Source organism: Paenibacillus sp. CR_12 (genome assembly GCF_041953985.1).
In the GTDB taxonomy this organism is placed as follows: Bacteria; Bacillota; Bacilli; order Paenibacillales; family Paenibacillaceae; genus Paenibacillus_AQ; species Paenibacillus_AQ lautus_A.
Map to the genome: position 1 here is coordinate 461374 of NZ_JAVFHO010000005.1, position 57671 is coordinate 519044.

General features: G+C 47.8%; 46 protein-coding genes and 1 pseudogene (1 of these 47 running past the window's edge). 7 read left to right on the forward strand and 40 right to left on the reverse strand.

The window, feature by feature from the left end:
• The 16 genes from RB297_RS20755 to RB297_RS20830 all read right to left on the reverse strand — a co-directional run.
• A protein-coding gene (locus RB297_RS20755) for a BMP family lipoprotein (protein ID WP_375121316.1) crosses the window boundary here: on the reverse strand, positions 1 to 578 show its 5' portion. It extends 535 nt beyond the left edge of the window; 578 of the gene's 1113 nt are visible here — the first part of the coding sequence; it begins with the start codon at positions 576 to 578; the stop codon falls past the left edge of the window.
• A 368-nt stretch (positions 579 to 946) separates the two neighbouring features.
• Positions 947 to 1135 carry a hypothetical protein gene (locus tag RB297_RS20760; protein WP_012818556.1) on the reverse strand — a complete coding sequence of 63 codons (189 nt, stop codon included), beginning with the start codon at positions 1133 to 1135 and terminating at the stop codon, positions 947 to 949.
• 413 nt (positions 1136 to 1548) lie between these two features.
• Positions 1549 to 4449, reverse strand: a complete 2901-nt coding sequence (locus tag RB297_RS20765) for a DUF4855 domain-containing protein (protein ID WP_375121317.1) — start codon at positions 4447 to 4449, stop codon at positions 1549 to 1551.
• 322 nt (positions 4450 to 4771) lie between these two features.
• Complete coding sequence (locus RB297_RS20770) at positions 4772 to 6322, reverse strand: extracellular solute-binding protein (protein WP_375121318.1); 1551 nt, start codon at positions 6320 to 6322, stop codon at positions 4772 to 4774.
• 108 nt (positions 6323 to 6430) lie between these two features.
• The gene (locus tag RB297_RS20775) at positions 6431 to 7297 is read right to left on the reverse strand and encodes a carbohydrate ABC transporter permease (RefSeq protein ID WP_260066841.1); all 867 of its coding nucleotides are present in this window, start codon (positions 7295 to 7297) and stop codon (positions 6431 to 6433) included.
• Between the two features lie 184 nt (positions 7298 to 7481).
• Positions 7482 to 8417, reverse strand: a complete 936-nt coding sequence (locus RB297_RS20780; protein WP_113059096.1) for an ABC transporter permease — start codon at positions 8415 to 8417, stop codon at positions 7482 to 7484.
• Positions 8418 to 8590: 173 nt separating this feature from the next.
• Positions 8591 to 10816, reverse strand: a complete 2226-nt coding sequence (locus RB297_RS20785) for an AraC family transcriptional regulator (RefSeq protein ID WP_375121319.1) — start codon at positions 10814 to 10816, stop codon at positions 8591 to 8593.
• A gap of 384 nt (positions 10817 to 11200) precedes the next feature.
• Positions 11201 to 12220 (reverse strand): SPFH domain-containing protein, encoded by a 1020-nt coding sequence (locus tag RB297_RS20790; RefSeq protein WP_375121320.1) that lies wholly within the window; start codon positions 12218 to 12220, stop codon positions 11201 to 11203.
• Between the two features lie 21 nt (positions 12221 to 12241).
• Positions 12242 to 13042 carry a TPM domain-containing protein gene (locus tag RB297_RS20795; protein WP_375121321.1) on the reverse strand — a complete coding sequence of 267 codons (801 nt, stop codon included), beginning with the start codon at positions 13040 to 13042 and terminating at the stop codon, positions 12242 to 12244.
• A complete protein-coding gene (locus RB297_RS20800; RefSeq protein ID WP_009593950.1) occupies positions 13039 to 14070 on the reverse strand; it encodes a TFIIB-type zinc ribbon-containing protein in 1032 nt (343 codons plus the stop codon). The genes RB297_RS20795 and RB297_RS20800 overlap by 4 nt, the downstream gene beginning before the upstream one ends.
• A 27-nt stretch (positions 14071 to 14097) precedes the next feature.
• Complete coding sequence (locus RB297_RS20805) at positions 14098 to 14802, reverse strand: PspA/IM30 family protein (RefSeq protein ID WP_192572718.1); 705 nt, start codon at positions 14800 to 14802, stop codon at positions 14098 to 14100.
• A gap of 157 nt (positions 14803 to 14959) precedes the next feature.
• Positions 14960 to 15418: an Hsp20/alpha crystallin family protein gene (locus RB297_RS20810; RefSeq protein ID WP_375121408.1), complete on the reverse strand. Its 459-nt coding sequence runs from the start codon at positions 15416 to 15418 to the stop codon at positions 14960 to 14962.
• Between the two features lie 303 nt (positions 15419 to 15721).
• Positions 15722 to 15949 carry a DNA-binding protein gene (locus RB297_RS20815; protein ID WP_375121322.1) on the reverse strand — a complete coding sequence of 76 codons (228 nt, stop codon included), beginning with the start codon at positions 15947 to 15949 and terminating at the stop codon, positions 15722 to 15724.
• Between the two features lie 65 nt (positions 15950 to 16014).
• On the reverse strand, positions 16015 to 16257 hold the full coding sequence (locus tag RB297_RS20820) for a cold-shock protein (protein ID WP_096774876.1): 243 nt from the start codon (positions 16255 to 16257) through the stop codon (positions 16015 to 16017).
• 218 nt (positions 16258 to 16475) lie between these two features.
• The gene (locus RB297_RS20825) at positions 16476 to 16676 is read right to left on the reverse strand and encodes a cold-shock protein (RefSeq protein ID WP_006207692.1); all 201 of its coding nucleotides are present in this window, start codon (positions 16674 to 16676) and stop codon (positions 16476 to 16478) included.
• Positions 16677 to 17028: 352 nt separating this feature from the next.
• Positions 17029 to 19815, reverse strand: a complete 2787-nt coding sequence (locus RB297_RS20830) for a glycoside hydrolase family 3 C-terminal domain-containing protein (protein ID WP_375121323.1) — start codon at positions 19813 to 19815, stop codon at positions 17029 to 17031.
• A gap of 241 nt (positions 19816 to 20056) precedes the next feature.
• Here RB297_RS20830 and RB297_RS20835 point away from each other — a divergent pair, with 241 nt between their 5' ends.
• Both RB297_RS20835 and RB297_RS20840 read left to right on the forward strand, forming a co-directional pair.
• The gene (locus RB297_RS20835) at positions 20057 to 21742 is read left to right on the forward strand and encodes a PrpR N-terminal domain-containing protein (RefSeq protein WP_375121324.1); all 1686 of its coding nucleotides are present in this window, start codon (positions 20057 to 20059) and stop codon (positions 21740 to 21742) included.
• 161 nt (positions 21743 to 21903) lie between these two features.
• Complete coding sequence (locus RB297_RS20840) at positions 21904 to 22887, forward strand: 2-keto-3-deoxygluconate permease (RefSeq protein WP_096774878.1); 984 nt, start codon at positions 21904 to 21906, stop codon at positions 22885 to 22887.
• 150 nt (positions 22888 to 23037) lie between these two features.
• On the opposite strand, the gene RB297_RS20845 is transcribed toward RB297_RS20840, so the two are convergent.
• Positions 23038 to 24159: an RNA-guided endonuclease InsQ/TnpB family protein gene (locus RB297_RS20845; RefSeq protein ID WP_277747553.1), complete on the reverse strand. Its 1122-nt coding sequence runs from the start codon at positions 24157 to 24159 to the stop codon at positions 23038 to 23040.
• A 205-nt stretch (positions 24160 to 24364) separates the two neighbouring features.
• Between RB297_RS20845 and RB297_RS20850 the strand changes: the two genes are divergently transcribed.
• From RB297_RS20850 to RB297_RS20860, 3 genes are all read left to right on the forward strand, one after another.
• A complete protein-coding gene (locus RB297_RS20850) occupies positions 24365 to 25678 on the forward strand; it encodes a four-carbon acid sugar kinase family protein (protein ID WP_375121325.1) in 1314 nt (437 codons plus the stop codon).
• Complete coding sequence (gene pdxA / locus RB297_RS20855) at positions 25675 to 26676, forward strand: 4-hydroxythreonine-4-phosphate dehydrogenase PdxA (RefSeq protein ID WP_375121326.1); 1002 nt, start codon at positions 25675 to 25677, stop codon at positions 26674 to 26676. The genes RB297_RS20850 and pdxA overlap by 4 nt, the downstream gene beginning before the upstream one ends.
• 184 nt (positions 26677 to 26860) lie before the next feature.
• Entirely contained in the window at positions 26861 to 27037 is a 177-nt protein-coding gene (locus tag RB297_RS20860; RefSeq protein ID WP_012818538.1) for a hypothetical protein, read from the forward strand.
• Between the two features lie 65 nt (positions 27038 to 27102).
• On the opposite strand, the gene RB297_RS20865 is transcribed toward RB297_RS20860, so the two are convergent.
• The 7 genes from RB297_RS20865 to RB297_RS20895 form a co-directional block, all read right to left on the reverse strand.
• Positions 27103 to 27522 (reverse strand): DUF1259 domain-containing protein, encoded by a 420-nt coding sequence (locus RB297_RS20865; protein WP_192570026.1) that lies wholly within the window; start codon positions 27520 to 27522, stop codon positions 27103 to 27105.
• Positions 27523 to 27576: 54 nt separating this feature from the next.
• Complete coding sequence (locus RB297_RS20870) at positions 27577 to 27996, reverse strand: DUF1259 domain-containing protein (RefSeq protein WP_012818536.1); 420 nt, start codon at positions 27994 to 27996, stop codon at positions 27577 to 27579.
• Between the two features lie 485 nt (positions 27997 to 28481).
• On the reverse strand, positions 28482 to 30035 hold the full coding sequence (locus tag RB297_RS20875; protein WP_375121327.1) for an AAA family ATPase: 1554 nt from the start codon (positions 30033 to 30035) through the stop codon (positions 28482 to 28484).
• Positions 30036 to 30578, reverse strand: a complete 543-nt coding sequence (locus RB297_RS20880; protein WP_375121328.1) for a hypothetical protein — start codon at positions 30576 to 30578, stop codon at positions 30036 to 30038.
• A 204-nt stretch (positions 30579 to 30782) separates the two neighbouring features.
• Positions 30783 to 32486: a hypothetical protein gene (locus RB297_RS20885; protein ID WP_375121329.1), complete on the reverse strand. Its 1704-nt coding sequence runs from the start codon at positions 32484 to 32486 to the stop codon at positions 30783 to 30785.
• A gap of 7 nt (positions 32487 to 32493) precedes the next feature.
• Entirely contained in the window at positions 32494 to 32874 is a 381-nt protein-coding gene (locus tag RB297_RS20890) for a hypothetical protein (protein ID WP_375121330.1), read from the reverse strand.
• A 360-nt stretch (positions 32875 to 33234) separates the two neighbouring features.
• Positions 33235 to 36876, reverse strand: coding sequence for an S-layer homology domain-containing protein (locus RB297_RS20895; RefSeq protein WP_375121331.1), 3642 nt, complete (start codon positions 36874 to 36876; stop codon positions 33235 to 33237).
• Positions 36877 to 37118: 242 nt separating this feature from the next.
• On the opposite strand from RB297_RS20895, the gene RB297_RS20900 reads away from it, so the two are divergent.
• Together RB297_RS20900 and RB297_RS20905 are read left to right on the forward strand one after the other, a co-directional pair.
• On the forward strand, positions 37119 to 40058 hold the full coding sequence (locus RB297_RS20900; RefSeq protein ID WP_375121332.1) for a histidine kinase: 2940 nt from the start codon (positions 37119 to 37121) through the stop codon (positions 40056 to 40058).
• Entirely contained in the window at positions 40058 to 40828 is a 771-nt protein-coding gene (locus tag RB297_RS20905; protein ID WP_096774883.1) for a response regulator, read from the forward strand. The genes RB297_RS20900 and RB297_RS20905 overlap by 1 nt, the downstream gene beginning before the upstream one ends.
• A gap of 120 nt (positions 40829 to 40948) precedes the next feature.
• Here the strand turns inward: RB297_RS20905 and RB297_RS20910 are convergent, their stop codons facing one another.
• From RB297_RS20910 to RB297_RS20985, 16 genes and pseudogenes are all read right to left on the reverse strand, one after another.
• Positions 40949 to 41623 carry a uracil-DNA glycosylase gene (locus RB297_RS20910; RefSeq protein WP_096774884.1) on the reverse strand — a complete coding sequence of 225 codons (675 nt, stop codon included), beginning with the start codon at positions 41621 to 41623 and terminating at the stop codon, positions 40949 to 40951.
• Positions 41624 to 41780: 157 nt separating this feature from the next.
• A complete protein-coding gene (locus RB297_RS20915; protein ID WP_375121333.1) occupies positions 41781 to 42665 on the reverse strand; it encodes a glycoside hydrolase family 43 protein in 885 nt (294 codons plus the stop codon).
• A gap of 176 nt (positions 42666 to 42841) precedes the next feature.
• On the reverse strand, positions 42842 to 44095 hold the full coding sequence (locus RB297_RS20920; RefSeq protein WP_012818526.1) for a mechanosensitive ion channel family protein: 1254 nt from the start codon (positions 44093 to 44095) through the stop codon (positions 42842 to 42844).
• A gap of 180 nt (positions 44096 to 44275) precedes the next feature.
• On the reverse strand, positions 44276 to 44749 hold the full coding sequence (locus RB297_RS20925; protein WP_375121334.1) for a DUF5381 family protein: 474 nt from the start codon (positions 44747 to 44749) through the stop codon (positions 44276 to 44278).
• A 263-nt stretch (positions 44750 to 45012) separates the two neighbouring features.
• The gene (locus tag RB297_RS20930) at positions 45013 to 46272 is read right to left on the reverse strand and encodes a DUF438 domain-containing protein (protein ID WP_375121335.1); all 1260 of its coding nucleotides are present in this window, start codon (positions 46270 to 46272) and stop codon (positions 45013 to 45015) included.
• 396 nt (positions 46273 to 46668) lie between these two features.
• A complete protein-coding gene (locus tag RB297_RS20935) occupies positions 46669 to 47121 on the reverse strand; it encodes an HNH endonuclease (protein ID WP_375121336.1) in 453 nt (150 codons plus the stop codon).
• 216 nt (positions 47122 to 47337) lie between these two features.
• Positions 47338 to 49395 (reverse strand): pectate lyase family protein, encoded by a 2058-nt coding sequence (locus RB297_RS20940; protein ID WP_375121337.1) that lies wholly within the window; start codon positions 49393 to 49395, stop codon positions 47338 to 47340.
• 388 nt (positions 49396 to 49783) lie between these two features.
• Positions 49784 to 50578 (reverse strand): sensor domain-containing protein, encoded by a 795-nt coding sequence (locus RB297_RS20945; RefSeq protein ID WP_375121338.1) that lies wholly within the window; start codon positions 50576 to 50578, stop codon positions 49784 to 49786.
• A gap of 199 nt (positions 50579 to 50777) precedes the next feature.
• A complete protein-coding gene (locus RB297_RS20950) occupies positions 50778 to 51143 on the reverse strand; it encodes a hypothetical protein (protein WP_277747536.1) in 366 nt (121 codons plus the stop codon).
• 203 nt (positions 51144 to 51346) lie between these two features.
• Positions 51347 to 51991: a signal peptidase I gene (gene lepB, locus RB297_RS20955; protein WP_277747535.1), complete on the reverse strand. Its 645-nt coding sequence runs from the start codon at positions 51989 to 51991 to the stop codon at positions 51347 to 51349.
• 486 nt (positions 51992 to 52477) lie between these two features.
• A pseudogene (locus RB297_RS20960) lies at positions 52478 to 52913 on the reverse strand (transposase).
• Positions 52914 to 52997: 84 nt separating this feature from the next.
• Positions 52998 to 53603, reverse strand: coding sequence for a response regulator transcription factor (locus RB297_RS20965; protein WP_375121339.1), 606 nt, complete (start codon positions 53601 to 53603; stop codon positions 52998 to 53000).
• Complete coding sequence (locus RB297_RS20970) at positions 53604 to 54776, reverse strand: sensor histidine kinase (protein ID WP_375121340.1); 1173 nt, start codon at positions 54774 to 54776, stop codon at positions 53604 to 53606.
• Complete coding sequence (locus tag RB297_RS20975) at positions 54777 to 55520, reverse strand: ABC transporter permease (protein WP_375121341.1); 744 nt, start codon at positions 55518 to 55520, stop codon at positions 54777 to 54779.
• A 26-nt stretch (positions 55521 to 55546) separates the two neighbouring features.
• Positions 55547 to 56452 (reverse strand): ABC transporter ATP-binding protein, encoded by a 906-nt coding sequence (locus RB297_RS20980; RefSeq protein WP_375121343.1) that lies wholly within the window; start codon positions 56450 to 56452, stop codon positions 55547 to 55549.
• A gap of 641 nt (positions 56453 to 57093) precedes the next feature.
• The gene (locus RB297_RS20985) at positions 57094 to 57609 is read right to left on the reverse strand and encodes a hypothetical protein (protein ID WP_192570043.1); all 516 of its coding nucleotides are present in this window, start codon (positions 57607 to 57609) and stop codon (positions 57094 to 57096) included.
• Between the last annotated feature and the right edge of the window lie 62 nt (positions 57610 to 57671).

Sequence of the window (57671 nt, forward strand, 5' to 3'; positions counted from 1 at the left end):
CAGTTGAACTTCTGTACAGGCGGAATTTCCATGCCGCCGATAAAGCCTGCTTGTCCATCCTTCACATGAAGGGCAGTCGCTACGCCAGCCAGGAAGCCGGACTCCTGCTCAGCGAAGAAGATGGAAACGGTATTTTCCTTAACGACCGGTGTTGCGCCTTCTTCTCCAGATTGAGGCGTTCCGTCAATAATTACGAATTTAGCGTCTTTATACTTGTCCTGTGCTTTGAACACGGCTGTTTCGAATTTGAAGCCTGGCGTTACGATAAATTTAAATCCGGCATCGTACAGGTTACCGATCTCTTTCGAATAGTCGGCTTCTGTGGTTCCGGCCGGCTTCAGGTATTTATACTCCATTTTGAAGTCCTCGTTCGCCTTCACGATACCTTCGTATGTGCCTTGGTTAAACGACTTGTCATCGATCGTTCCCGCGTCTGTAACCATCCCTACCTTGAAGTTTGCCTTAGGTGCGTCGCCGCCTGCGCCGCCGCTTGGCTCTGACGCCGGTTTGTCGCCGCAGCCCGCCAGCATTGTGACAGATAACGCCAAACTGATTAAAGATATGACCCCTTTTTTCATTAAGGATAACCCTCCTAGGTATATATGCCCGAATACTAGATTCGCGCTATTTACAATATATTAATAAAAGTGACCCTTTTCAACATAAATTTGGGTGAATCTGTCAAACTGCATCTGTGCCGCGGTGAAACGTTTAAGACATGTTTTATTCCAATTTTAGTAGAGATAGGGAGGCGTAATTTTCACATCGTTGATTTAACAGTTTTTATAGATAACACGGGGGTTACAGGCGGTGGCATACGAAGCGTGCGCAAGGTTTTGGACCCTTTGATTTGGTAAAAAATAAATGCGCTTTACGAAAAGAAAGCACCTTGGCCAAGGTGCTTATAAACATGCTGTTCATTCAATGAATGGCTGTGAATGATTATTCACTTGCGACGGATTTTCATCATGCGGTTATATGTAATGAATGCGGCAATAATCATCGCGATAAAACCCAGATTGCTCGCCGACTCCGGCGACATGCCAAACACGCCCGCCAAACTCGTAACCAAGTTATTTGTAAGCAGCGCCACCGCAATCAGCATGACCGGACGCCACACGCTGTACCTTTTCATCCTCGCAACACCCCCAGGCAGTTTCGAAACCATTCAAACACAAACCACTTAAGTCGCTTAGCTTCATCTATTAGATGCATTATACCATGAATAAGTATGCGTTTACATTAATCTTAACCTGCGCAGTATGAATTTTTCAGATAGCCCGCAATTACTTCATTGATGAGACGTGTTCATAAACATCGGGATGCACCACATATTTATCATACGGTCATCAAGACCGATTCGAAAGCAAAAGCCATAGGTCACAGCGTGGAAATCACGCTGCGTCCATGGCTTTTTTACGAAACATAAATTAATTATCATGCATTATGCCCCGACAGAAATTATCACGGAATGCCCTCATCCTAAATCAACAGCATGGAAATCAGGCCGCATGCCATCGGAATCTGAGCTCGTGCTGGAATAACTCATCAGTCCTTTTTATTGTACTCGAATGAAATCTTAACGGGATCCGACATTCCTTCCATAGACAGATAGGCGTCGAAAGTTCCTTTTAAATTGCCGGTAAGCTTGATCGTGAATTGGAAACTTCCCGTTTCCGTACTGGTCGTCTGGCCTTCGTACCGAACTTTCCCTTTCGAATCGAGTATTTTCAAATCCACTTGGGACTGACTGCCGTTCACGACCAGACCGTCGATCGTCAATTTCTTCGCAGCGGCATCCACCACGGCTCTTGCGCCGTCGATTGTAGTGTCACCCCCCGCATGGCCGTCAACGCCGAGAACTTCGATTTCATCAAGGAAGACCCAGACGTTGACCGGGAATTCCACTTTAACGTAGCGGGCAGACACTTTATCGGCTCCCGATTCCCCCGGCACACCGTCTGTTATCCCGCTCCAACCCACGAACTCGGCCGAGGCAGCATCCTGTGCCGGTGGCGGAGTAACGGTTGCCAGCGTGCTCCAGGACTCGCCGTCAGATGAAACGGAAAAAGTGACGTTCTGAGGGAAATAGATGCCGGGTCCTTGATCCTGAAGAAAATGGGCTCTAATGGCCCCGATCGATTTGTTGCCGCCCAAATCAAACGTGATGGTGCGGCTTCGTTCGTCAGGGTAGTCGCTTCCTGCATGGGCCTGCCACTGCTCGGTGCGGTAATCCGTCCCGCCGAATCGGCCGTCCGTAAGTTCGTTCCCGGAATCGGGATAGTTGCTGTTAGGCTGCTGTGAAATTGTATAGCTTTGGCCAAGAACCAGATTGCTGAGTCCCCCTTCGTCAGACCAGGTATGAATGAGAACTTGGGCGTAGGAATCAAGCACCGTTGCGGCCGGGACCGAAATCAACCCTTGCGCTTGGACGGCCGGGTCGTGAATGTGCGCGAGAAGATCCTGCATATACGTCACGGCTTCCTTCGGCTTGTTATCGTCCAGAAGAAGTTTGATGGTCTGCAATCGATACGTCAAATCATTACCAAAAGCCGGCTTGATTTCGTTCGATGCGACATAACGCTGTACAACCTCCGCCATCGTCTCCGGCGCCGGGCTGCTATCGATGGCGTACGTTCCGTTCAAATACTGGTACAGCCAGTCATACATTAAACGCAAACTTGGATCCTTGCTTGCCCCTAAGTTGTATACTGCATTATTGCCTTGATAGTGAGCTCTGAAGCCATTTTGCATCAGACCGGATCTAACGCCGCTGTCCAAGTATTCGACAAAACGCTGACGAAGTACGGGATCTGTCAGCATTCCGTCATCAAATTCAACTTCGTTCCCCATTCCGTATCGCTTTGCAGTATCCGTAGCATCGTCCAGACGGTCGGAATCCATTCCGCCGAAGAAATAGTTAGGCTGAAGCGCCGCGGCATCGAACCCTACATCTTTCCACATAAACATTTTGTAAGCATAGGAGTGTGGAATCCAGAAAACCTTCATGTTCATGGCGTGCACTTTATCCGACACCATGCGAGCTATGTCCGGTCCCGATTCGGATATGTCGATTTGTTCCGGCATCCAGTACATGCCGACAAGCTCAAGATTCGAGTAGTTGGCAGCCTGCCATCTTTGCCGGGTCTGGTCCAGCCACCACTGCACCGCTTTTCCTCTGTTTTCAGACGCTTTTTCTTTGCCTACGACGGAGTCGTTGAAATTTAAGGAGCCGCTGCCGTCAATGTCGCCAAAATTGGTTAAGGATTCCCCTGGATTCGGAATCATTAACACAACCTTGACTTGATGATCGGGCTGTTTCAGCTTGGCCCCAACTTCCTTGGCAGCCTCATTCAACTGCTGCATATCGCCCGTGGCTGCAAATGTTTTATCCAAATACCATTTCCAATCGTCCAGGTTTGTTTGTCCCTGACCGAAATCGCGGCCGGCAGGCGAAGCAATCCCGAGATATAGAACGCCGTCATAAAGCCAATCGACCGGCTCGCCGTCTTTATTTACATAACTGATATTAGGGATAATCCGTTCCTTCTTCCAATCGCCCAAACCATTCGCATATTGTCCGTTATAAAACAGATTCAGATTCCGGATCCCGGCCGTAGCTTCCCCCGGCTCCAAAAAACGAGGCTGCTCGGCAGGAACCTTTACCGCACCGTCAACCTTGCCGTCCATACCCATAATTTCGATTTCGTCAATATATTCCCACTGTGTAGGATGCATATAAAAGGTCACCTTCACATAACGGGCATAAGCCAGCTTGCCATCCGTATTCCCGCCTTTGATTCCATCCCGGCTGCCATCCCATTCAAAGGTCTCCTGTCTGGGCGGTCCTTCTCCCCACAGAAGCTGCGTAGCGTTATGGGAAAGCAGCCCCCAATTTTCCTTATCGTCGGAGACATACATCGATACCGACAGCGGCACGAGAATCGAATTCGTAGGAAAATCTTGAAAGAAATTAGCCGTGATCTTTCCAATTGACTTTTCCTCACCGAGATCGAACACAACTTCGCGAGCCTTTCCGCGCAGATGTCCTACCCATGCCGGGTCGTTCATATCCAATGCGCCGTATTTTCCGTCCGTAAGCTTGTATCCGTCATCGGGATGCGAAGCTTCCGGAGCTTCAGACCATTCATACGGAAGACCTGCCGCGAGATTGCGGAATTGCGTCTCCTGCACAGCCGAAGATACTGCCGCTTGATTTTCGCCTATTGCTTGTGGTACCTGTTCCGCTGCCGGTTCACCAGCATCCGTCAGTTGATCCAGATCGACCTGTGGATTACCTGAATCATTCCCTGCTTCCATCTGGTCTGCACCTGCCGCCTGCAGGACAGTCACATCCGGAACAAGCGATTTCGCCCCAACCGCTGAGAGCGGAGTCAGTAGTAATACGGCTGCCATTAATCCTGATAACCATTTTTTATTCAAATTCATCAAGGCCAGCTCCTTTTCTTTATTCTCGAGTACAGAAATATCAAAAACTTTAAACCCTTATTTCTGTTCCGGGTGAACGCTAGATTTTAATCCCCCCTTTCGCGAATTCCGCCATAAGCAAGCAGCAAAGCGTATAAGATCGGCTTCCTCCGTAAAGAGGAAGCCGTCACCGCCGCGTCCAGTGCCGCCAGCGGGGCGAAGTTTCCAGTGGGCAACGGCAGTAGTACAGCGCAGCCAAACACTCCGCACTCCGAGCGATCTGAGGCGTAGATAAACAGTGGATAAGCAAACTTCGGTTTATCCGTGTTCAAGTGATTCTGTTTTATTCCGCCTTCGCCGCCAGGAACTCGTCAATTTGCTTTTGCAGCTCCTGCTGAATCTTGTGGAGGGCGGGACCGGCTTCCGCTTCGAATTTCTTCAATATGTCCTCCGGATCGATAACCCCGTTAAACAACGCCGTGTAGTATTGCCCGTCGACTGTATTGTACTGGCTGACCTCGTTTTGCACCGGGGTACTGTCAAATTCGAAGCCGGCCAAAATGTCGGTGGTGAACATGTCGGCATCGCGAAGCACGGCATCCATTTCATCATTCTGCGGATCGCCGCCTACAACACTGCGCTCATCGACCGGATTCCATAGCCAAACATAGCCGAAAGCAGAGTAGCCGGATGTATCCAGGTTTTTCATTTTGTCTTCTCCTACCGCTTCCCAGTGCTTTCCTTCGATTCCATAAGAGAGCAGGTCGTAGTTTTCCTTCTCATTCGCCCAGTTCAGGAACATAATCGCCCGCTCCTTGTTCTTGCTCACCTTCGGAACAGCGAGGAAATTCCACTGTTTAAAATTGGTCAAATTCGCGCCTTTTTCCGGGTTAAAGAAGGTGACCGTTTCCAGCTCGCCTCCCGGTACGTTGTTCTTGAACGTGTTCTTGAGGGAATCGCCGATGCCGAACGCGCCGTTTGTGACGATTGCTACTTTGCCTGCCGAAATCGGCTGGTGAAAATCTTTCGTCGTCAAAATGTCCTTGAAGATCAGTCCGTCTTTAAACCATTTGTGGGTGTTCGCCAGCCACGCTCCGATCGGCTCCCGATCCTCCAGCAAATTGTAAACTTTGCCGTCATTGTTCTTGTAGTAGAGCATCAGGCTGTTGCCCAGGGCGTGGGTCGGTCTGACATGGGTTTCGTAATCGTTCAGCGCATGGTGAGCGACAAATGAATAAGTGGCGGAGCCTGCGCTCATCGGGATAATGCCTTTCTCTTGCTCCTTTACCTTGTATGCGAAAGCGATCAATTCTTCATATGTCTTGATCGGCGGTACGCCCAGCTTCTCGCGAATGTCTTTGCGCACCATGTACGAATTGCCGGACATGTAGCTGACGCCGAGCGGAACGGCCATAATTTTGCCGCCGTATTTGTTGTAGTCCCACATTTGCTGCGGCCGTTTCTCCAGCACCGTTTGGCCGTACTGGGCCAACAGGTCATCCAGCGGTTCATAGAATCCGTTTGCAATCATCTGATTGATGTGCAGCCATGGCGCATCGAAGATGAGATCGATGTTTTCGCCGGAAGCAAGCGTTACCTGTGTCTTTTGCGCCAGATCGGACCAGGGTACGAAGACGACGTCAAGTTTGACGTTGATCGTATCCTTCATCCGCTTTTCTGCCTCGGCGATGACCAAATCCATATCCGACGGCCGATCGCCGGGAATCATGATTTTCAACGTCACCTCTTCAAGTTTGGCGTCATCGCCGGCGCTGTCTCCGGTTTGACCCGACGGTCCGGGCATCTTCCCTTCCCCTTCGTTCTTGCCCGAACAACCCGCAATCGCGACGAGCGCGATCAATAACACAAGCGCGATGGACAATAATCTTTTCATGGTTCCTTCCCCCTGAATCAATAATAGAGAAAATAGGCGGATGAGCCGGTTCATAAACAGCAGCGATTGAAAGCTCGAACCGGCCAAACACCCCTCACGTTTGCCGCTCTACCCTTTTACCGAACCAAGCGTCAAACCTTTTATAAAGAAGCGCTGGATGAAGGGATAGACGAACACGATCGGGCCGATGGTAACGCAGACGATCGCCAGCTGCATGCCATAGGTCGGCACGACGACGTTGTACTGCGTCTGGCTCCCGCTCACATAAGCCATAACATTCAAATTGGACATAAGCTGGCGGATCATCATCTGCAGCGGCAGCATTTTGTGATTGTCGATAAACAGCAATGACAAGTACCAATCGTTCCAATATTGCAGCGCGTAAAACAGACTCACCGTGGCGATAACAGGCAGCGAAATCGGCCAGATGATGCGAAAGAAAATATAGAGATCATTGGCACCGTCCACAGTCGCAGCTTCATTCAATTCATACGGCAGCGTCCGGTAGTATGAGACAAGAATGAAGGCATAGAACGGATTAAGCAGATAGGGCAAAATGAGCGCCCAAACCGAGTCCTTCAGATGCAGCCAGTTGGCGATCAGCATGTAAAAGCCGACCAGTCCTGCGCCGAACAGCATCGTCAGGAAGGTTAGAAACGATAAAATATGGCGGTACTTCACTTTCCGGTGGCTTAGCGTGTACGCATAGGCAGCTGTCAAGAGGACGCCCAGCGCCGTGCCGGCGATCGTCACAATCATCGTAATGCCGTAGCTTAGAAACACCTGCTTGCCGGAAAGCAAAAATTTGTACGCATGGAGGCTGAATTTGCTCGGCAGCAACTGGTACCCCGCCGTCTGCAGAAGCGATTCATCGGCGAACGAGTTGATGAACACAATCCAGAACGGAATGAAGCAAAACAGCGCAAAAGCACCCAGCACTGCGTACATCAAAACAAGAAACAACCGTTCTCTCACTTCGATCACACCTTAACTGGTTGGGACTGAAGCAAAGGGCCGGTTCGGAGCTGTAGAAACGCAAGTGGTCCCTTTGTTCCCGAATCGTATCCGCTTAACGAGCTTATACGATCCTAACGATTCGGGAACAACAGCGATCGAAAAGCCCGAATCCGGCCTCATGCCAACTCGCCCAACCTTCCTTTTAGAATAGTCTTGAATCCGCGTCCACCTTGCGCGCGATCGCATTGAAGATCAGAATCGTGACAAGCCCCATGCAGGACTGGTACACGACAACGGCAGCGGACATGCTGAAATTCCCCAGCTGCCTCAGCGCACGAAACGCATACGTATCGATGACATCTGTCGTTGGAAAGAGTATGCCGTTATCTCCGATGATCGCGTAAATCATGCCGAAATCGCCGTAGAAAATACGGCCAATGCCAAGCAGCGCCAATATCATCACGGTCGGCCGCATCAACGGCAGCGTTATGTAGAGCATCTGCTGCATCCGGCTGGCGCCTTCTATTCGGGCGCTCTCGTAATATTCCGAGGAGATGCCCGTAATGACGGCCAAAAAAATAATGGAATTATAGCCGGCAATCTTCCAGGCGCTAATGACGGTTAAGATATACGGCCATACGCCAGGCGTCAAATACCAGTCCACTCCTTCGTAGCCAAGGGCGGCAAGCGCGCGGTTAATGAGCCCCTCGGATGTGCTGAATAGCGTCAACGTCATCATGCTGACGACAAGCCAAGAAATGAAATACGGCAAAAAAATAAACGATTGCGTGATTCGCTTGAACAGCCTGTTGCGGATTTCGTTCAGAAAGATAGCCAGCACGACCGCGCTGCCGAGACCGGTTACGAGAAACAGTGCATTCAGGAAAACGGTATTCAGCGTCACCCGCAGCCAGTCTTTCCCATTGAAGAAAAACTCGAAGTTTTTAAATCCGACCCATTCGCTCCCCCATATTCCATCGGATAGCCGGTAATCCTGGAAGGCGAGCAAATGCCCGGCCATGGGCATATACGCAAATACGACCAGAAACGCAATGCCGGGCAGCGCCAGCAAGTACAAATACCGGTTCCGCGACAGCTCGCGCACAAACGACCCGCCGAACCTTCTACGTCGCTCCAAAGAGCGTCCCTCCTTTCTTGTGCGGCTTGCAGGATTCGAACGGAGCCATCGTAGCATTCACGGCTGCTGCTGCCTAGTTCTCATTGGCCGGATTCGGTTCTCGCGCGGCCGATTCGCGAGCGTTCGGCCGGTTGTTATTGGTCTGGCCGGTTCTCAATCGCCCGCTGACCTTTCTAATTCGCAGAGTTCCCGGCTATCTGCCGCGTCCGCTCCATCCGCTCGCCCGCCTTGCTGTCGCGGTATTGGCTCGGCGTCATGCCGGTGGCTTTTTTAAATGCGGTGAAAAAGTGGCTTTTCGTCTGAAAACCGGACTGCTCTGCAATTTCGGTGATCTGCATGCTGGTCTGCTCCAGCAGCTCCTTAACCTTCCCGAGCCGCTCGTTCAAAATGAAATTCGATAGAGGCATGCCGTAATGTTCGTGAAACAGCTGCCGGACGTATTTGGCCGACAAAGCGATATGGTCAGCGATATCGTCTACCGACAGCATCGGGTCATGGGTATGGTAGCGGACGTACTCGATGATTTCCCCAATCAGCTTTTCCTTGCGATTGAATCCCTTTTGGTCGCTAAGCTGCCGGATCATCCGCCCGGTCTCTTCCTTCAGCCATTCGCGGACCTCGGTAAGCGTGGCGAACTGCCTCAAATGGCGCTCAATCCCTTCAACACTCTGGATAGACATCACTTTGCTGAACGACTTGACGATCGCAAACAGAAGCAGTTTCAGTTGGAATTGGCACTCGGTATATTTCATCGTCTGCAGGCGCGTGAACACCTCGTCCAGCATGGCCAGCACCTTCTCCTCTTTGCCGCTTCGAATCGTCTGGATCAAGCTTTCATGCACGGCGGAGTCGATCGGCGCCTGTAAATCGGCATACCGTTCAAAGTCTTGTTCGACGTAGATTTTGTCATCACCGCTGACAAACTTGAATAATGTCAGTTCGTTCATGTCGTCGTATACTTTGCGTAAATCGTCATGTACGCGCCGCGCTTCGCTTTCGGCGATCGTCACGTCCAGCTTTACGTAACGGCTGACTTGACGGCTAAGCTCCTTGAGCTCTTGGGTCAACTCGGGATCAGGGAGGGAACTGGCCGTGCCAACCAGCACGACCAGATGGTCGGTCCCAAAATCGACCACCTCGATCGGCCGTTCTGATGTGCCGAGCAGCTCCTCTGCGATATTGCCGATTGCATACTTGAGCAGCTTGCGAGAGAAGAAATCATACCGCTCGGATATCTCGTAATAGGAATCGATCTTGATAACAGCCAACCGAAGCCACCCATAGTCAAGCAGGCACGATTCGCGCGCAATCGCCGCTCTGGAGCCGTCGGTCAGCCTGCCCTGCAGCAGCCATTGCCGCAAATATTCGGTCTTGATCAGCGGATAATGATCGCGAAGCATAACGACGCCCTGCTCGATAACGCCGTAATCGTTCTCCCCCTTCACGCCCAGCTTCCGCTGCAGTTGATCCGCCAGCCGGCGGAATGGCCCGACGAAACGGCGCGAATTCCAATAGGCGACCAGGAGCAGCGCCACGAGCAGCAGGAGCGAGCAGACGATGATGACTGTTTTGAACGCCCCGGCCTTTTCGCGGAATTGCTTCATTTCAGTGACAGATATAATGGTCCACTCCGGCGATCCCATCCGCGCATAGTTGACGAATGCTTTTCCTCCGGGGCTGTTCATCTCGAATGATCCCCGCTTATGCCCCGTCTGGATGTTATCGATGGTCTCCTCGAGCCGACCATCCCCTTCGCCCAGAATCAATCTTCCTCGATCATCCACGATCGAAAGCAGCGTATCCGCCCTCTCGTCGCCTGAGATCAAATGCTTCTGCAGCTCCTTCTTGTCGAACAGGACGACAAGATACCCGTCCCGGTTTTTCTGCACAGGTGTCGAAGGAAGCTGAAGCGCCAAATACGATTGGTTTCCTATCCGGTGATCAAAATAGCGGAGAAAATTCCCGGGAGTGCGCTCGATCCGCTGCAGCATCGCCTGATCGGCAAATTCCTCGAACGAAAGTAATCCAGCTTTGGCGTCGATCACCTCACGTTTGCGGATGCTGAATAAGTAAGCGGTTTCAATATAAGGCTCGTGAGATAAATATTTAGATAACACCCCCATCGTGCTGGCATTTTGAAGCAGATTGTCGGCTGAAGCATACATCCAGTTTTGCACGGAATGATCCTCGTACATGGTCAGGCTGTACCATTTCAGCTTGGCCAGGATGTACTCGACCCGCTCCGCCATTTCGTCGATGCGGTCCTGATTAAACGTTCCCATCTGCGAGTATGCGAAATGGGAAAACCGGTTGGCCAGAAACAACGAGAACGGTATGATGGTCATTGCAAAAAAGATGCCGCTAATCACAAATATGCGCCAGGATGTCGATCTGAACATAGTATCCCCCTGTCCCCCTTCGTCTTTCGGAGTTCTCTTATGACCGATATGTCCTATCATAATGTACCCCTTTTCCATTTGCCTAGTTCTCATTTGTCCGTCAAGTTCTATTTCTCCGGATTCGCGCTGCAGCACCCACCTTCCTGCCCTTGGAGACTGTTCTTCATTCCAGTTGTGAGCCACTTCCCTCTGCGGAAAGGTAGCAACATAACTCAGCTACGGCGTTCATAGCAAAAAAGCCCCTCACTTCATAAGTGAGGGGGCTTTCGTGAGTTAAATTCACTTTTAATAGAAGAAATAACGCAGTTCGCATCGTTTTAACCGTGACATCAAAACCTTTAGGTCCATCCCAAGGTTGCATTTATTCGTGCTGTTGGCTTTCATTCAACCCAGCTTATGACCACAATTCGGACAGAAGTTCGCCCCTTCGTTCTTCGCGCCGCAGTTCGGGCAGAAATTGGGCTTCTTGTTTCCTTCGGAAGAGGACGAGGCTGCTGGGGCGGATTGCTCCTTCGCGGCCGGAGACTGCTGGCTTTGATTCGGATTGTTTTGGCCCTGGTTCTGATTCATATTTTTCATCATTTCATTGGCCATGTTCATCCCCATCATCATGCCTGCCATATCCGAAGCCGCACCGCCGCCTTTCACCTTGCCGGACGCGATCCCGTCCGTCATGCTGACCTGCTGGTACTTTTGCAGATTGCCGATCATTTCATGGGAGGCCGTCTTCGTGATCATGTCCTGAATTTCCTTCGGATAATTGAAGCTCATCACCTGGAAGCCGGTAATCGTCATCCCGTTGTCCATCACTTCCATGTCGAGGTCTTCCCGAATTCCTCTGGCGATGTCGGAAGCGTTCGCCTGCAGATTGAACATGTCCTTGCCTTCGCGGCTGATCCACTTCATCAACAATTGATCGAGCACCGAACTGATCCGGATTTTCACGTCCTCCACAAGGTAGCTTTCTTTGATCCCGGCAATCCTGTCGATCAGCGTTACGTAATCGTTCACTTTAAAATTAAACGTGCCGTTGGCACGGATCGGCATGCCGCCCGGCAGCTGCGGCGTCGGGATCAGAACCGGATTCTGCGTACCCCAACGAACGGTGAATTCCTTGGTGTTCACGAACAGCACTTCCACGCGCATACCGCTGTTAAAGCCGAATTTAAATCCCTTTAGGGTAGAAAGGAACGGGATGATATCCGAATCGATATTATATACGCCTTCATCCTCGAAAATCCCTTCGATTTTGCCGTTATTGATGAATATCGCATCCTGACCGGAGCGAATGACCAGCTTGCTTCCTTTTTTGATCTCCCGGTTGCGCCATTTCCAGAAAATCATGTCATCTCTAAACTCTTCCCATTCCACTACGTTGGAGAATTGGTTCTTGAAAAATCCCATTGATGCTACATTCCCTTCCCATTAAAATTTTCCGCTGCTGCTGCTGTGCGAATGGCCCCCGCCGGTGACGCCGCCTCCGCCTCCGCCGCCCGAGCCGCTGCTCGTGTTGCGCTCTATTTTCCGCTTTGTCACGGTCGTTCTGATATATCGGTCCTGCTGATTCAAGATCCCCGATGTGCTGGCATCCTCATAGGTTCGGCTGTTGACCGTCACGCGCCCGCCGGAGCGGTAAGCCATGATGCCCACGGCGATCGCGCCGATGGCAGCGGCAGCTCCCAGCTGAAACCAGAGATTAAATATAATATTATCCGGATTCACGTCCGGCTCAAAGCCCATGTACCGATGAGCGGTTTTGATGTATTTTTCAAAAGCCTGCTTGTAATTGCCGCTCGACAAGTCCGGAGTAATCTTGTTTTGTATCTTTAACAGCCTACCGGAGTCGAGATACTTTTCGGCCTTATAATAACCTTCCAAATGAACTCTACGAGTACCATCACTAGTACTCATTAAGATGGTCAAAATGGCGGTATTGCCGTGCCGCCTGTCATACCCGGGTGCGTACTCATCGTAAAAGTTTTCCGTCCATGTCTCATAATCGTCATTCGGAACGCTGTTAACCGTAAGTATCATAAAGTCTGTCTCACGTTCAGCACCATACTCATTCGCCATCGCATTCAACTCATCCCGTTCTTCCGGGCTAAGCAGATTGGCTTCGTCAAAGATCAAAGGCTTATCATCCGCAGCTTTGACGATCCCGGAGGGCGCTATCAAATATGCCGTTAGTAAAAATAAGACCGTCCATAACGCATATCGTCTTCTCACAGGAACCCTCCTCCCATTGCCCAGGAGATCAGCTTCAAGGATAGCAAGGAGACGCCCGAAATGCCCGCGAACCACCCGGCCACCTTCGCTTTGCTGATCGGCGGCTTGCCGACCACCTTGCCCGTCTGGCCGTTCATCGCAAACGTATACTCCGATTTGTTGTAATCATAGTGCACCATCCATACCGGAAGGAGAACGTAATCGGCCTGTTTCTTGGTGGTATCGATCCGTTTGTTGGTATAACTCACGGTCGTATATCCTGAGACCGCCGACGAAATATACGAATCAATGAAGGAACTGATCTTTTCCTTAGCGCGCGGAAGAAGCTGCTCGTCGTCATGGCTGTATTTTTCCGCTATGTACCCGGCCAGATAAGGCGTCTTGAATTCCTTCAGCTGCTGATAGGGAAAAGGCTCCAGCTTATCCATCAGCTCATCGTTCATTTTCTCGGAAGCATCGATCGGCACCTTCACATAATTCAAGCGAATCTTCCGGTAGATGTCGAAATGCTCGGTCTCCGTGTACTGGTAATCTCCTTGCGTGTAAGTTCTCACCTTGGTGCCTTGGCCATGAACCTCAACCCGATTATGCAGCTCATACAGCCAGAAGGGGACGTAGATCCCGGTGATGCCCTTGATCCGGTCCGCTGTCATAAATCCGCTTGGCGTCAACAGGCCGTTCCGGCACCATTTCTTGAACGCCTTCATCGCCTCTTCCTTCGTAATCGAAAAAGGGATGACCTTCACCGGAGCCAGCTCGCCGCTCAACCGGTCGCTGAGCACGACGGCCGATCCGCAGAAGCTGCAGGTCGTTGCGCTGGTCTCCGGCTCGGTCACGATCACGGCTCCACAGCTATTGCAATGGTACTCCTTTACCTCATCTTCCGCGAACACCTGCTTCTTCAGCGGGTCGGGGATTTCCTCGATGTTGTCTTTTCTTCCGCAGCTGGGGCAAGACAACATTCCCGTATCGCCGTCAAAAACCATGCCGCTGCCGCAGTTCGGACATTTGTATTCAATTACCGGCATTTGCTCACCTCGATAACAATGAAATGGTTACTCCTTCTTGTTCAGCTTTTCTTTGATCGCTTCCAGTTCATCCTCGGCATTAGGAGGTGCGGTCGGGGCAACTCCGTCCTTGCCCATGTTCTTCTCCAACTCCGCGATCAAATCGTCCAGGTCATCTTCCTTCGCTCCTGCGCGCAGCTCAGCCAGGGCCTCCGCTTCATCCAAAGCACGGTTCGCTTTCTCCTCCATGGTATGGAATGCCGCGTTGGCACCGCCCAAGGAGGATCGGCCGGCATTCAGCTCCTGCTGGGTTTTCGCAGCGGCGATCTTCCCTTTCAGTTCGGCATAGCGAGCTTCCAGCTGGCTCATATCCGATACCAGCTTATCCTGCAATTGCTTCATCCTGACGGCGTTTGCGGAAGCCGATTCGTGGGCTGCCTGCAGGTCGCTTAGCTTCTCGGCCTGCGCTGCTTTTCGCTCCAGGAACTTCAGGGCATCGCCTTCATTCCCCGCTTCCACGGCCTTCTCCGCATACCGCTGCAGCTTCTGGATTTCGGCGCTGCACTCATCCAGTGCCCGCTTCGCTCTCCGCTCATCCGAGAGCACGGAAGCGGTCTCCGCCTTCACCTTACCCAGATCGCCGTTCAAGCTCCGCATATAGGTATCGATCGTTTTCTCCGGATCTTCCGTCCGTTCCAATAACGAATTCACATTCACCCTCATAATATCCTTAAACCTCGATAAGATTCCCATCTGTGCGTCCCCCTCGAAAAGTTTACATTTAACTTATAATACCCTATATACTCCCAATAGGTTTCATTTGCCGAAATTCATTGGTATATATGTAAATTTATGACTAAGGGAACACAAAAAAATAACCCCCGACCTTTTGGATCGGAGGGCATGTTTATTAGATTTCATCCCGGATCTGGATGCGTTTCTTACCAGGGTCAGACTTTTTTGGTATTTCAAGCTTAAGGACTCCATCCTTCAGGGAAGCGTCGATTGGGTCCTCGGCTATGCTCTGAACGTAAAATCTGCGCACATACTCGCCGTAACGGCGCTCCTTGCGGACGATGTGCTGGTTCGTATCCTCCACGCTCTGATCTTCCCTGCGCACGGCTTTGATCGTTAAGTAAGGGTCAGCGTAGCTGATTTCGATGTCTTCCTTGCGAAAACCGGGCAGCTCCGCCTCAACCAGATAAGCGTGCTCCGTCTCCTTGACGTCCGTCTTAAACGACATCATCGAACCCTTGAACGGCGCGAATACATCATCAGGAAAAGCGTCGTTAAAGGCATCATGAAATGACTTCATCAGTTGTCCGAAGGCATCCTCTCTGCGTTTGCCGAATGGCATCAATTCAAACATCATGAATTCCCCTTTCTTTTGACCTTATTTGACCTTACGCTTTTATTATATGCCCGGAACGTTTAAATGCCAAAACCGATGATGCAGGAAATCGCGCTAAAATAGCTCATTATCGGCCGGTTTGACAACAGAATTTGTTTGGATCTTTAAATTTGACCTTTTTTGACCTTTAAGGTGATTGGTTTAAAAATTCCACCGATCGACTGGAGGCATGAAATAAAAAGGAGCGCCCTTAGGGCACTCTCTTCTCTTATATATTCATATGGAAGATCGATACTGATCGGAGAGCGCGAGGCTCTATTTTTATTGCTTTTCCATAATTTTACCGATTTCACTTTTCAACAAAAGGTATCGATGCACGCTTCGCATGATCGGAACCTTAGTCAGCTTATTCCGGTCGACATAGATCTTCATTTGGTCTTTGGACAGACCTAACAAATGACCTGCCTCAGAAACGGTTAATACCTCCTTGTTACTTGTAGCATTAAACGTTTTTTTCACCTTTAGATTCCAATCTTCGAATGCCTGCATGAAATCTCAACCTTTCTTGTACGCAACGAACGAGACAGGATGGTGATGGGACTGTGAGAACTGCCCTACGACTTCGCGTCCTTGCGCTGATTCTTGCGGTAAAGCTTGATTTGCTGATCCGACGAAACGAGAATCGGCAGGATTTTATTGCTGCTGACCATGGACGACGCGCACTGTGAACAAACGGGAACTTCCTTGAACGAGAAGTTGTCTCGGATCCAACCGTTACACCCTTCCTTCGTACAAGACCAGATGGCGGTCATCTCCTCCGGCAGATTTTCCAGTGGTTTATTCCAAGAATAAGACAATGCATTTCCCCCTCAGCTACATTTTTTAACGCTTTCGTACCTTAAACCAGCAAGCCTACCCTTTATATGAAAAATGTCTATCGACGTACTCTCTAAGAAAACAGACGTGATTAGCGGTAGTTTTTCTTGCGATACCTGGCAGCAGATCCTCCGAAATTCATACTTTCTGATATCTTAAAAAAAATCCCCAAACGATACGTTTGGGGATCCTTTCACGTCTACAGTTTTACAACGTTCTCGGCTTGCTGTCCGCGGTTGCCTTGGACTACGTTAAATTCAACGCGTTGTCCTTCGTCAAGCGACTTGAAGCCATCGCCAGTGATTGCACTGAAGTGTACGAATACGTCTTCGCCGCCTTCAACCTCGATGAAACCAAATCCTTTTTCTGCGTTAAACCATTTCACTGTTCCTGTTTGCATAGAAACACCTCCTAAATTTATATGATTTTCTCATTTTTGGTTAAAAAACAAAAAATTCACATATTGCACAAGGTTCATAATCAAAATAATAACCCTCTGCAATATGTGAATCTCAGGTCAAAATCCCAATAAACTTATTATACCTCAACAGATCTGGAATAGCAAACGACGAATGTTTCCCAATTTACAGCCGGAATTTTTAAGAAACCCTAAAAGAAGCCCGCTCCATGAGCGGGCCACCTTCGTTATGTTGAAACGAGAAGCATCGGACATTTACCATTTAATTTCATGTATCAATGAATCAAGCTTTTTCCTAAACGGTTTACTTTGCGATGTCCCCTGTGTTCTAGATCTAAACTCGTTTAAATTCAATCCACTCGATCTGCAAGCCCGGCTTGACGAAGTCCAGCTTCATCTCGTAATAACCGGCTTCCAGTTCCACTTTGACAAGCTTCTGCCGAATCCATCTGCCGTCGGTACCATTCGTTTGAATCGTGGTTACCGGTTGATCGTTCAGCGTGACGTTGCAGGCGCTTTGGGCCAGTTCCGATTCCGGCGACATGATGCGCACAATGATCCGGTACTCGCCGGACTCCTCCACCTTCACATAAGTCGATCCCGCAACAGCCGGCTTCACTTGCGTGCTCTCCGATAAGGCTTGTGCTGGTACCGACCCGAGGGAAGGATCGGCTTTAAATGAACCCACGGCTTCCTCGATCACCTGCTTTCTGGAGAAGACCGGCGCATGCATCAGGAATTGGCAGATGTTCATGGCGCTGCGCTGCAGCTCTCCGCGGGTCAGCGTGCCATTTTCCAAGGATGCCAGCGTGTTGTCTTCCCATGCGTTGATTTCCGCTCCGTAGTTCATGACCACCATGTATAAATCGTTTTGGGCACGGACCATCCAGTTCGTGTTTTTCCGATCGGCCGGGCCTCCGTTTACCACGTCGTTCATAATGGCCCACCAATCCGTCATGACGATGCCCTGGAATCCCCACTCTCCGCGCAGAATCGTGGTGTTCAGATCATAATTGGATGCCGCCCAGTGCCCATTGATCGGGTTATACGAGGTCATGATGGAGTTCGCCCCGCCTTGCTTCACCGCGATTTCAAAGCCTTTCAGATAAATTTCCCGAAGGGCCCGTTCGGATACGACGGCGTCGACTTTGCTCCGATGCTTCTCCTGGTTATTGCATGCAAAATGCTTCAGCGTGGCGCTGGAGCCGCCTTTCATAATCCCGCGCGTGCACGCCGCAGCAAAGGCGCCGGAGATGAGCGGATCTTCCGAGAAATACTCGAAATTGCGACCGTTCAGCGGGCTGCGCCGAATGTTCAGACCTGGGCCCAGCAACGCATCGATGTTGTAGCTGAGCAGCTCCCGGCCTTCCATCACATAGAGCTCTTCGACCAGCTCCGTATTCCACGTTGCTGCAAGCAGGGTGCCAATCGCCACCTGCGTTGCCTGCTGCCCGCTGTCCATCCGAATACCGGACGGTCCATCCGCGGTGCAAGCCACCGGAATGCCGTAGTCGAGCAAACGGTCGCTCACGCCGCCAAAAGCCGATGCCGTCCCCGCCGTAACCAGCGGACTGCTCATCCCTTCCCCTCTGACGATGACCGCCAGATCTTGATCGCTAAGCTGGGCGATGAAAGCCTCCATGCTGACTTTCTCCTCATGGACGTCCCTTAAGGTATAGCCTCGATTGCCCGTTTGCTCCAAGGTCGGCGGCAGGTTTTGGTGAATGCGCTCTTCCATGGCAATCGTGCGCTTCGGCACCTCCGCAAAAGTAAGCTCGTACGAGCCGTCCTCCCTGCGATCGCCCGGCTTCATTCGCGTGAAGCTCTCCGTTGGCGCCATGGCTTCCTGGAGCTGCTCGACAACTTGCAGCGTTTCTACAACATAACCTTCTTGACCATCCAAGCCGATAGGCTGCACACTTCTCACGCTGGTTCCCGCGTACAGACGGTACGTTCCGGCCTCCAATACATAGGCTGAACGGTGGCCCGTTGCGCCTGCATCGTCATAGGAGGCCATGGCATGAACCGGGAACTGGAGCGTTAGCTGCTGCGATTCCCCCGGCTGGAGCTCCTGCGTCTTCCCGAAAGCGGCCAGAACTTTGGCAGGCTGGCCCAGCCATCCTTGCGGTGCTTCATAATAAACTTGCACAACCTCTTTACCTGCATAGGCGGTCCCGATATTGGTCACCTTCACGCCGATCTCAACGGTTGGTGCTCCCTCTCTGACCGCAAGTTTGGCTTCTTGCGGCTCGATTCGGAACTGCGTATAGGACAATCCAAACCCGAATTCATACTGGACGGCTGCGGGTCGAAACGTTTCGAAAAAACGGTAGCCCACATAAATATCCTCTTGATACAGGTTCTTAAGCTCATTGCCATAATTGCGGGTCGATGGATAATCCTCGATGGAATAAGCAATCGTATCCGTCAGTTTGCCGCTGGGCGTAACCTCGCCCGCCAATACGTCTGCAATGGCGTTGCCGCCCTCCATGCCGCCGTGCCAAGCATAAATGACCGAAGAAATCGGATGCCCATAACCTTCATCGAGCAGCCAGCTCATATCGATAATGTTGGACACATTCAGTACCACAACGGTTTGCTCGAAGTGCTTGGTTACCTGCTGCAGCATGGCTTTTTCTTCGGACGTTAGCTGGTAGCTGCCCGGCTCATTGGCGTTGTCCTGATCTTCTCCGGCCGTCCGTCCGATGACAACGATCGCCTTGTCGGATGCGCGTCTTGCCGCGGAGACCAGTTCATCGGTCAAAGGCATTTCCTTCTGATGCCACGGCTCAGCCGCCCAGCCGCCCCCGCCGTTATCGAAAGGATTCTGCTCGATCCAATTCTCATAAACAGCAGCCAATTCTTCATTGACGGCGATGCCCTTCTTATCCCGAAGACCGCCCAGCAGATTCGTTGTATGGGAAACATGAACGCTGCCTCCAGACCCCGTACCGCTGCGGTAATAATGGATCTGCGTCCTGCCAAAAACGGAAACGGTTTCGTTCGGCTGCAGGGGCAGAGCCTGTCCTTCATTCTTTAACAGTACGGCACCTTCGGCGGCGACTTTTCGGCTGAACTCGGCAAAGCCTTCCAAAGGAGCTCCCACTCTCTGTGTATTCAATATGTTCCCTCCTGTTTGTTTCTCCAAATCACCAAGCTATATGAAGAAAGATTGTAAATGCCTGACGAATTCCAACAATAGGTATTAGGCATCTATGTACTATCATAGTAACAAATTCCGTAGGGGAATACAGTGCAATGTTCGCAGGATGCGATGAAGTTGGCTATAATAATGTAAACATCGATATTCCGCGATCACGGGATATGCGATTGGATGATTTTGAATGAAAGCAGGATCAGTTATGCGTATACGTGTCCATATGATCGCTCCTTATGAAGCGATGGTTCCCATCATACAAGAGTGCATTCCTCTGTTTCCCCAGTTAGACATACAATACGCCGTCGGCGACTTGCAAAAAGGGGCCGAGCTGGCAGCTTCGGCTCAAAACAACGGAGCCGAGGTGATTATCAGCCGCGGCGGAACGGCCCAGCTGATTAAAGCCGCGGTATCGATTCCCGTCATTGACGTCCACCTGTCCGGATACGACATGATCCGTTCCTTGACGCTGGCGAGCCAGTTTAACGGAAAAACCGCCATTGTCGGCTTTTCCAATATTACATCGGGCGCCCAATCGATTATTGATTTAATGGATCTGCCTTTAAAAGTGTATACCATTCACAGCTCCGAAGATGTTGCACGGTTATTGCTGGAGCTGAAAGCTGCCGGATACCGGCAGGTAGTCGGGGATGTCATCACTGTCCATACGGCCGAGGCTTACGGGTTAAAGGGCCTCCTCATCCATTCCGGCAAAGAATCCATCATGCGAGCCCTGGACGATGCCCAGCTCATCTACCGCTACCTGAGCAACAACCATACCGTCTCGGCCATTCTGAACGATCTGGTTGCCAAAGAGCACCCCAATCTCGTGATTTTTAACGATCAGAATGAAATCGTATATGAGCAGTTGGCCGATTTTGAGCACAGCCCTTTGACGGATAACCATATCTATCTGATCAATACTAATGTGGAATTCCACAAATCCCAAGTGCAGAATGTTTTTACGATGGACGATTACCAGCTTTCCGTCACAGCCTATGAAACCACATTGGATGACAAAAGCTATAAAGTTTACTCCTTGGAAAAAGGGCGGCCTTATCAATTTGCGCAGTCAGGCATCAAAGCTTACGCTGAGCCTTTAGCAGAGCCGATAATTGCCGAATCCGCTGCCATGCGCACCACGTTGGCTAGCATCCAAGCTCTGTATCAACATCATGAGCCCATCCATCTGCTTGGCCGGGAAGATACGGGCAAGTCCTTCATCGTGAAGTATATTCATCAATTGTACTCGGACGGCGGTTTGCTGCTCCAGATCGATCTAGCCCAAGTTTCCCCGGATCAGTTAGGAACCCTTCCGCTGACCAAAGCCAGGACCGTGGAATTCATCCATGTGGAAGAATGCATACAGGATCCGAATTTGATAGCCTTTGTGGAGACCTGCCTAAATAGGCGGATTGGCGTATTCATACTTAGCGATCGGGCGATTGACCTACACGAAACCCCGAACATGAGCCTGAATACGATCATCATGCCTTCGCTTTCGGACCGTTTGGAGGATCTGCCTTCGCTTATTCAGCTCTTTTTAAGCCGATACCATCAAAAATACGGGACGGCGGCGGTCAAAATAAAGGAAGAGGCCTTGCAGCTGATAAGGCAGAATGCTTCGCACATGACGATCGGCCAATTAAAGCAGCTCATTAAACAGGCTGCGATGAACGAAACGGACTATGTGATTTCAGCCGATACGCTAGCACGCTTGCTCGATCATCAGCCTCCAGCCTCAAACCCTATTCCGTTGAAAGGGACTCTGAAAGAGATCGAGAAAGACATTATTCAATACGTACTCCACGAGGAAAAGAATAACCAATCTAGAGCAGCCGAACGATTAGGGATTAATCGGGCCACGCTTTGGCGTAAACTTAAAGAATAAATTTAAGTTTACGCTTTTTTTTCATCTTTAGTGTTGCAATTTTAAACAATTTATTAGATTTATCATATTTACAGAAATTATATGTTGCTAAAATAAACAATTTGAACTAGTATAATTACTGCAAGCGCTTCAATAAAACGATTACACAAGGAGCTAACATTATGAAAATTAAAGCGACATTAGATCGTATCCCTGGCGGTATGATGGTTGTTCCCCTCCTCATCGGAGCGTGCATCAATACATTCGCACCAAACGCTTTGCGAATCGGCGGGTTTACGGAAGCCTTATTCGTGAATAGCTCGAGTACGCTCATCGCTCTTTTCTTATTGATTGCCGGCACGCAGATCACGTTCAAAACGGCGGGTTCGTCGGTGGGAAAAGGCGTCACGCTGCTTGTGTTTAAGTGGACGATCGGCGCGCTATTAGGCTTGGTCGCCATCCTGTTTGCGGATTCCAACGGATTATTCCTGGGCCTTGCCCCTCTGGCCATTATCGCAGCCATGACGAATTCAAACGGCGGACTGTATATTGCGTTAGCCGGACAATACGGAAAAGAGGATGACAAAGCAGCCTATCCTTTCCTGGCATTAAGCGACGGACCGTTCTTGACGATGGTCGCGCTCTCGATCTTCGGTGCCATGGGTTTTGCCAACGGCATGTTCTCGGCGATGTCTTTCGTTGCCGTACTGCTTCCGCTGCTCGTCGGCGTCGTCATCGGGAACCTGGACCGGAATATGGCAGAATGGCTGCATAAAGGCAGTGACAAGCTGGTTCCGTTCTTTGCCTTTTCGCTCGGTATGGGCATCAATTTCTCATCCATCATTCAAGGCGGACTGAGCGGTATTCTGCTTGGCGTGCTGACGGTCCTGCTCACGGGCGGTATTGGTTTTCTTCTGTTCAAGGCGATCGGCTGGAATCCGATTGTCGGTGCTTCCGAGGGCTCCACAGCGGGTAATGCGGTAGGCACGCCGGCTGCGATCGTCGCCGCGAATGCTTCCTTCGCGCCGATTGCCGAAATCGCGACCGTGCAAATCGCCGCGAGCGTCGTGACGACCGCCATACTGCTGCCTGTCTTTATTGGATTCCTGTCCAAGCGACTGGAGAAATCAGGCGGCGTCGAAAAATACAACAACCCTGCAGCATAGTTTTCTCAAGGAGGAGGTAACTGCATCAACAACTCTTGACTGAAGTCACGAGCTTGTAACTGCCCGGAAGTGAGAACGGCCGTTAGACCTCCTTCCTTTGGATGGCGTTACATGAGGCAGGTTGACTGCTGCCCAACTAAGTAGGTATACCTACTTAGCCACTTCAGCGATGTACTTGATTCCAAGTCGCTGAAGATTCATCGCAGCGATCCGATCATCATTAGATTGGTAGCCGCAAGCCATGCAACAAAAACGGTGCTTCTTCTTGTCCCGATTCGCTTTGTTTTTACGATCACACTTCGGGCAAGTCTGTGACGTATACCTAGGGTCGACTGCAACCACTCTCGCTCCGCGTAGCGCTGCCTTGTATTCGATCATCTTCCTTAGTTGAAGAAATGACCACGATACGTTCTCATAGCGATACTGAACTCTCACGCGTTCTGTAGCCGTGCGAATACCAGTTAAATCTTCAACCACAAATAAGGTGAATGGATCATACTGACTCACGAGTGCCTTTGAGATGCGATGGTTCACATCGGTCATCCAGCGGTTTTCTCGTTCACCGATCCGCTTCAGTTTCCTGCGGGCAGAAGGTGTGCCGACTTGCTGCAATGTTTTGCGCAGATGCTTATACTGGGACCGTTTATCTTTGATCGGTCTGCCGGGGTAGAATACGGTCTTCCCTGCTATGTCATAGGTGGTTGCTACAAAGTTAATGCCCAAATCAATACCGACAACTTGATGGATCGAGGGTAGAGTAACTCTATCCACTTCCTTCGTCACTGGAATGTGCAGATACCACTTCCCGCGTCTATTCACCAACTTAGCCGTGCCAAAGATCCATGTACCATCAAAATAGATCTCCATCCCTTGCATGACAAAGGGCACCTTGATGCGACCTTCTAAGGTGTTGATAGAGAATATTTGCTTACTTAGTGAATAGTCGCGGTTCCAAACCAGGTCATATTCAGGTTTCTTGAAGTGAATTTGCGTCCAAGGATGTCCATTGCTGACTATAGACTGATACCGAGCAGCCACGGTCTTCAAGACAGACTGGGCCATCTGAGAGCGAAGGCTAAAGGCCTCGCGCAAATCGCGATATAGAAGCTTATGCAGACAAATCACGGAACGTTTCTTTGTCTCATAGACATGCTGTGAGACAAAGTTGCACGCTTGGCGGTAAGCATGCAAGGTTTGAAGCATCCGCTCTGATTGCTCGGGAGTCGGAGTAAGCTTTATTTTCACCGTAACTGTAACCTTTGCCTTTTCCATCAAAAAAAACACCCCGATTCGCTGGAATAAGGGAAATAAGGACGGAGTTCAAAAATATCCTTATTTCAATTATACCAAACATTTGTTCCTATTTAAAGCAGCAGACCAAGGCTTTATCCACTACATTGAAGGGAGGAAGTAAGGGAACTATGATCTTTCGTAAGATGATAGAGCAAGTCAATTCCTCTCACGACTGAAGTCACGAGTGTCCTTTACGCAAGGCATGAAATTAGCCATCATTGCAGATGATTTGACTGGCGCCAATGACAGCGGGGTCCAACTCGCTCGTCATGGCCTTAAAACAAGCGTTCTGTTCGATATGGACAAAGACAACATTCGTCATTACGATGCCGTTGTTTTCGATACGGACAGCCGTTCCATAACACCCGAAGAAGCTTATCAGCGAGTAAGCCGGGCCGCTCGATTTTTAACGGATGCCGGGTTTGATACGATTTTCAAAAAAATGGACTCCACCATGCGCGGCAATATCGGGACCGAAATTGATGCGCTGTATGATGTGGCGAAGCCGGAATTTATGATGATCGCTCCGGGTTATCCCAAGAACAATCGAACCATTCTTAACGCTACCCATTACTTGAATGGAGTACCGTTAGCCGAAACCGAGATTGCCCATGATCCCAAAACGCCTGTCACCCACTCCTATCTTCCCGACTTGCTGAAGCTGCAAACCAAGTATGCCGTCGGCGAGATCTCAGTCCGTGATCTGGAGGCTGGAGCAGGCCGCATTGAAGGCAAATTAAAAGAGTTTCAAGAACATAACATACCGTATGTGCTGATCGATTCCACGGAAGAAGCTCATCTGGAGTTCATCCTGCACATCACCGAGCAGCTTCCATACAAGTTCGCATGGGCCGGCTCTGCAGGCATCGCCAATTACCTGCCCGCCCATTACCATATTTCGTCCAAACCGAGGGAGCTAGCTATCGCGCAGAATCAGGGACCCATCCTTACCGTGGTCGGCAGCGTGAACAAGAACTCCCGTGCCCAGTTGAAGCTTTTGCTTGAGCATACCGACGTGGTTCCCGTGCAATTCGTGTCTTATAAGGCTGTGTCCGATTCAGCAGAGCGCACGGAAGAAATGGATCGCGTATATCAAGAAGTCAAGCTGCACGCACTGGAAGGCAAAGATATCGTAATCTATTCGACGGCGGAGTCTTCCGACATCGAACAGGCCCGTGCCGTAGGCGAAGCCCGCGGGCTCAATCACACCGAGGTCAGTAATGAGATTGTCCGCGCCATGGGAGAAATCTGTGCCCAGCTGCTGGAGCTAGGTTATTTCAAGGGCGTATCCATGACAGGCGGAGACACGGCCAAACAAATCTGCATGCAATGGAGCATTAGCGGCTTCGAATTGCTGGACGAGCTGGAAATCGGCGTGCCGATCTCGAAATTTATAGGGATCGACGATCTGTATGTGGTCACCAAGGCAGGCGGATTCGGCAAGCCGGACGTATTTATCCATGCGATTCAAACGATAAAAGGAGGTAATCCAGCATGAAACCGACGGTTGGAATTACGATGGGCGATGCGGCAGGCATCGGACCCGAAATCATTATGAAGGCCTTATCCCATCAGGAGATGTACGATAACTGCAACCCACTCGTGATCGGCGACGCCAAGATATTGGAACGCGTGCTGCCGATTATCGGCTCAAGCCTGAAGGTGAACGCCATTCAAGAGCCCTCCGAGGCAAAATACGAGTTCGGCACCGTAGACGTCATCGATCTGGACCTCGTGCCGGCTGACCTTGCATTCGGGGAGGTATCGGCCGTCGCGGGAGATGCCGCTTTTCAGTTTCTGGCCAGAGCCATCGATCTGGCGAAGCAGCGGAAGATCCATTCCATCTGTACGGCTCCGCTGAACAAGGAAGCTCTACATCAAGGTGGACATATGTATCCGGGTCACACCGAAATTTTGGCTGATCTCACGGATACCAAGGATTTCTCAATGATGCTGACGACCCCGAACCTCAGGGTCATTCATCTGACGACGCATATGGGATTGATCGAGGCCATTCAGAGCATCAACCCGGAAAGAACGTATACCGTCGTCAAACTGGCCCACGATACCTTGAAAAAGGCCGGTTTCGACAATCCAAGAGTCGCGGTCTGCGGAATCAACCCGCATGCGGGCGAAAACGGATTGTTCGGCAACGGCGAAGAAGAGGAGAAACTGCTCCCGGGCATCGAGCGTGCCCAGCGGGAAGGCATTAACGTGGTTGGCCCCCTCCCTGCGGATACGTTGTTCTTCAGAGCCGGCCGAGGCGATTTCGATATCGTCGTGGCCTGCTACCATGACCAGGGACATGCCCCGATCAAGGTCATGGGCATCGAAGAGGGCGTGAACATTACGGTCGGACTGAAAGGCGGCATCATCCGCACCTCGGTCGACCATGGCACCGCCTTCGATATTGCAGGGAAGAACATCGCCGATGACAAGAGCATGCTCGCCGCGATTCGTTCTGCCATTGAGCTTGCCCCGAAAGATCAAATGTAATTTTGTGACGATCGAAGATGTCATATGTAGAAGACCCGGCTTCCGCCGGGTCTTTTTTTCTATGCCTGGAGAGAACAAGTCTAAGCCCTCGTTCAAGCCAAAGCTGTAGTTACGAATAGCTGCACGACCGCCAGCACATAATAAACATCACAATCGATTCCAGTAAATAAGGAGGACCTTTCCATTGAGCACGAACCAACCGGACAAGAACCTGATCAACACGGTGGAACAATTGGCAGAGACACCCGTGAACAGCCATGAGGCCCAGCAACAGCAGCAAGCCCGCAATGATCGCCGTAAACAGGCTCTGCATGACAGCGACGGCAAATACAAGGAGAATGAGTCCAAGAACTATCACTAGAGATATAAACTCGTAAAAAAGCGACCGATTACGGTCGCTTTTCTAATATTTTTCCCATCCGATAGTTAACCTAAAAATGCAATAGAACGCTTTACTTTTCTTGCAAATGCAATGGGATCATCGACGGACTCCCAGTGCACATACATCAGGCGGGGATTTTCAAACAACCAGTGATTGTGGACGGCCGTTACTTTAATCCCGTTCTTGCGAAGATTCGACAGCAATCGATTCACTTGGCCTTGGAAGAGAGCCGTTTCTCCCAAACAAAGCGCGCGACCGGAACTATCCAGCGATTCAAACGAGAAGAGTTGGTAACGGACCAAAGGAGAAGTGGTACGTCTGCCTAAAATAGATGCCTTAATTATTCTATTTCTGGAGACAAAACAAACCGGACCTTTTGTAATTTCATGCTCCGTTCCGCCTAAAATGGCTGAGAACTGGTTACATAACCTTCTAAAACGAGGACTTGCTTGCACTTCCGCCATACGAAATCATCCTCTCATGAAATGATAGAATACGAACGATATAGCTCAACTGCATCAACCCAAGAAGGCAATGGATTCTTTTGTCTTTCTGGCAAACGCAACCGGATTGTCAATCGATTCCCAATGCATATACATTAAACGAGGCTGTTCTTTTAGCCAGTGATTATGGAGCGCCGTTACTTTAATCCCCCGTTTGCGGAGATTCGACATCAATCGATTCACCTGGTTTTGATGCACGGCAGTCTCACCCAAACAAAGCGCGCGGCCCGACTGATCAAGCGATTCAAACGAAAACATTTGCATTTGAACCAAAGGGGAACGCGTTCTTCTTCCCAAAATCGTCTCTCTTAAGTTCGTCATCCGCGTGACAAAACAAACCGGACCTTCTTCAATTTCCGATTCGCCGCCTAGGATTCTTCCAAATTGGTTGCAAAGCCGTTTGAATTGCGGGCTCACTCTAACCTGTTCAGCCATGATAAGTCCTCCTTTAATCGTATTCTAGGTATCATATGACCGACGGAGAACATAGTATTGGACCAATCACTTATTTATAAGAATAAAATAGCGGATAGCATTCCGAGCCTATCAGAAACAATTTGCACGGAACTAGAAACGAAAAAGCAGACCTCACAGGGAGGGACTCTGTCACGCTGACGCTGCTCGAAGTGACTCCAGCTGGGCGACGTTTCGGTAGGCTCAACATCTTATCCGTGCGTCATGGCGAGACGAAAACCGAAACAGTGCTATTAGCCGACTGACTACTACAAACTGAAAATTACATATAGCGGCGGCAATGTTGCTTTGTACGCAAAACAGACTTATAGCTGAGTGACGTAATACTTATCAGAGTAAAAACTTGAAGACGACAGCTTTATGAAGCTGTCGTCTTCTTATAACTAACGTATTATTTATAATAATTAGCGTCTGGAGTCCAGATTCAGTAAAATGGTCTTCATACACTACACCATTACCTTTCGTCCGCTTGGTCTGTAAACTCCATGGGAATTCTGTTCTTCAATTATTTTACCAGCAGGTACTGCCCTCTCTTTTCCCCAAGTACGTATCGTTTCAATTTGTTCAGGACTTGTTTGTGATAATGGCACAACGTTTGTAAAGAAGTTTATAAAAGTTTCATCTGTAATTGAATTGTCCCCTTTTACGAATGCTTGCTTCACAACATCTCGAACAGCAGCTTCCAAATCCGCACCTGCAAAACCATCTGAAATTCTCACCAAATGCTGCAATAAATCATCTGTTATCGTTCTTTTCAATCCTTTTTCAATATAAATCTTTATGATTTCCTCCCGCTCACTTGCAGTTGGCAAGTCTACAAAAAACAGCTCATCAAAACGTCCTCTGCGCAGCAGTTCAGGGGGCAACTTAGATACATCATTTGCGGTTGCAACAACGAAGACTCTAGCAAGGCTTTCCTGTAACCAATAAAGAAATTGGCCGACTAGACGAATGGATGTGCCTCCATCCCCACCGCCCACCGCACCGGCAAGTCCCTTCTCAATTTCATCAATCCATAATACACATGGTGCCACATGATCAGCTGTTGATAATGCTTCTTTTAAACGATTCTCACTCTGTCCTAAATACTGTCCATGTATAGTGGATAAATCCAAACGATACAACGGCAGGTTCCATAAGGAAGCAATAGCCTTAGCAGACAAAGACTTGCCGCATCCTGGAACACCTACTAACAAAATTCCTCTCGGAGGACGAATACCACGTTCGCGTAAGTCCGCCGTCAATAGCTGACGATTAGCTTCAAGCCATAATTTAAGACCATCTAGTCCGCCAATTTGATAGTCTTCTCTTACAATAACTCGTTCAATACCAGAAATATCGGCGAAAATTTTATCTTTGGCATGCATTAATTCTTTCAAATCCTCGTTCATAATGCTTCCGTTCGCTAATAATGTCGCGATTACATTCTCGGCCTCGATTTGACTTATGCCCGCAAGTATAGCAGCCGCTTGCCTCTCCTCGGCATCTTTCCACTCAATTGTCATTTCACTTCGATAAGGATTGATTTGATCCCGAATAATAACCAGCATTTCATCCTCATTAGGCTGAGAAAGGTTTATCGACATGCCCAGACGCTGTAACGGCCCCCAAACAGGATTATTTGTAATGACAACTATTGCTCCGCCTGTTTCCGTGGCAAGCATTACCGCATCTTGCAATTGTCTTGCCATTCGAGTGTCATCTTCAAGTTCTTGTACCTCAGTAAAAACAAACGTTTGATTTTGCAGTTGACCTATTTTTTGTGTCACATAATCTAATCCACCAATAACCGAACGGTCCTCATTGAGAAGCCGATTTGTAGATATATCTCTCATTCCTTGAGATAACGTATGGTAGCCAATATTTAAATTTAACTTTGTTGATAATTGAGCTATAAAGCTAAGCGCACGAGATCGTTCCGCGGTACGTATAGAAATAAAGGGAATTCTCGCTTTCAAATACTGTTCCATGGTTTTCATGCATGTTTGCAGATCACTCATTTAAAATAGCACCCTTCTTCTAGGCTTGAATTGATTAGAATTTGGCTCTTTCTGTTCAATCGGCTCACGAGCCGCAGCCGCTGGAGCTTGTGTCTGTTGCTGTATCAAACTGTTATGTCTAATCATATAGGCAAGCTGACCTGTTCGATCATGCCTTGCGCTTTCTAATAAAGCTTCCTGAGAATCTCCAACATATTTACTAACTACATTTATCAAGGATTCCTTTATTTCCTCAGGAAAAATAGAAAGTCGGCATAAACGATAAAGTAAATCAAATCGGTACCGAGCATTTATAATAGCCGAAATAATTGCTGCTTCCTCACCACGTGAATGATCTAATTCCTGCTGGAATAGGCGTGTCGCATGCTTTAGCTTGAATTCAATTACATCATAAGTGCAATTTACAATTTTATCAGCGACACCGGGTGTCCATTCTAATCTTCCTTTTTCTAGAGCAGAAATGATTTTCTCATCTTCCTGTCCGAGCACTTTCAGTTGATAAAACAGTTGTATCCATTCGGAATAATAGCTTGGAGGATTCATAGTTTTGAGCTCCGTCTACGAACTAATACAGCTGGCGGATTCAAATCCCATGCGGGAAAACTTTCTGCTAATGATTGATTTACTGTCTGTTTCTGCAGTTCTTCAATTTTCAAGTCTAACTTCGCTTGCATTTGATCAACTGGCTCTGTCGAGGAATTCAGGATGATTGGCTTGCTTCTATTTAACATCAAAATTTCACTCCCTTTAATTGGACGAAATAACAGCTCTAGCAGAATCGTAGGTAGAATATGTATATTGCTCAGGTGTGACTTGATCAAGCAGCTCATTTATTTTACTTGCATTTGTATCTTCAATCTCATATTCACGGCGATAATCAACAATATCACTAAGAGTTGCAACTAAAATTTGTTTATGATTTTCGAAAAGCTCCACATAGTTCTTCTCAATTATGTCTACATTCTTTTTTACAGCCCTTAGACCATTTATGAAAATAATTAAACAGATTGCTGAAACTATAAATAAAAACAATGTGCTTACACCTAATATAAAGAAACCAATGCCCGCAACTAACGAAACCCAATGTTTGGCGCCAAGCTTATTCCTTCTTAGAGCGTCCTCTTTTTTCAATTGAATATGTTGTTGTAAACGGGAGGTCAGCTCTTCCTCATTGCTTCCGTCCCTTGAAGTGCCTGACCAATCATCCAATTCAATCTCAATATCGATAGGGACTGCATTACGATTTTCGGCGGTTAGATCATTGTGGGCATGGTTAATCCATTCTTTTGATAATGCTATGGCTAGCTTTTGGGTAGCAATAGAAGCGTTTGATTCTGTTGGATACATGGAAAAGTTCGTTAGCAACTGGGTAAAATCAAGTTTTTCCTCAGTGACCTTTTCGTCAGCAAACAAATTCATTGCCGAACTTTTATCTCCGTCTTCTTTTATAATTAATTCATTCAATCGTTCTTCACGGCGTAACGGCAACTCTTCTTCATCGAATTCACGAACTAAAATGTCGAGCAGTTGATCTACTGCAAATGCCAAATTTTTGGAAGGGATGATCTCTTGCGTAAGAATAAAATTGAAATATTGAAAAATAATATCATGAAGTTTTGCACCCTCAAGCGCATGACGAAGCTTTGGCCAAGTCGGACTATATTTTTGCAAATGTGGAAATTTAGAAGAATCCAGCTTTTCTGCACGCGACAAAAGAGCCTTCTTCCATTGGTCTCGCTGCGTTTCTATAAAACCGGCTTTTTGCGAAAGTTCATCCAACCAGCTCTTAATTAATAATCCGCATCTCGCTCTAGCTTCAGGACCAAAAATTCCGTTAGAAAAGCCATCAATCAAAACAACGATTTCTCTTTTTAGCTCATTCGGATCTTGCTGACCAAAATATCGTTCCAACCACAAGCGGCTTGATTGATAACGACCTCCTCGACGTGTGACTAATGCAAAAAACAAAGATGTCTTTTCATCATCTCTTCGCAAGGCTTCGATAACTGCCTTCTCAGCCAGCTCCTTTTTATCACTAAGCCATGCGGATAATGCTATTAAGCATGGCGCCAGCCAATAGCGTGGAGCAGCCAACAACTGCTCTTCCGATGCATTCTCGATTGTATCTTTACGTACCAAACTGGTGTCGACTGCTTGCAATATTCCAATCGCTCTTCGACGGACATCCTCATAGTGGCCGTATTTATTTTCAAGCTCTTGTCTAACCTTAACCAATCTCATTTCTGCCAACTGGATATTCTTAATCAGAGCGTCCTGGCGAACATATTCCCGAAACTCTTCTGCAAGCAGTTCCAGATCGCTCTTCGTAACTTCCAGTTGCTGTTCTACAGTAGCAACCTGATGAGACACTACATTAATATTGTCATTAATTGTGCTTAACGAATTTTCTATCCGACTCAAGTTCGCCGTTGAGATCGTTTGATTTGACATCGCTCATCTACTCCTTAATCATAGATACTTCTCCAGACTGGGATACTGCACAGATCATATTCATGTATACCTCGATGTAGACATAACCAGGATGCATAGCCAATCTTCTAGCTTTTTCCATTCCGTTAGGTAATATTTCTCCTCGTTTATAGTGATCGATAATCTGTAATCTAGCATCTAGCGAATGTACTTCATAAGGATTTCCCAAATAACACTTACTCACAATACCTAACGGAAGTTGGTCAGCTGCTAAATCAGGAAATTCACCGGCTATTTGATCTATAAACTCTTGTACTTTCTCCTTAGTGGCAATTACACCGCTTACATCAAGCTTCGCCATAGCTTCAACGAAAGCGCTCGAGCGTTTTGAACGCAATCTTTTTTCCAATGCCACTCCTTCCAATCGGACTACAGCCGGCTGCCTAGATGAGACGTCCGGACTAGTTCTAACCCGTGAATTAAGTCCTAATATCGGTCTTCGCATAGTACCTCCAAGAACTATAATTTGGTTTATTTTAGTATATCATGGAATATGATGGAGGGATATGTTGAACTTTGTAGGTTTGGGTTCATTTATCTATAACTATTTTGCAATAAAAAAGACGCTGACCGCTTAAGGTCAGCATCTTTACAATTGTTTAGCATAGCTGAAATCATTCATAGGAACTCAAGGTTCCTCTCGCTCTATGAGCACCAAATATAGGAGGGGCAGATTACTCTACCATTGCTTCGTCTAAGGTCTTAGCCCCTATTCCTTCCAATCTTCAATTCCGGTCTCAAGCTGCTCAAACCCGTGCGGAATCGAAGCTTCCATGATGTCTGAATAATAGTCGTGGTTTTCCGGAACATCGGTCCACTTCGGTTCAACCTTGATATCCCAAGGTTTACGATCCAGCAGTTGGTTCAGGATTCGAACAACCTCTAATCTCGTAATCGGCTGATTCGGATGGAAGGTCTCCTCCGTGAAATCGAACAGCACACCTTGCTCCTGAGCCGTTGCAATCGCTTTTTCAGCCCAGTGTCCAGCTACGTCCGTGTATGTGCTCTCCTGGACAGCGTCCCATTTATACAAATTCATGAGAATCTGTGCAAATTCCGCCCGCGTGATCTGTTTCTTCGGTTTGAATGTATTGTCGCCGAAACCGACCATCCATTTATTGTTGGTTGCGGTCGTAATCGCGTTCGTTGCCCAATGTTTCGCACTCACATCCGAATACGATACTTTCTTCGAGCTCGCTGCGGATGTATACAAACGGGACAGGATCGCAGCCATTTCGGACCGGACAATGCCACGATCCGCTTGGAACGTGCCGTCAGGATATCCGACCATGTATGCGCGATGATCGCCTGCGGCTTTCACTTTCGGCTCCTGGGAGAAGCTGAATTTCACGATCGTGTCGCCGACGTGGATGACTCCGTCCTTAATATAGCTGTCAGCGCCAAAGCGCTCTTCACGCTTATCGGTACGGCTGTCAAAAACAACGTATCCGTTCTTCTCGCCCAAGAAGTAGTAATCGCCATTGGCGTAAACCATCCAGCCATATTGACCGCTGTCTGAGCTCATTTGCGGGTTATGGTTCTTGTTGGGTGCAAAATCCGGAAGCTCAGGCAAATGGACAAGCGTTCCCGGCACTCTGCCTTTGGAACGATTCAGCTCCGTATCTGCCCAATACAATTGCATCTTCACGCCTGCAACTGGCTGTTCCGTCACCTTATCGAGAATCGTGCCATATGGATCGACTAGATCAACCGATAACTTGGCATTTCCATTGCTATCGACGCTCAGCTTGCCGGCAGGACCAGCCAGCTTCTCCCCGTTAGGCGCGATCACGTTCAGCGACAACGTATATTCGCCAGGTGCAACTTTCGGAAGCGTAAAGCTGCCGTCCTGGTTCATTGCGATATTCGGCAGACTCAATTCTTGACCGTTTGCCGATTTTATTTTGCCCGATACTTTCAGACTGTCTCCGACGAGCTTGGTAATTTTGTCCTGAACGACCTTGCCCCCGTTGGCTTGATCGGAAACAACAACGTCCGTTTTCATAGTAGGTGCAGGTTGCTGAACGACGTTTGTATTCCCAGCAGGCGGAATTTCTACCGGTACCGCAGGCGCGTTTGGCTTGATGCTAACCACATTGGACAAACCTGCATGTGGACCGGATTCGACGTTTAACCGGAAATGGTAGGTTTCACGGCTCGATAAACCGGCTATGGTTGCACTCGTGGAACCGGCATCCAAGGTCTCCACTGGATTGACCGGCGTGAACGTGGTGCCGTCCGTAGATTTTTCCACAATGATGTTCGTTGCCCCCGTTAAAGCAGGGAAATTCAATGTCACTTGTCCAACGCCCGCAACGGCCGACAACGTGGTGATCGGTTCCGAAGGGGAAGCCTGAACCACATTGGACAAGCCAGCATATGGACCCGATGTGACGTTCAATCGGTAATGATAGGTCTCGCCGTTCGTCAAACCGGTTACGGTTGCACTTGTAGAAGCAGCATCTAATGTCTCCAACGGGCTAACCGCAGTAAACGCGGTGCCGTCCGTAGATTGTTCAACCACAATGCTCGTTGCCCCTGTTAATGCCGGGAAATTCAATGTCACTTGCCCATTGCCTGCATCGGCCGATAACGTGGTTAACGATTTCGACGGCGAGGCTTGGACTACGTTGGATACGCCGTCATATAGTCCGGATTCGACGTTCAGTCGGAAATAGTAGGTTTCACCGTTCGTTAATCCGGTTACGGTTGCGCTTGTTGAAGACGCATCCAGCGTCTCCAATGGTCTTACCTGCGTAAAGTTGGTACCGTCGGTAGACTGTTCGACCACGATGTTTGTTGCACCTGTTAAAGCAGGGAATTTCAATGTCGCTTGCCCATTGCCCGCAACAGCGCTCAATGTGCTTAAAGGAGCCGGATCTGCGGCAAGAACATAGACGGTAAACGTCTTCTCGCTTGTCAGCCCGTCTTTGGTGATGATTGCCGTCAAGGTCACGTAAGTTCCCGACTGGTTCGTAACCGGTCTCGTCACGGTTCCATCAGGTGCGATGACCGACGGCTGGTCGGAGGACCAGGTAGTAGTGACGTCATCGTCTTGCTTGAATGTTAGATTGTTTTTCACCGAATTTTTCATGTCGCCGGGATGATACTCGACATCGGTTTTGTCCTCTGCCGTTTCAATGGCTTGAATGGCTTCTTTATAATCGGAAACAAGCTGATCCGCGATACGATTCGCAATTTCTTGAATGATGTCGTCGGTGGATTTGTCGGAATCGACATGCAGTCCGCCTTCGTTCAGGCCGCGGATAAAATCATCGTTGGTGTCCGTATAAGTCGACTCCGTAACGCCGATATACTGTGTGCCTTTGTTATTGAACGACTCCGTCAGCTTGGATTGGTTCGTTCCCTGATCCAAATCCCCGCGCGGGTCATCGTTAATGTTCACAACATAACGCAGCGGCGACGTCCCCCACAGGATATTATCGACCGCTACATCCAACGGCTTGCTCGAAGTTGAATACAATTTCATATTGTCGAACGAAAAAATCGAAATGATCTCGCAGCCATGGCCTATGTGGCTGACGATCGGACCAAATTCATCTCCGTAAACGTCCGGGAGGGCTAGATTACGAATGATTTGGTCGCCATTATCCCACATGCTCAGCGTCGTATCCGTTACGACGATTTTAATGCTGTGGTGGGTGGATACCCCTTTCGGAAAACTTCCGATGGATGTAACGCCTGACATGGAACTCAAAGGACTCCACGTTTCATTGTGCAGAGCGGCTGCGTCTACGCCATCGATCTTATATACATTGATGGCACCTTGAACATATAAAATCGCATACCCGCTTAATTTCCCGCTGACGTCGATTTGGGTATTAAATAGAAAACCGCCGCCTTCCATGCTGTGGTAATCCACTTTGGATTCATCCATGTCGAAGGTAATGATCTTCTTGCCTGAAGGGCTTCCCTGCGTCAGCATGAAATCCTTATACGCAGGCGAGGTATAACCATAGAAGGTTAACGTGTTGCCGCCGTTGGAAGCTTGAACGTGATTGTAATCGGCAGTTTCAACCGCCGGAGAAATCGCATAGCCAAATTGGTCTATATACCAGCTGTCATACCCGGCATGCACATACGTCGTATCCGTTACCGTTGTCCGGTCTGCGCTCGCGTCCATGATGGACACATATTTAGGATTTACGCCTTGTGCGCTCAACCGGGCTTTAATTGCATCATTCAACTGGCTCTCAAAATCACTGGAATCATAGACGCTCGTTCCGGCATTATAGTAAACCTCTGCTACCGGTGAGAGCGCATATGCCATTGGCATATTCGTAACAATTAACAGCGTTGCCACGATCATTGAAATTATCTTTTTCTTCAACTATTTCACCCATCCTGTAAGTTAGTAACCGTATGACATCCAACAACGACCCTTGACCCCTTGTCCCATTCAGATATAAATTTGTGCGGATAACTCCCTCCAACGAAGCAGATTGTAAAAATTGTTAATTTCAACATATCAGAAGCATCTCTCAAAAATCTCTCAAATTTCGACTATTATCGACAGGTAGATTTTTGAGAGATCTTTGCCATATGATAGAGTCCATAAGGGTGTGACTATACATGAAGAAATGGATGGGTTATCTGGGTGCAATTTGCGCCTTAATCGCCATTCTCTATATGATTTTTAGCGACCGGGACACGGGTGCCGTCCATATCAAAGCCGTAGACGGCGTGCTTGACTTGCGAGAGCTCAAGGATTCGCCGTTTGTATCGCTAGCCGGCGATTGGAAATTCACCGCCGAATCTTTTGTCGACCCGGCTGACTTTTCAAGCGAAACCGATTATCTTTCGGTACCCGGTCCCTGGGCATCGGATGTCGAGTGGGGATCCTATCAGTTAATCGTCTACCTGCCGGACCATTGGACCGATGAGATCGGTCTCCGTGTTCGGAATATTTGGTCTGCCCATACCATCTATATTGATGGCGTGCCCCTATCGAAAATAGGGACTGTGGCAGCAACCAAACAAGCGACAGCCCCGGACAATCCTGCCTATGAAGCGTATTTTAAACTGGAGGGCCGGCAGCTGCTGATTACCATTCATGCCTCCAATTTCTATAACACGAGAGGCGGCATCGTCCTGCCGATCGATTTCGGCGACGCCGAGCAGATGAAGGAAGACGTGCAGCGGGATCTTTCCCTGGAATGGACGGCTACCTTATGTTTGCTGCTGTTCAGCATGTTCCATATTACGATCTACATGCTGCGAACGAAGGACGAGGCCTTCTTGTACAGCGGTCTGCACTTTCTGCTATTGGCATGGGTCATCGTGCTGCGAGGAGAGCGGCTGTTCATTCGGGAGTTTCCGTCATTTCCCTTTGAGCTCTATTTTCGCCTGCAGGACAGCTTGACCTTCTTGGCCTCCACCTTGCTGATTGTCTTTATCGTCAAAATGATTCCATCCATCATGAGCCGAAAGACGATGTATCTGCTGTTTCTACCGATCCTGGCCTACGCGTTCTTTAATGCGGTTCTCCCGGCCAGAACCATATCGGTTACGCAGTATCCGCTCTTTTATTACAACGATGGATTAATCCTAGGCATTATTATTCGCATCTTCTATCTGACGATGAAGAAGCGAATCAACATCCGTAAGAATGAAGCCGTCATTCTCATGTCGATGCTTCTGTTTCTAGCCGTATTCGCGATAAGCGCTTCATCGGACAGCTTGTTCTTCACCGGGCGCAACTATATGAACCGAATCGGGCTGGTCGGGTTTGTCATGACGATGAATGTTTTTCTGGGCATACGCCTCATGAACCGGGCCGAGGAATCGGAGAAGCTGAGCACCAGGCTGCAGAAGGCTAACGATGCGAAGGATGCCTTCTTGAAGGTCACGACGCAGGACCTGCAGAGGCCTCTGCACGATGCCGTTCATCTGGTGGGGGCCATCAACCGGGAGCCCCATCGCGAGAAGCAAGGCGAGCAATTGTACTTGGCTGAACAGCTGATGGGGAACATGGTGTATTTATTGAGGGATCTGCATGATTTCACCCGCATTCGGTTTGATGATTACGCGATCCAGCTCAAATCCACCAATGTTCGGATGGTCATGCTCCATGTCATTCAGCTGATGCAGTTTACCTTCACGAAGAAGAAGATCGCAATCAACGAGCAGATTCCGAAGCAGCTTTACGTATGGGCGGATGAGCAGCGTCTGACGCAGGTATTCATCCGGATCATGACCGAGATCTCTCACGACACCGCAGATGATCAGCTGAGCATTGAAGTCGTACAGGTGGGCACGGAAGTCCTGCTTCGAGTGACGTCAAGCGGCGAATCCATGGCAGCGAATCGGGAACGCCCGCATTCTTCGGGGCTTATGATGACGGAAGAACTCGTCCAACAGATGAATGGAAGCATCGCATATGAACGCCTGCAACGCGGCATTCGCTTTACGGTCACCCTGGCTTTCAGCGAATGTAAAGAGCCGGTTAACGCAGCGGAGCATGAATACGATCTACAGTCTGCGGCGCACGCAGAAGATCGGACGTTAGGAACGCTCCTGATTGTGGATGATGACGTGATGCATGCGGAAGTCATGAGGGATATGCTGGGGGACGCTTACAAGGTACGAATCGCTTATTCGGCTCAAGAAGCGCTTGACTACTACAGGAATCATCCGGAAATCGCGATGATGATCATGGATGACATCATTCCAGGCGACATGGATAGTCTGGAATTGCTTCGGCAAATCCGTACACAGGCATCCTTAATGGACCTGCCGATCTTGATGATGATTTCTTCCGAATATCCCAGACATGTTGAAATGATTTTTGCAGCCGGTGCCAATGATTATTTGCTGAAGCCTTTTTCCAAAGAGACCTTGATGGCCCGCTTGAACGCTGCGGAACAAACGAAGCAGTCGATGCTGAAGGCGATTGAGTATGAAATGGCCTTTCTGCAGACCCAAATTAAACCGCATTTTCTATACAACGCGCTTAGCAACATCATTGCCTTTTGTTATACGGACGGGGAGCGTGCTGCCTATCTTCTAACGATGCTCAGTTCTTTCCTGCGTTATATCTTTGAAACGAGCCGGGATGGACAATTCTCCACCCTGCAGAAGGAGCTGGAAATTATCGAGGCCTATGTCGAGGTGGAAAAAGCCAGATTCGGCGAACGATTAACCTTCGCTTATGACATCGATCCGTCCATTGCCGCGGAGCATGTTCGGATTCCTAGCCTGCTCCTGCAGCCTTTAGTCGAGAATGCGATACGCCACGGCCTATTCGACAAGGAAGGTCCGGGACATGTCCAGGTCACCATCTCCCTGCACGCATCCCGCCTGAACATACGCGTCGCTGATGATGGCGTTGGCATGTCGGCCGCGCAGTGCGCTCAGTTGATGGGGGGAACGGCCGCCAATGCCGGAATCGGGTTCACGAATGTACGTCGGCGCGTACATGATCTTACCCAAGGAAGCCTGGAGCTTCACTCGTCGCCGGGCAACGGAACAACCATTCAAATAACGATTCCCGTGAAGGAGGGACAAGGGTAATGTGGAAGATCATTATCGTGGAGGATGAGAAACCGATTCTGGGCCTGCATGCCCGTTTGCTTGAAACGCATGGCCCGTTTCAGGTTGTAGGCTGCTACGAATCGCCGTTCGATGCGCTGCAGGAAATACCGAAGCTGGATCTGGACGCACTCGTGCTCGACATTGAAATGCCGAGAATGACGGGACTTCAGCTGGCTCAGAACTTGGTGGAGAACGGGATCGACGTGCCTGTGATCTTCACGACCGCTCACCAGCAGTATGCCGTGCAAGCCTTTCGCGTGCAAGCCCTGGATTATCTCTTGAAACCGATGACCATCAATATGGTGAAGCATCTGGATGAACGCCTTCAGAAGTATTACGGCCAGAGACCAAAGCAGGCCCAGAAGAAGGAACTCGACGTCCAGTTATATGGGGAAGCTTCCGTTATGAAAGGCGAGCAGCTTGTCAAATGGCCAACCCGCATCACGGAGGAGCTGTTTTACTATTTGCTGCTGCATGAGAATAAATTGTGCCCGAAGTGGAGAATCCTCGATGATCTCTGGACGAACGTGGAGGAAAAACGAGCGCTTTCCAATCTGTACAATACGATTTACCGGATGCGTCAGCTGTTTATGGAGCTCGATATTCCCATCGTCATCGAACGAGTGAATGATGGTTATATCATGAATGCGAACAACAGCATCGTCATGAAGCCGAAAGAAAGGCCGGATGCCCTTCTATTGGAATCGAAAGGATATCTGTGGGCCTACGCTTTCGAATCGGGCCGTTAGAAAAGCAAGAGTCTATCCTTAATAGTAAACGAAAACCACATCCTCATGCGGATGTGGTTTTTTGTTTAGATACTATCGCTTGCGGAAGGCAGAGGTTTCGCTAATGCCCTCTCCTTCCGCTTACAAGTTCGGAATCTGCCAATCCACTTCCTGAAGCCCCATACTGCGTAGAAATTCGTTCGCGCGAGAAAACGGCTTGCTGCCAAAAAAGCCTCGATGCGCAGACAACGGACTCGGATGCGGCGAACGAATCAGTTTATGCTGCCGGTTCGTAATGAGCTCCGCCTTCTTCTGGGCGTGGCTTCCCCATAACAGGAACACGACAGGTTCATTTTTCTGGTTGATCGTCTCAATAACCTTATCCGTAAAGCTTTCCCATCCCCTGTTTTTATGAGAATTCGCTTCATGGGCCCTTACGGTGAGCACCGTATTTAGAAGCAGTACCCCCTGCTTCGCCCATGTTATCAGATGGCCGTTATTGGGAATGAAGCAGCCCAGATCATCCTGAAGCTCCTTGTACATATTTTGCAAGGAAGGAGGCGTGCTGACGCCCTCTTTGACAGAGAAGCTTAGGCCGTGGGCCTGACCCGGTCCATGATAAGGATCCTGGCCCAAAATGACCACCCTGGTGTCGGCCAGCGGTGTATAGTGCAGCGCGTTAAAAATATCGTATTTATCGGGAAAAATGGTCTTCGTCCGATATTCCTCAATAAGAAATTCCCGCAGCTGTAAGTAGTATGGCTTCGTAAACTCCTGCTCTAAATATGTCGCCCAGTCATTCTTCAATATCGCCATTTCGGGTTCTTTCCTCCTGCCATGGTCATAAGAAATAAGATATAACTAGATTATATCATATGGATTATTTCCGGTATTTTCCTGACACCTAACCCTCACGAAGACGCAAAAAAGCGACCGATTGCACGAGTCGCTTTTTCACCGTTGATTCCCCTAATTAAGTCATGATGACCGGCTCAATCTTGCCGTTGCCGATCCGCATCCGATCTATGCATAACTGGCGATGTCCCGGCTCGGTGTCTCCAATGATCCGGCGGTGGTATACGATAAGCCATTCATCTTTCTCCTGCAAATGCAAGTAGCCATGGTGGCCGGGTCCTTCGGCAATCGGCTCCTGACGCTCCAGAATCGTGCCTTCATTCTTGAATGGACCGAGCGGGCTGTCGCTTACGCCATAGGCTACGCGATAGGTTCCATTCGTCCATCCGCCCATGGACCACATCAGATAATAAAGTCCGTCCTTCTTAATCATACAAGGACCTTCCACGTATCCCTCCGGCGTAATAGAGCGGAAAATTTCATTGCCTTCGTCGGCCAATGGAACGAATCCCGTCATCTCTTCGTTCATCCGCGCAACGTTGCAATGCCCCCATCCGCCATAATACAGATAGATCGTTCCATCTTCGTCCTTGAATAGATGCGCATCGATCGGCTGTGCCTGATGAATGAACTTATCCACGAGCGGCTTCCCCAAGTAGCCTCTGTACGGCCCCTCCGGGAGGTCCGCAACGGCAATTTCCAAGCCGCCGGTTTCCTCGTTCGATTGGATATCGTTCGATGCAAACACGAGATAATATTTCCCTTGGTGCTCGATATGGGTCGGTGCCCAAACCGCCCTCCATATCCATGGGAAATCCGCCATATCGATAATGCCTTCGTGTTTCTCCCAATGGATCAGATCGTCGGAACTGAATGCGTCCAAATTCATCTGCATCGTATATTCCGTGAAGGACCGCGTTGCATAAATCCAGTGCTTTCCCTCATACGTTCTGGCTTCGGGATCTGCATACCAGCCGGGTATGATCGGATTGTTGATGTTCAATGGTAGACACTCCTTTCCTGTGCTGGCAATGTCGAGTTCGAGCGAGAGGGCATCGTCCCCGACCAATGGCGCTCGATTGAGCGATAGCCTCGTTCTACCATTGCTTCTACAACGGATAGCCAATCTCCTCCCGCGTGAAATCCTTGTACCTCGTTCAACTACCCTCCGAATCGTTCTCAATATCCCCGGGAATATTCCGGGCTTTCTTTGAGATGGACGATATCGTGGCCGGTTGGATTTTGGAAGGCACGGAGCCCGAAGGTCGGCGCAACGGCAAAGATATGGTCAAAGATATCCGCTTGAATCGATTCATACACACCCCAGTTGGTATCATTGCTGAACGCATAGATTTCCAAGGGCAGTCCGTTATCTCCCGGCGCTAACTGCCTGACAATCAGCGTCATATCCTTATGGATTTTTGGATGATTCCGCAGGTATTGATGGATATATTCCCTAAACACGCCCACATTCGTAAGCTGTCTGCCGTTCACGTTGCTTTCCGTATTAATCTGGTGTTCGATGTTGTATGCGTTAATCTCATGTAGTCTTGTCGTGACATAATCGGTAAGGTAGTGTATCTTCTGAAATTCCTCGATCATTTCCTTGGTGCAAAAACAGATGCTGCTCGTATCGACATAGAAGCTTCGCTTAATTCTTCGGCCGCCGGATACCTGCATGCCTCTCCAGTTCTTGAACGAGTCCGAGATGAGGGCATAGCTGGGAATCATCGTGATCGTTTTATCGAAATTCATCACTTTTACCGTATTCAATGTAATGTCGATGACGTCGCCGTCCGCATTGTATTTCGGCATTTCAATCCAATCGCCGACGCGCACCATATCATTCGATGATAATTGAACGCCTGCCACCAAGCCCAGTATGGAGTCCTTGAACACCAGCATCAGAACGGCCGATAGAGCACCAAGCCCGCTGAGAATGATCAACGGATTCTGCCCGATGAGGTTCGAGATCACCACAATGCCGCCGATGATGAACAGAACGATTTTCACCACCTGAATGTATCCCTTAATCGGTCGGATCTTGGAAACTTCAAATGAACGATAAATGTCATCAAAAGCATTAAGCAGCGCATTCAACACCGTGATGGTGACGATAATCATGTACGTCATGGCCGCTTTTTCAATCAGAATTTGGTACGCCGGAAAGATGGACGCCGAAAAATAAATAATGATTGCCGGCACAAGATGCGACAGCTTGTGGAACACTTTTTTCTCCACGATGATATTGTCCCATGTGTACCGATTGTTGTTGACGATATGAATAATCGTCTTCAGCACGATTTTTTTGGTAATAAAATTGGCCAGTATGGAGACCACCGCGATAAAAACGACCATGATCATATTCGAGAGATATCCAATGGTTTGTTCGCTCATGCCATATCCGTCTAGTTGATTTTTGATAAAGTCCATTGTTTCCTCCTGACGCAGTTTAAGATTAGCCTATTATTATAGAGGAGATTCTAGTACTGCGCAAAGTTCAGAATCAGACATCGCTGGGTTGATTTGGAAGATGCTTGGTGTAAGACGGTCTGTTTGAAAAACAAAAAAAGAGCACCGAAAAGGTGCTCTCTTGGTCTGATTCGATCAGATCTATTTCGCTTCCTTTCCGTTACGGCTGATCAACCCCCGCAGACGCTTCATGACAGACTGAATTTCGGTATCGGTCAACAAATAATACGTATTCACAGTCCAGGTCTCTCTGTTGTTCAAATGAAAAATCAACACAGGAAACTTCGGAAGCAGCCACTTCCGAATGGATGGTCCGCTGTAGCTGATGCTTGTAATCTTCGTCCAGGCCACGGTCCGCGTACCGTCTGAAATGGAATTTTGATCGTAGGTGATGAGCTGCGTGTCTGATTTCAGGGCCCTTGGCAAGCTGACAACCAGATATCCTCCAAAAAACGGAATCCCTATTATGGCTGATGTGATACAAAAAAACTTACGAATAAAGGAAGTATCCATAATAAAGGCCGCGTACAGCAGAAACAGGCAGGCCAGCACAAACAATAAACTACCAAGTGCTTTGCCCCATGCCACGGATTTTCGATACGATATCCCGTTCATGATTTAGCGCCTTTCTAAAATGATTTGAACAGTCCTTTAATCCAGCTAACTCCACTTTCGACTGCTTAAGCTGTGCCGTGGTGATACCTCTATTGTATCAAAGAGCCGTTTCTTTTTGTTTGGCTAGATGAAAAAGAGGCCTTGTCTCCGTCATTTACGATGACTTTTGAGACAGCCCCTTTTAGTATGTATGATGGCGAAGCGTGGCTGTTAGAAACCACAGTTCGCCGGATCGCATTTTGACTAAATTGAACATACGAAACTTACGGTGAGAGGATCCGCTTTTGACCGGTGAGCTCCTGGATCGGCTTAATGTTTTGAGTGAATTCCAGCGTGCCTAAGTAGTTTCCTTCTTCATCCCTTACGGCAAAATAACGAATGTAGACAAATTTATCTTTAACCGGGATCCAGAAATCTTCTGCATCTTTGACACCTGCTTTGAAATCAGCGAGCAGCTGATTGACGACATGAACGCTTTGCGGAGGATGGCAGTTCTGAACACTTCGGCCGATCACCGCTTTGGTACGAACGAAGATTCGTTCTTTGCCCTGTGAAAAATATCGAACGATATCATGTTCATCGATAAAGGTTAGGTCGACCGGTAAATGATTTAAGATGGATTCCATCTGTTTGACCGATAAAATGCCTGTACTCATCCGGATATATCCCTCTTGCAGCGGAGAAGACCCCAATCCCTGACCTGCGCCAGGTTCAGCTGCCCTTTCAGGAATCCATGGTTGATCCGGCGCAACCAAGCAATAACCGACTTCTTCGCTTTGGGCAGCAATTAGAAGCCATTCATCTTCCGTCAACTTCTCCAGAGCCATTGGCAATAAAATATGTTCCTCTTTATAGATCATTTCTGTTACTTCATTTAAGACGCGTTTGGCAAGGTCCACTACGCTCTGCGCATTGCCCTCATCATGAGTGAGTTTGGCTTTCACTTCTTTTATTCCCATTCGGATACCGTCATCGACTGCCCACATCACCTTGGTTGGTCCATAAATTCCGTATTTTTCGAGAAACGGAAAGAGCAAATTTTCTTTGCGGCTGTAGTGTTTGTCTACATCATAGAGGAGACTGAAATCCTCCAGCAATTTGAGGCGATTGGCCTCCCCTTGATCCTTCAGAAATTGATCCAGATGCAGCGCGATTTTGAAATTTGCCAGTCGATCGATTTCTTGGTTCTCCCTCTTAAACGTAAACACAGGATGTCCCGGCTGCTCTTCAGGTTGATGAGCTCTGTGAATGTCTTGGATGGAACCTTTGAATACCGTTTTAGCATGCACGCTGCACAGTCGTTGTACTTCGGTTACCGGTATTCCTTCCTCCTGCATCAGTACTTGTTCCAGTTCCGAAATTTCATCAACCGATATTTCGCCCACAGCTTGATTGAATTTTGACTTCACTTCCTCCACGCTTTTTCCATGGTGCAGCTCTTTAATGATTTCCTTGAGCAAATGTATATGGGCCGTTCGATGAGCAGAAATTCCTTCCTCACGGTTATTAATGAGTTCACTCATGTTCATCACCTCTGTTTTGATTCAATATATAAAGATGAAGTTCGATTCTGTTTACATCTCTAAACTAGCATCCTCATGCTCCACGGCTTGTGATTAAAAGCACAAAGGGAATGAAAATTCATTGAACAACGAAAGGTGACTCGTCTTCTTCGAAAAGTCTTTCTCCAACTTACCTCTGTATTCTAGGTATTTCCTGCACGCTGTCTAATCCGAACTGTCTCCCCTCCTAACATAATCACAGCCGCTTTTATATCGGTATGAGAGAGGCGAGGGATCTTAACCCTGTCCGAAGACGACACCACATAGGCCACAATTTTAATGTCGGCAAAATGAATGAGCGCGTCACGATTTCTGCACAAACTTCGGTCGGTCAAAACAACAATTCTAAGCCTTTACTTAAGTGCCTCTTTTTTTCAATTGACGATGCCTGTATTTAGCTATAAAGATACGCCAGCTAAGCTTCATAAGATTTGGAACAGCGTGTGCGTTTTCTTTGAGAAAGGACAATGCAGAACGGTTTCCTCGCTTCGTATTGCATTCGCTGCATGAAGCGATCAGGTTGTGCGGAAGATCGGAGCCGCCTTTGCTTGAGGGGATCATATGGTCCACTGTCGTGGCGTGTTGTCCGCACCACAAACAAGTGTGATGATCTCGTTTCAGTGCAGCTTTGCGATAGTCCCGAAATAAGAACGGATTATAAAGCAATTGGATCGTCTGCTCATCAACCCAGACAGCTCGCGATCGCTCAACTTCCCGCCAAGCCCGATGGGGCAAACATGGTGTCAGTTGTTGACCATCCATATTGAGTACCGTTATCAATGGTTCCTCTCCATCACGGGTACGACTCATCGATTTCACTCCATCTGTACGACATACTTTAACCTATAGTATTAATATAAAACAAAAACACTATCCTCATGCGGATGATGTTCATCATGGTGAAGACGAGGGGAGTCGAACCCCTGCCCGAAGATAACATCAACAGTTAAAATATAAAAAGCGACCGAAATCACGGTCGCTTTTTATATTCATATGAGAGACGCGCGGGAGCCCCCCTGTCCTGCTCTACTCCAACTCCATATAAAAGAGATTCGTCGTATGATCTTTTGTAATCGTATGCGCTCCTGGAGCAAGTGGCACACTGACCATACCATTCGTCATGGAATAACTCGTTCCATCAATCTTGATTTTGGTTCCGTCTGCCGAATTAAACACCAATGTTAATGTAGCGGTTTCCGTAGAGGTAAAGGTAATGCGGGTTGAACTCTCGATTTTCAAACATTGGGTTAGCGTTAAGCCGTTATACGCCACAGTTCCCTTGGTTGTGGAGAGATTCCCTACAATATTAAAGAAATCGCTTGCCAATCCGGACGTTGTAAAGTTGTGAACTTGTTCTCCAGTGGACGGCTCTGGTTCTGGTTCCGGCTCCGCCCCGGTTGAATTCCCGCCTACGGATACAAGCCCGCTGGTGTAGCTGCTTATTTTAGCCATAAGAGCTGTATTGAGGGCATAGGACGTGTCGTCGACGGCATCATTGAATTGCCAGGTGAAGTCCCCGTTATTCAGGCGTCCGGCTTGTGCGGTAACAATCTGTTCCACATCGCTCACGTTATCGATGTCGGCGCTATTTACTCCCGTATCGACGGTTGTGTCGAAGTTATTATAAGCCGTTCCTCCCACGAATGCTTTGTATGAGCTTGGTACGGTTTCAATTCTTGACGAAGCCAAGTATGCATCGAATGAGGTTGCATTTGCCGGAGCTGTTCCGGTATTGGAATTTGCATAAATCAGGCTGTCCGCATCTACGATCCTATTGTTATAGGCCTTAATCACGCCTCCGTCTTCGCCCGAAAAGGTCCCTTCCCCTAAAGCATCCGTACCTTGCAAGGAGCTCAACATCGGGTATTTGGCATGTCTAAAGTAATTGGATTCCACAAAGGCCGAAGCTCCCGTTGTCACACCGACCCCATATTTTGAGACTCCGTCATAGAAGTTATTATAGATGTGAACCGATGCCAATCGGATTCGCGGATGGCGGGAGTCCGAGTGATCGAACCAGTTATGGTGGAAGGTGACAAAGAATTCCTCCGATTCACTCAACCCGACCAAAGCCACTTTTCCCGAATCCCAGTAGTGATTGTAGGAGATTGTAATATAGGTCGATCCTTTTTTCAGATCCGTTGAACCATCGCCCTTGGCCTGGTCGGCATCTCCTCCTGCGGTTCCATAAAATAGATCGTTATTATGCACCCACACGTTGACGTTTCCTGTATCCATGGAAATTCCATCATCAGGAAACAACATGAGCCCGAGGTTTCTTACTTCCACATTCCCTACGTATCTAAGGAGCAATCCCCACCCATAAGCATAAGCGTCGTCTCCGATCCCTTCGATCGTCATATTCATTTCCGAGTAATCGTTTTTGCCTTTTACTTGAAGGTAGCCGCTGCTATTCAGCTGTCCGCTCATGTCGTCATCGGTAACTTTTCCAATAAACCGGATCGCAAGAGGGGTTGTGTCATAGCCTTTTTGTCTTAGCGTCAAAATCTCGCCGATCCCCACGCCCGTTTGAACCCCGCCTGAGCTGTTGATTTTCACATCAAGGGTTACGGTTCGTGCCGTCTCGGAGGTCACATAAATAACTTGTGCACCATCTTTAAGCGTACCGTCATCATTGTAGGCACCCGAGCCAGTCCCGTATGGCGAGTCTGAGGAAAAAGCAAATCCGGATCGATCATGCGGCGCTACGGATAGGTTATTCGAAACGACACTTACCGTTGAACCGTCCGACAGCCTGGCTTCAACCTTCATCACATAATTTCCTGCTGCGAGTCCAACGGCATCTGCTCTCCAATAGGAAGGGTATTGCCGGATCAGCTCATTATCCATTTGTTGATAGCTGGAATCCGGCGCATTGGCGTGTTTCACGTAGACATTGTATCCCTCCGCATTACTCACGGGTGACCATTCTATATACGCCGTTTCATTCCAGCCCCCGCCGCCGATAATCGAAAGACCGGCAGCATGGACCGTTGTCTTATTCACCCATCCTCCCGCTATGAGAGCTAGCGCCAGAGAAAACAACAATACCATGCCGGTTACCTTTGCAACGCTGTTCTTCATTTCATCTCCTCCTTTTTTTATTCACTTGTACTTTGTAATCGCTTGCAATAAATTAGAGCTTTCTTATCAGCCTCCTCGCTTTATGGACCCTGTCTGTCAAACAATGTCCTTGTTTAAAATCAACAAATTTTGGAATTCCACCCACAGCTTATCAGCTGCGGAAACAGTTCCGAAACAATCATTTTGTTATAACCTGCGCATTCCGCGATATTCTGAGTTAATGATTATAGGTCGGGGAAATGACACTTTCTCTTGGACAACATCCATCCGGGATGGTCGTGAACGGCTGAAAGCTGCAGATACAAGGCGTAGATCGGGCTATATTTCAGGCTTAAACCGGACGCAAAAACGAAAAAGCGACCGGTTAAGGTCGCTTTGGGGAGATCTTCTAAAGATCTCTATGGGCTGGCTGCATCATCCCTTGAGTGGGGTGATCCTCTGGGTACTCGTAATATTGCGACTGAACGGGCGCATGGATTTGTGCTTCCATTGGCGGCACTGACGGCTGCTGATAGGGCTCATCCACGTACATGATTCTGCGCAGAATTTGCATAAGCCCATTCACGACGCGCAGCGCGACCCAGAACAGGACAAGCCCAACGCCTACGTACAACAGGTATTGCTGATTATAAGTCCAATCGATATGAAAATAACTGAACAAGCTATTCTCCAAAATATCAAGCTGCATTTCATTCATCAAAATGATATGCACGACCGGAAGAGCAATCAATCCGAGTCCCAGTGAAATCACCGTCACCATAATAACAAAGAATACGATGCCGGTAACAAATCTTAGTAATACGAGCAGCAGGTTTCGAATAAAGAGCGCTCCGTCAAAACCGCTCACCATTCGTTTCAACCAATTCTGCCCAGTTTCAGACTGGTGATTGTAGGTATACGATACAGTAGGATTAGGTAAACCCAAAATTTGCCTAATCATGCTTTGTTCAAAAATCACAATCCCATTCAACAGCTTAGCTACTCCAAAAAACAGCGGTATTCCGATAAATATCGGAGTCAAACCGATGGATAAGGTAAGTCCCGTTATCGCAACTGTAAAATAAATAATCCCTAACGGGAGAGATAGCAATAAATAGAGAATCGTTGCATAGGTTTTCGGATTAAAAAGCACCCAATTCACCTTGCCTGCCCGCGACATTGCAGTCGCTTCTGTTGCCTTCATATTCAAACACCCCTTATGGCTTCATAAGTCACGCTCCAAGTTTATAAATCCATTATATCCGCGTTATTTGGCTGACATAACCGTCTTAGGGGGTATCTGAACCTAGACCTTAGACTAGGAATGGGCCTGGCTCTGGTGAATTTATTGAAGCGAAGACACTATGACCAACTCGCCGAACGACATTTAAACACCGTATAGGCTATAGTGAAAAATCGGTAACGCCCTTCTTATAGGCATACTTCAGAGTATAGGTTTCTTCTTCTTTTCCATAGGGCATGGTAGCCATTTTTATGCGAGTATAATCAAGCCGACTCTCTTTTATCACTCTTTTTACCAAGGCTATACCCTGTTCTTCCTCCGTAACAACACAAAATATATTAAGCGCATACTTCTTCGGGTCGGACATGCATGTCCCCATATCAAAGCCGTCGACATGGCCCAAATCAGCATCCGCTAGAGATAATTCTAAATATTCCATTACTTTTTCTCTTAACCAGTGGTCGCGTTGGCTGCCTTTTGCACTTTTCAGAGGATACTGTATCACTAACCAGAATTTTTCGCTCATTCCAATTCACCAGCCAATCTTCAGTTAATGTGGACATTTCGGGTTATTATACCACAAATGGAAAAGTCACCAACCCTAACACACGGATTGATGACTTTTGTCATTGAACCTAGATTTAGCTAATATACTCTGCGGCAAGTAACGGGTGTAGGAACCGCATTTTATCACTCATCGCTCGTTAAAAAGTATATAGAATTTATCAATTAAAATTCCTTCGTGACCCCTAGTACTTTCCCTTGAATATTTTTTAAGGGAACAGGCCCAAAATGACGGCTATCCACACTTCTTTCCCAATTATCACCTAAGACAAATATATGTTCTTTAGGAATTTTAATTTTAACCATACTCTGATTAAAAAAATCATTTTCTTCCTGAGTTAATTTAAAGTTTGAGTCACTTTCTTTTTGTTTATCAATGTATTCCTGCTCAGTTAGACCGTATTTTGCTGCCACACCGTAAAAACCATCAAGTTTTTTGTCATTGACATAAACTACTCCCTTTTTTATTTCCACACTATCTCCCTCACTTGCGATAAGTCTAGAAATATAATGATCAGCTAATTTAAAATCAGGGTTATCTTTAAATCCCTCGAACTCTGGAGGTATAAAATAAACAATATCGCCCGGCTTCATGATCATACGGTCAATTTCCGAGTCAATTACTAACGCACCATCTTCAGTATAGTGATATTCTGATCGTTGCCGGCTCATATTGTCAATTTTATAGTCAACTGTTTTTAATACCTTCGGTTTTTCTGAATTGTTTATGCTCTCCATGGATGTCTTATCTGTAGAACATCCCGACATTAGAAAAATCAAAATAATACCAAGAATCCACTTTCTTCTCATCACAGCACCTCCTGTTGTAGTAATCCCGATCAAATTATAATATGCACTCACGCTTTATTTACAATTTTTATGATTAAAAATCAATAAATTACATGAATAATCTTCATATCATATTATTTAACGTTTCGGATTTCTTGTTAGTTATTGTTTTTTTTATTTTGTAGTTAATTTATAAAGGGGGGGATTTTGTAAGCTGGAAACTGTACTTATTAAACTTAGTTCCAATAATGGGAAGGCAAGATCCTAAACTTAAAAAAGACGAATAAATTATAGAATTATTCCCTAATTAGAAAGAATTTTTATTAATCGACTCTGGATAAAATTCATTTCCTCAATTAAAACAAGAACCTATATGGGAAAAACAAAAACCAACTTATGTTTGTCAAGCACCCGGGCTTGGATAATTTAAAGTTTGCTGGTATAGTTATTTACAGAACAGCAAAGAACCCCTCCGTTGTCGCGGAGAGTTGGCGGATAAATGTGGAATTACCTATGGTAAGGCTCACCTTTCTTTAGGATCGCATAGATGTGATGAAGTAGCTTGTTGGCGCAAGCAATCACCGCGGCCTTGTAAGGCTGCCTTCTTTCTTTTTCTTGTCGTAATAGTTTCAACTTGGAGCATTCACTTCGTCTGAGACTGAATTGTACGGATAAAAACAAGGCTCTCCTCAAACGCTTAGAGCCCCTCTTGGTAATTCGGTTGCTGGATGATGTAAATTTCTCTGAAACACCCCCGGATCCATTCCGGCATAGGCCACACCAGCTGCTTCGGGTTCTCAAACTGCTGAATGTCTCCAAGTTCCGCCACGAGCGTAGCTGCCAGCTTCTCCCCAACTCCTGAGATCGTTCGAAACAAGGAGTCGAGCATTAAATGAGATAACTGGTAACTCACCGTTATCCTACTTAGATCATTCCACCTCATAACACCAGAGAGCTTAGAAGCTCCCTAGGCTGCATCATCCCTTGAGTGGGGTGATCCGCTTACCTCCATACCTCGGAGTTCTCCTCAATCCAACCATCCCTTGCTACGTGCGATATCGATTGCCTCGATCCGTGTATTCGCCCCGAGCTTCCCAATCGCCTCTGACATATAGTTCCGTACCGTTCCATAGGATAGAAACAGCTGTGCTCCAATATCTTGAAGAACTAAGCCTTGGGCAGCCAACTTCATGACTTCACGCTCCCTGGGTGATAATGGACATGGATCATCCCATACCGCGAGCGACAATTCTGAATTGATGACACGTTTCCCATCATAGACCCGACGAATCGCATCAGCCAGTTCCTCGCTGCCCGTATCTTTAAGAAGATATCCATAAACTCCTGCCTGCATAGCCCGCTGGAAATATCCAGGACGCGCGAATGTCGTCAAGATGATGACACGAACAGCTGACTTATTTTTTTGAACCCATTCCGCAATATCTAACCCCGTTTTCAGTGGCATCTCAATATCCAGAACAGCTACATCGGGTTCATATTGCTGAATCATGGACATCACTTCTTCCCCATTTTCAGCTTGACCGACGACTTCAATATCATCTTCTAACGAGAGTAACGTTGCCAGTGCTCCCCTTAATAACTTTTGATCTTCTGCCAAAACAATACGAATCATCTAAGCACTACCTACCTTTTCATTTCGAATTACCCTAGGTATATGTAAGGTGACTTCAGTCCCCTTGCCTGGGGACGAAGACAGCGACATACGACCATCGATCATAACCAACCGCTGCCGTAAACCGGCGAGTCCATTACTGCTAGTATAGAATTGATCCACATCTGCCCCAATACCGTCATCACGTACAGATACACGAACTTCCCCTTCCTGAATGTCGAGAAGAACGTTGCAACTTGTTGCTCGGCTATGTCGAACCACATTCGTAATCGTCTCGCGAAAACACATCGCTAAAATCGTCTCCTGCAAGGGTGTTAACGGAAGCGGATTGTTCACTAAAGCTTCTTCCGTCCCTACATTAGAAGGTCTGGAATCTGAAATCGATTGATATTGAAATAAAAGCGGTATGCCCGCAGCTGAACATAACGATACAGCATGCTTATATTCGTCAGCGAGATATGTAACTTTCATCTCCGTAACCAATTCACGCATTTGTTTCAAGGCTGCGCGTGCCGTTTCTCGTATTTCACGTGCCTCTTCTATCGCTCTCTCGGCATTACGATTGACCAATTTCTCAACGACTTCCCCTTTTAGTGCGATTAATGACAGCGTATGGCCCAATGTATCATGGAGTTCACGTGCGATCCGCTGGCGCTCCTCCTGCTGTGCCATTCGTTCAGCCGTTTCTGCCCGCAGCCGCGCAGACTTCTGTTGGAACCTGGTCGAAGTTCGAATAATATACGGCAGAATACAGATGCCAAACATAGGCACCAGCCCTATCCATACTAGGCTGCCCATCCGATCCAAGTAAGGAACAGCGATAAATCCCATAGCTACAGTGAAAACGATCGTTATAGAGAGTAATATCGGCAGCTTTTGTTTGCTCAGCGGAGCAGCTATCATAAAACCTATAAACGTATACATAGGATGAAATACAGCTGCTAAAATTAAAAGTATACCCACCTGAACGATCAATATTGGCGTGGCCCACTTTGCATAAAAGTAAGATTGTCGAAACGATAGAACGAATATGCCTAACAGAACAAAGCCAAGCCACTGTATACTTGATGGCTCATAGAGTAAAAAGTACATGGGTATCATTAAATTTGTTAACAAAATATAAGGAGCGACTCCTTCCGATTTTGGAAAGAGACGCCACTTTTCTCTATTCAATTAGACCGCATCCCGTCGATTATATATATAGATTGATAGTAGCATAAAGAGGAGACCGCATCCTGTCAAAATTATGAAATCGATACTTGCTGGATTTTGTCCAGCGATCATATTCCATGCCCCATTGGCGTAACGGTGAGATGGAAGCCATTCCCCGACCGAGCCCATCCAACTTGGCAAAGTACTAAGCGGCATCCAAAGCCCCCCCACAATGGCAAGCCCCATCTGTAACACATTTCCGATGGCAACGGAAGTATTCGCGTTTTTAAGCGTTCCTAACAAGGCACCAAGCGCCAGAAAAGATATGCTCCCAATCCATAACCATAATCCGCATAAAATCCATTGCCCGGCTGTCAATTGTATATCATGAACAAGGCCAGCAGATAAAAATATAACAAAAATGACGATCAAGTGAACAGCCATTTGCGATACGATTTTGCTGCCAATCCAGACTGCAGGAGATAGTGGAGTTAGCTTCAACAAGCGTACCCACCCGTCTTGATGCTCGAACGATAGACGGATACCGAATTGAGATACGGCTGTACCAATCAAACTGAATGCAGTCATCGACATCAATGAAAAGACACCCCAAGTTGTCGATTGAATCGATTTATCTACCCCATTCATACTCGCAAATAAAAAGTAGAAAGCAAGGGGCATCGCAATGGAGAAGAGTAAGAAAAATGGACTGCGGATAATTCGTATACTTTCTGCTTTGGTCTGGGCAACAAACATATGTAACATGGCTATTTTCCTCCTAAAAATGTTTATTATCGTATAATCGTTTGTTTATTTGAGCCTGTAAGACTTCGGAATGTATCTTCTAAACTGGCAGATTGTATATCAATATCGGAAATTCCCCATTCAGACTGCATCAGTTTAAGTAACAATACATCGGTCTCTTGAGCATGCAGACGAATTCGCTCGCCGTTGCACTCTGCCTTTTCTACACCAGGTAATGTGAGCCATTCCTGCTGGGCTGGCGCGTTCGCCGCTCGAAATGAAACGGTTCTAAGCGCTGTTTGAGCCTTTAAACCTTCTGGAGTCCCTTCGGCAACAACCTGTCCACTGGCGATGACTGCGATGTGATCTGCGACAGCATCAGCTTCATCTAAATGATGTGTAGTCAAAAGCACCGTACGTCCGTCATTTGCCAGCGCTTGGATGGTGTCCCAAAAGCGGCCACGAGCCTCGATATCCATTCCGACGGTTGGTTCATCCAGCAGGAGAAGCTCTGGATTTCCCGCCAAGCTTTGGGCGAAGGCTAATCTACGACGTTGTCCTCCAGACAGCGAGGATGCGCGTCGTTTCTGATCCGCGTGGAGACCCGAAATGTCTAACAATCGCTCTAGCGACATCGGATTACGATAATAACTGCGGAACAATTGAAGCACTTCTTTCACCGTAAGTCCATCTGCTGCTTTAACATCCTGCAAAAGCGCTCCGACGCGCTGCCGCAATTCTTTTGTGCCTGACGGCATCCCTAAGACCCTGACTTCTCCTGATGTTGGCTTGGTCATTCCGAGTATCATGGAAATGGTTGTTGTCTTGCCTGCCCCATTCGGTCCGAGCAATGCTGTTATTTGGCCTTTCTCAAATGATAGATTCATATGATCAACGGCACAGTAATCGCCGAATTTCTTCACTAGATTTATACATTCAATCGCCTTTGTCATTTTGTCCTAACCTCCGCTTATTTCTTCTTTCGTTACTTGATGTCCTCATTATATTGAAAAAGCGCGAGATTCAATTAGTGTGGGTTGTCACAAGCCGGTTATGACAAATGTCAGAAAAAAGAAAGCAAAAAAAGAAGGACCTCTAGGCCCTTCTTCAGCATAACTGCATTTGACACTCTTTGAGTGAGGTGTCCTGCTTTGCAAACTTATAGCTAAGGATTTTACACTTTTAATCGAACACAGAAAAATCCACAACCTCTGAAGTGACCCCATGAATGATTCAACGGACAATGCGGGTGTACAGGCTATCAGGTGTTCGGAAGGCGCGACATTAGTAGCTACAGTTTCTGGTTCAACGCCATTTGGGAAGATGGATAAGGGCATTAAACTAGGCACTCTAAATTCGGAAACACCTAATTGTCCGCCAGCGTCGAAAATTGCCTGTTTTGGGGATCGGAGCGACAGACTATTTCACAAAACCCCTTAGACATATGTACGCACATTAACATCGACTGCGTTTAGACTAATTTAAAAAAGTATCAAACTTTTTCTATTCAATGGTGTTTATCTATATAGCAGCAACATTCACACCCATGGAAATGAAGATTTATATAATCCAATTTGAAGGTTGAAAATCATTTTCAAGGCTTAGTCACTTCAATTTCGTCATCATCGTTAAGATCTGGTGAACTGTAGAAAAAATACATCTTCCCATCAATTTTCGCTGTTAAATTAGGTACCTGTTCTTTATTTTTTATTCGAATGCTGAATGAGTTTTCATCTCCTAATATAACAACACCACCCCAAACTGGAATGTGCTCTAAATGGTTATCTTTGTACGTTGGATAGGAAGCTTTAATGATTTCTATGTCTGAAGACTCTATTTTTTGCTGATAAGCGTGATTATATAGGGACCATAAGTTCCAACCTTTTTTCTGAAGAGTAATAATCCCTTTAATTTTACCGTTCTTTTCATATAAGTAATGGTGAAATTGATAGTCCTCTTTTGATATTAACATAACTTCTTTGCTCGATATTCCATTTTTCCAAAGTATCCCTTCGGGAGTAAATGTTCTAAAGAAATATACAGCTAATAATACTAAAACTACAGTAATTGACACGAAAGTAATAATCATTTTTTTTTTATACCTTTTCATAGTTTGCGAAGCACCTCCAGTAATGAAATCTGCTATAAGATTCTCCTATTATATATAAGTAT

Bases quoted from the DNA above. Each gene is read 5' to 3' on its own strand.
- RB297_RS20760 (WP_012818556.1), bottom strand. From the start codon at position 1,135: ATGAAAAGGTACAGCGTGTGGCGTCCGGTCATGCTGATTGCGGTGGCG.
- RB297_RS20765 (WP_375121317.1), bottom strand. From the start codon at position 4,449: ATGAATTTGAATAAAAAATGGTTATCAGGATTAATGGCAGCCGTATTA.
- RB297_RS20770 (WP_375121318.1), bottom strand. From the start codon at position 6,322: ATGAAAAGATTATTGTCCATCGCGCTTGTGTTATTGATCGCGCTCGTC.
- RB297_RS20785 (WP_375121319.1), bottom strand. From the start codon at position 10,816: ATGTTCAGATCGACATCCTGGCGCATATTTGTGATTAGCGGCATCTTT.
- RB297_RS20790 (WP_375121320.1), bottom strand. From the start codon at position 12,220: ATGGGATTTTTCAAGAACCAATTCTCCAACGTAGTGGAATGGGAAGAG.
- RB297_RS20800 (WP_009593950.1), bottom strand. From the start codon at position 14,070: ATGCCGGTAATTGAATACAAATGTCCGAACTGCGGCAGCGGCATGGTT.
- RB297_RS20805 (WP_192572718.1), bottom strand. From the start codon at position 14,802: ATGGGAATCTTATCGAGGTTTAAGGATATTATGAGGGTGAATGTGAAT.
- RB297_RS20810 (WP_375121408.1), bottom strand. From the start codon at position 15,418: ATGTTTGAATTGATGCCATTCGGCAAACGCAGAGAGGATGCCTTCGGA.
- RB297_RS20815 (WP_375121322.1), bottom strand. From the start codon at position 15,949: ATGCAGGCATTCGAAGATTGGAATCTAAAGGTGAAAAAAACGTTTAAT.
- RB297_RS20825 (WP_006207692.1), bottom strand. From the start codon at position 16,676: ATGCAAACAGGAACAGTGAAATGGTTTAACGCAGAAAAAGGATTTGGT.
- RB297_RS20835 (WP_375121324.1), top strand. From the start codon at position 20,057: ATGCGTATACGTGTCCATATGATCGCTCCTTATGAAGCGATGGTTCCC.
- RB297_RS20840 (WP_096774878.1), top strand. From the start codon at position 21,904: ATGAAAATTAAAGCGACATTAGATCGTATCCCTGGCGGTATGATGGTT.
- RB297_RS20845 (WP_277747553.1), bottom strand. From the start codon at position 24,159: ATGGAAAAGGCAAAGGTTACAGTTACGGTGAAAATAAAGCTTACTCCG.
- pdxA (WP_375121326.1), top strand. From the start codon at position 25,675: ATGAAACCGACGGTTGGAATTACGATGGGCGATGCGGCAGGCATCGGA.
- RB297_RS20865 (WP_192570026.1), bottom strand. From the start codon at position 27,522: ATGGCGGAAGTGCAAGCAAGTCCTCGTTTTAGAAGGTTATGTAACCAG.
- RB297_RS20870 (WP_012818536.1), bottom strand. From the start codon at position 27,996: ATGGCTGAACAGGTTAGAGTGAGCCCGCAATTCAAACGGCTTTGCAAC.
- RB297_RS20875 (WP_375121327.1), bottom strand. From the start codon at position 30,035: ATGAGTGATCTGCAAACATGCATGAAAACCATGGAACAGTATTTGAAA.
- RB297_RS20880 (WP_375121328.1), bottom strand. From the start codon at position 30,578: ATGAATCCTCCAAGCTATTATTCCGAATGGATACAACTGTTTTATCAA.
- RB297_RS20885 (WP_375121329.1), bottom strand. From the start codon at position 32,486: ATGTCAAATCAAACGATCTCAACGGCGAACTTGAGTCGGATAGAAAAT.
- RB297_RS20900 (WP_375121332.1), top strand. From the start codon at position 37,119: ATGAAGAAATGGATGGGTTATCTGGGTGCAATTTGCGCCTTAATCGCC.
- RB297_RS20905 (WP_096774883.1), top strand. From the start codon at position 40,058: ATGTGGAAGATCATTATCGTGGAGGATGAGAAACCGATTCTGGGCCTG.
- RB297_RS20910 (WP_096774884.1), bottom strand. From the start codon at position 41,623: ATGGCGATATTGAAGAATGACTGGGCGACATATTTAGAGCAGGAGTTT.
- RB297_RS20920 (WP_012818526.1), bottom strand. From the start codon at position 44,095: ATGGACTTTATCAAAAATCAACTAGACGGATATGGCATGAGCGAACAA.
- RB297_RS20925 (WP_375121334.1), bottom strand. From the start codon at position 44,749: ATGAACGGGATATCGTATCGAAAATCCGTGGCATGGGGCAAAGCACTT.
- RB297_RS20930 (WP_375121335.1), bottom strand. From the start codon at position 46,272: ATGAGTGAACTCATTAATAACCGTGAGGAAGGAATTTCTGCTCATCGA.
- RB297_RS20935 (WP_375121336.1), bottom strand. From the start codon at position 47,121: ATGAGTCGTACCCGTGATGGAGAGGAACCATTGATAACGGTACTCAAT.
- RB297_RS20940 (WP_375121337.1), bottom strand. From the start codon at position 49,395: ATGAAGAACAGCGTTGCAAAGGTAACCGGCATGGTATTGTTGTTTTCT.
- RB297_RS20945 (WP_375121338.1), bottom strand. From the start codon at position 50,578: ATGAAGGCAACAGAAGCGACTGCAATGTCGCGGGCAGGCAAGGTGAAT.
- RB297_RS20950 (WP_277747536.1), bottom strand. From the start codon at position 51,143: ATGAGCGAAAAATTCTGGTTAGTGATACAGTATCCTCTGAAAAGTGCA.
- lepB (WP_277747535.1), bottom strand. From the start codon at position 51,991: ATGAGAAGAAAGTGGATTCTTGGTATTATTTTGATTTTTCTAATGTCG.
- RB297_RS20965 (WP_375121339.1), bottom strand. From the start codon at position 53,603: ATGATTCGTATTGTTTTGGCAGAAGATCAAAAGTTATTAAGGGGAGCA.
- RB297_RS20975 (WP_375121341.1), bottom strand. From the start codon at position 55,520: ATGTTACATATGTTTGTTGCCCAGACCAAAGCAGAAAGTATACGAATT.
- RB297_RS20980 (WP_375121343.1), bottom strand. From the start codon at position 56,452: ATGACAAAGGCGATTGAATGTATAAATCTAGTGAAGAAATTCGGCGAT.
- RB297_RS20985 (WP_192570043.1), bottom strand. From the start codon at position 57,609: ATGAAAAGGTATAAAAAAAAAATGATTATTACTTTCGTGTCAATTACT.